Source organism: Burkholderia sp. KBS0801 (assembly GCF_005937855.2).
In the GTDB taxonomy this organism is placed as follows: Bacteria; Pseudomonadota; Gammaproteobacteria; order Burkholderiales; family Burkholderiaceae; genus Burkholderia; species Burkholderia ambifaria.
This window is the reverse complement of sequence record NZ_CP042178.1, coordinates 1,493,267-1,550,579: the sequence shown is the minus strand read 5'-3', so window position 1 is coordinate 1,550,579 and position 57,313 is coordinate 1,493,267. Positions and strand designations below refer to the sequence as shown.

At 67.8% G+C, this 57,313-nt stretch carries 49 protein-coding genes (2 of these 49 cut by a window edge); 22 read left to right on the top strand and 27 right to left on the bottom strand.

From position 1 onward, the window contains the following. The 4 genes from FFI87_RS23830 to FFI87_RS23815 form a co-directional block, all read right to left on the bottom strand. On the bottom strand, positions 1 to 1,220 hold the 5' portion of the coding sequence (locus tag FFI87_RS23830; RefSeq protein ID WP_138850186.1) for an efflux transporter outer membrane subunit. 286 nt of this gene lie to the left of the window's left edge; 1,220 of the gene's 1,506 nt are visible here — the first part of the coding sequence; its start codon is at positions 1,218 to 1,220; the stop codon falls past the left edge of the window. Positions 1,221 to 1,225: 5 nt separating this feature from the next. Next, positions 1,226 to 2,458 (bottom strand): efflux RND transporter periplasmic adaptor subunit, encoded by a 1,233-nt coding sequence (locus FFI87_RS23825; RefSeq protein WP_138848800.1) that lies wholly within the window; start codon positions 2,456 to 2,458, stop codon positions 1,226 to 1,228. 39 nt (positions 2,459 to 2,497) lie between these two features. After that, the gene (locus FFI87_RS23820) at positions 2,498 to 5,665 is read right to left on the bottom strand and encodes an efflux RND transporter permease subunit (RefSeq protein ID WP_138848801.1); all 3,168 of its coding nucleotides are present in this window, start codon (positions 5,663 to 5,665) and stop codon (positions 2,498 to 2,500) included. A 227-nt stretch (positions 5,666 to 5,892) separates the two neighbouring features. After that, positions 5,893 to 6,681, bottom strand: coding sequence for a Crp/Fnr family transcriptional regulator (locus tag FFI87_RS23815; RefSeq protein ID WP_138848802.1), 789 nt, complete (start codon positions 6,679 to 6,681; stop codon positions 5,893 to 5,895). A 216-nt stretch (positions 6,682 to 6,897) separates the two neighbouring features. Between FFI87_RS23815 and FFI87_RS23810 the strand changes: the two genes are divergently transcribed. Beyond that, positions 6,898 to 8,550 carry an acyl-CoA synthetase gene (locus FFI87_RS23810; protein WP_138848803.1) on the top strand — a complete coding sequence of 551 codons (1,653 nt, stop codon included), beginning with the start codon at positions 6,898 to 6,900 and terminating at the stop codon, positions 8,548 to 8,550. A 43-nt stretch (positions 8,551 to 8,593) separates the two neighbouring features. Here FFI87_RS23810 and FFI87_RS23805 read toward each other — a convergent pair whose 3' ends face one another. From FFI87_RS23805 to FFI87_RS23795, 3 genes are all read right to left on the bottom strand, one after another. After that, positions 8,594 to 10,576, bottom strand: a complete 1,983-nt coding sequence (locus FFI87_RS23805) for a methyl-accepting chemotaxis protein (protein ID WP_138848804.1) — start codon at positions 10,574 to 10,576, stop codon at positions 8,594 to 8,596. Between the two features lie 140 nt (positions 10,577 to 10,716). Further along, positions 10,717 to 11,148: a YqaA family protein gene (locus FFI87_RS23800; RefSeq protein ID WP_012365991.1), complete on the bottom strand. Its 432-nt coding sequence runs from the start codon at positions 11,146 to 11,148 to the stop codon at positions 10,717 to 10,719. Positions 11,149 to 11,204: 56 nt separating this feature from the next. Further along, positions 11,205 to 11,852: a LysE family translocator gene (locus FFI87_RS23795; protein WP_138848805.1), complete on the bottom strand. Its 648-nt coding sequence runs from the start codon at positions 11,850 to 11,852 to the stop codon at positions 11,205 to 11,207. Between the two features lie 282 nt (positions 11,853 to 12,134). Between FFI87_RS23795 and FFI87_RS23790 the strand changes: the two genes are divergently transcribed. Next, positions 12,135 to 12,617 (top strand): Lrp/AsnC family transcriptional regulator, encoded by a 483-nt coding sequence (locus FFI87_RS23790; RefSeq protein ID WP_006755380.1) that lies wholly within the window; start codon positions 12,135 to 12,137, stop codon positions 12,615 to 12,617. Between the two features lie 360 nt (positions 12,618 to 12,977). Here the strand turns inward: FFI87_RS23790 and FFI87_RS23785 are convergent, their stop codons facing one another. After that, on the bottom strand, positions 12,978 to 13,121 hold the full coding sequence (locus tag FFI87_RS23785; RefSeq protein WP_244097086.1) for a hypothetical protein: 144 nt from the start codon (positions 13,119 to 13,121) through the stop codon (positions 12,978 to 12,980). 229 nt (positions 13,122 to 13,350) lie between these two features. Then, complete coding sequence (locus tag FFI87_RS23780; RefSeq protein WP_138848806.1) at positions 13,351 to 15,003, bottom strand: IclR family transcriptional regulator; 1,653 nt, start codon at positions 15,001 to 15,003, stop codon at positions 13,351 to 13,353. Positions 15,004 to 15,180: 177 nt separating this feature from the next. Between FFI87_RS23780 and FFI87_RS23775 the strand changes: the two genes are divergently transcribed. Further along, positions 15,181 to 16,140, top strand: a complete 960-nt coding sequence (locus FFI87_RS23775; RefSeq protein WP_105832838.1) for an MBL fold metallo-hydrolase — start codon at positions 15,181 to 15,183, stop codon at positions 16,138 to 16,140. A gap of 182 nt (positions 16,141 to 16,322) precedes the next feature. After that, positions 16,323 to 17,702, top strand: coding sequence for an MFS transporter (locus FFI87_RS23770; RefSeq protein WP_012365995.1), 1,380 nt, complete (start codon positions 16,323 to 16,325; stop codon positions 17,700 to 17,702). A 102-nt stretch (positions 17,703 to 17,804) separates the two neighbouring features. Here FFI87_RS23770 and FFI87_RS23765 read toward each other — a convergent pair whose 3' ends face one another. After that, positions 17,805 to 18,605, bottom strand: a complete 801-nt coding sequence (locus FFI87_RS23765; protein WP_138848807.1) for an SDR family NAD(P)-dependent oxidoreductase — start codon at positions 18,603 to 18,605, stop codon at positions 17,805 to 17,807. Positions 18,606 to 18,746: 141 nt separating this feature from the next. Between FFI87_RS23765 and FFI87_RS23760 the strand changes: the two genes are divergently transcribed. Continuing rightward, complete coding sequence (locus FFI87_RS23760; protein ID WP_138848808.1) at positions 18,747 to 19,706, top strand: GlxA family transcriptional regulator; 960 nt, start codon at positions 18,747 to 18,749, stop codon at positions 19,704 to 19,706. A 10-nt stretch (positions 19,707 to 19,716) separates the two neighbouring features. On the opposite strand, the gene FFI87_RS23755 is transcribed toward FFI87_RS23760, so the two are convergent. Continuing rightward, positions 19,717 to 20,208: a 2,4'-dihydroxyacetophenone dioxygenase family protein gene (locus FFI87_RS23755; RefSeq protein ID WP_012365998.1), complete on the bottom strand. Its 492-nt coding sequence runs from the start codon at positions 20,206 to 20,208 to the stop codon at positions 19,717 to 19,719. Between FFI87_RS23755 and FFI87_RS23750 the strand changes: the two genes are divergently transcribed. Continuing rightward, complete coding sequence (locus tag FFI87_RS23750) at positions 20,207 to 20,407, top strand: hypothetical protein (protein WP_138848809.1); 201 nt, start codon at positions 20,207 to 20,209, stop codon at positions 20,405 to 20,407. The two genes, FFI87_RS23755 and FFI87_RS23750, sit on opposite strands and share 2 nt — an antisense overlap. A 6-nt stretch (positions 20,408 to 20,413) precedes the next feature. Here FFI87_RS23750 and FFI87_RS23745 read toward each other — a convergent pair whose 3' ends face one another. After that, complete coding sequence (locus tag FFI87_RS23745; RefSeq protein WP_012365999.1) at positions 20,414 to 21,388, bottom strand: LysR family transcriptional regulator; 975 nt, start codon at positions 21,386 to 21,388, stop codon at positions 20,414 to 20,416. 105 nt (positions 21,389 to 21,493) lie between these two features. On the opposite strand from FFI87_RS23745, the gene FFI87_RS23740 reads away from it, so the two are divergent. Next, positions 21,494 to 22,852, top strand: coding sequence for an aspartate aminotransferase family protein (locus tag FFI87_RS23740; RefSeq protein ID WP_012366000.1), 1,359 nt, complete (start codon positions 21,494 to 21,496; stop codon positions 22,850 to 22,852). Positions 22,853 to 22,900: 48 nt separating this feature from the next. Beyond that, a complete protein-coding gene (locus FFI87_RS23735; protein WP_138848811.1) occupies positions 22,901 to 24,418 on the top strand; it encodes a CoA-acylating methylmalonate-semialdehyde dehydrogenase in 1,518 nt (505 codons plus the stop codon). A 162-nt stretch (positions 24,419 to 24,580) separates the two neighbouring features. On the opposite strand, the gene FFI87_RS23730 is transcribed toward FFI87_RS23735, so the two are convergent. The 3 genes from FFI87_RS23730 to FFI87_RS23720 all read right to left on the bottom strand — a co-directional run bounded on the left by FFI87_RS23730 (position 24,581) and on the right by FFI87_RS23720 (position 27,253). Beyond that, positions 24,581 to 24,955, bottom strand: a complete 375-nt coding sequence (locus tag FFI87_RS23730) for a hypothetical protein (protein WP_138848812.1) — start codon at positions 24,953 to 24,955, stop codon at positions 24,581 to 24,583. A gap of 306 nt (positions 24,956 to 25,261) precedes the next feature. Beyond that, positions 25,262 to 26,194 (bottom strand): AEC family transporter, encoded by a 933-nt coding sequence (locus FFI87_RS23725; RefSeq protein ID WP_012366003.1) that lies wholly within the window; start codon positions 26,192 to 26,194, stop codon positions 25,262 to 25,264. Between the two features lie 174 nt (positions 26,195 to 26,368). Then, complete coding sequence (locus FFI87_RS23720; RefSeq protein ID WP_138848813.1) at positions 26,369 to 27,253, bottom strand: LysR substrate-binding domain-containing protein; 885 nt, start codon at positions 27,251 to 27,253, stop codon at positions 26,369 to 26,371. A 290-nt stretch (positions 27,254 to 27,543) separates the two neighbouring features. Here FFI87_RS23720 and FFI87_RS23715 point away from each other — a divergent pair, with 290 nt between their 5' ends. Beyond that, entirely contained in the window at positions 27,544 to 27,921 is a 378-nt protein-coding gene (locus FFI87_RS23715; protein WP_006754380.1) for a nuclear transport factor 2 family protein, read from the top strand. Positions 27,922 to 27,939: 18 nt separating this feature from the next. Here the strand turns inward: FFI87_RS23715 and FFI87_RS23710 are convergent, their stop codons facing one another. Next, complete coding sequence (locus FFI87_RS23710) at positions 27,940 to 28,740, bottom strand: helix-turn-helix transcriptional regulator (RefSeq protein ID WP_138848814.1); 801 nt, start codon at positions 28,738 to 28,740, stop codon at positions 27,940 to 27,942. A 183-nt stretch (positions 28,741 to 28,923) separates the two neighbouring features. Here FFI87_RS23710 and FFI87_RS23705 point away from each other — a divergent pair, with 183 nt between their 5' ends. After that, a complete protein-coding gene (locus tag FFI87_RS23705) occupies positions 28,924 to 30,330 on the top strand; it encodes an APC family permease (protein ID WP_138848815.1) in 1,407 nt (468 codons plus the stop codon). Between the two features lie 64 nt (positions 30,331 to 30,394). Then, on the top strand, positions 30,395 to 31,504 hold the full coding sequence (locus tag FFI87_RS23700; RefSeq protein WP_138848816.1) for a P1 family peptidase: 1,110 nt from the start codon (positions 30,395 to 30,397) through the stop codon (positions 31,502 to 31,504). Between the two features lie 168 nt (positions 31,505 to 31,672). Here FFI87_RS23700 and FFI87_RS23695 read toward each other — a convergent pair whose 3' ends face one another. Both FFI87_RS23695 and FFI87_RS23690 read right to left on the bottom strand, forming a co-directional pair. Continuing rightward, positions 31,673 to 31,885, bottom strand: coding sequence for a hypothetical protein (locus FFI87_RS23695; protein ID WP_012366008.1), 213 nt, complete (start codon positions 31,883 to 31,885; stop codon positions 31,673 to 31,675). A gap of 157 nt (positions 31,886 to 32,042) precedes the next feature. Further along, positions 32,043 to 34,223 carry an FUSC family protein gene (locus FFI87_RS23690; RefSeq protein WP_138848817.1) on the bottom strand — a complete coding sequence of 727 codons (2,181 nt, stop codon included), beginning with the start codon at positions 34,221 to 34,223 and terminating at the stop codon, positions 32,043 to 32,045. A gap of 472 nt (positions 34,224 to 34,695) precedes the next feature. Here FFI87_RS23690 and FFI87_RS23680 point away from each other — a divergent pair, with 472 nt between their 5' ends. Then, positions 34,696 to 35,643 carry a LysR family transcriptional regulator gene (locus FFI87_RS23680; RefSeq protein WP_138848818.1) on the top strand — a complete coding sequence of 316 codons (948 nt, stop codon included), beginning with the start codon at positions 34,696 to 34,698 and terminating at the stop codon, positions 35,641 to 35,643. A 142-nt stretch (positions 35,644 to 35,785) separates the two neighbouring features. Here FFI87_RS23680 and FFI87_RS23675 read toward each other — a convergent pair whose 3' ends face one another. Together FFI87_RS23675 and FFI87_RS23670 are read right to left on the bottom strand one after the other, a co-directional pair. Further along, positions 35,786 to 36,088, bottom strand: coding sequence for a DUF4148 domain-containing protein (locus tag FFI87_RS23675; RefSeq protein WP_138848819.1), 303 nt, complete (start codon positions 36,086 to 36,088; stop codon positions 35,786 to 35,788). Positions 36,089 to 36,315: 227 nt separating this feature from the next. Continuing rightward, positions 36,316 to 37,458 carry a porin gene (locus FFI87_RS23670; protein WP_011658754.1) on the bottom strand — a complete coding sequence of 381 codons (1,143 nt, stop codon included), beginning with the start codon at positions 37,456 to 37,458 and terminating at the stop codon, positions 36,316 to 36,318. Between the two features lie 119 nt (positions 37,459 to 37,577). Here FFI87_RS23670 and FFI87_RS23665 point away from each other — a divergent pair, with 119 nt between their 5' ends. From FFI87_RS23665 to FFI87_RS23645, 5 genes are all read left to right on the top strand, one after another. Next, positions 37,578 to 38,630, top strand: a complete 1,053-nt coding sequence (locus tag FFI87_RS23665; protein WP_138848820.1) for an RNA-guided endonuclease InsQ/TnpB family protein — start codon at positions 37,578 to 37,580, stop codon at positions 38,628 to 38,630. 324 nt (positions 38,631 to 38,954) lie between these two features. Beyond that, positions 38,955 to 39,419, top strand: coding sequence for a VOC family protein (locus FFI87_RS23660; RefSeq protein ID WP_138848821.1), 465 nt, complete (start codon positions 38,955 to 38,957; stop codon positions 39,417 to 39,419). 72 nt (positions 39,420 to 39,491) lie between these two features. Beyond that, positions 39,492 to 40,733 (top strand): cytosine deaminase, encoded by a 1,242-nt coding sequence (codA, locus tag FFI87_RS23655; protein WP_138848822.1) that lies wholly within the window; start codon positions 39,492 to 39,494, stop codon positions 40,731 to 40,733. A gap of 165 nt (positions 40,734 to 40,898) precedes the next feature. After that, positions 40,899 to 42,239 (top strand): chloride channel protein, encoded by a 1,341-nt coding sequence (locus FFI87_RS23650; protein ID WP_138848823.1) that lies wholly within the window; start codon positions 40,899 to 40,901, stop codon positions 42,237 to 42,239. Positions 42,240 to 42,480: 241 nt separating this feature from the next. Next, on the top strand, positions 42,481 to 43,803 hold the full coding sequence (locus FFI87_RS23645) for a TIGR00366 family protein (protein ID WP_138848824.1): 1,323 nt from the start codon (positions 42,481 to 42,483) through the stop codon (positions 43,801 to 43,803). A 66-nt stretch (positions 43,804 to 43,869) separates the two neighbouring features. Here FFI87_RS23645 and FFI87_RS23640 read toward each other — a convergent pair whose 3' ends face one another. The 4 genes from FFI87_RS23640 to FFI87_RS23625 form a co-directional block, all read right to left on the bottom strand. Continuing rightward, complete coding sequence (locus tag FFI87_RS23640) at positions 43,870 to 45,198, bottom strand: MFS transporter (protein ID WP_138848825.1); 1,329 nt, start codon at positions 45,196 to 45,198, stop codon at positions 43,870 to 43,872. Between the two features lie 233 nt (positions 45,199 to 45,431). After that, positions 45,432 to 46,364, bottom strand: coding sequence for a 3-keto-5-aminohexanoate cleavage protein (locus tag FFI87_RS23635; protein ID WP_138848826.1), 933 nt, complete (start codon positions 46,362 to 46,364; stop codon positions 45,432 to 45,434). A 35-nt stretch (positions 46,365 to 46,399) separates the two neighbouring features. Then, a complete protein-coding gene (locus FFI87_RS23630) occupies positions 46,400 to 47,197 on the bottom strand; it encodes an SDR family oxidoreductase (RefSeq protein WP_012366020.1) in 798 nt (265 codons plus the stop codon). A 73-nt stretch (positions 47,198 to 47,270) separates the two neighbouring features. Then, positions 47,271 to 47,981 (bottom strand): GntR family transcriptional regulator, encoded by a 711-nt coding sequence (locus FFI87_RS23625; protein WP_138848827.1) that lies wholly within the window; start codon positions 47,979 to 47,981, stop codon positions 47,271 to 47,273. Between the two features lie 325 nt (positions 47,982 to 48,306). Between FFI87_RS23625 and FFI87_RS23620 the strand changes: the two genes are divergently transcribed. Both FFI87_RS23620 and FFI87_RS23615 read left to right on the top strand, forming a co-directional pair. Further along, positions 48,307 to 48,621 carry a helix-turn-helix transcriptional regulator gene (locus FFI87_RS23620; protein ID WP_324251717.1) on the top strand — a complete coding sequence of 105 codons (315 nt, stop codon included), beginning with the start codon at positions 48,307 to 48,309 and terminating at the stop codon, positions 48,619 to 48,621. Beyond that, positions 48,614 to 49,873, top strand: a complete 1,260-nt coding sequence (locus FFI87_RS23615) for a type II toxin-antitoxin system HipA family toxin (RefSeq protein ID WP_138848829.1) — start codon at positions 48,614 to 48,616, stop codon at positions 49,871 to 49,873. Before FFI87_RS23620 ends, FFI87_RS23615 begins: the two co-directional genes overlap by 8 nt. 15 nt (positions 49,874 to 49,888) lie before the next feature. Here the strand turns inward: FFI87_RS23615 and FFI87_RS23610 are convergent, their stop codons facing one another. Both FFI87_RS23610 and FFI87_RS23605 read right to left on the bottom strand, forming a co-directional pair. Then, positions 49,889 to 51,307: a cytochrome-c peroxidase gene (locus FFI87_RS23610; RefSeq protein WP_138848830.1), complete on the bottom strand. Its 1,419-nt coding sequence runs from the start codon at positions 51,305 to 51,307 to the stop codon at positions 49,889 to 49,891. A 118-nt stretch (positions 51,308 to 51,425) separates the two neighbouring features. Further along, positions 51,426 to 53,084 (bottom strand): phospholipase C, encoded by a 1,659-nt coding sequence (locus FFI87_RS23605; protein ID WP_138848831.1) that lies wholly within the window; start codon positions 53,082 to 53,084, stop codon positions 51,426 to 51,428. Positions 53,085 to 53,457: 373 nt separating this feature from the next. Between FFI87_RS23605 and FFI87_RS23600 the strand changes: the two genes are divergently transcribed. Continuing rightward, the gene (locus tag FFI87_RS23600; protein ID WP_138848832.1) at positions 53,458 to 54,315 is read left to right on the top strand and encodes an EamA family transporter; all 858 of its coding nucleotides are present in this window, start codon (positions 53,458 to 53,460) and stop codon (positions 54,313 to 54,315) included. Between the two features lie 45 nt (positions 54,316 to 54,360). Here the strand turns inward: FFI87_RS23600 and FFI87_RS23595 are convergent, their stop codons facing one another. Further along, a complete protein-coding gene (locus FFI87_RS23595; protein ID WP_006759289.1) occupies positions 54,361 to 54,834 on the bottom strand; it encodes an Lrp/AsnC family transcriptional regulator in 474 nt (157 codons plus the stop codon). Between the two features lie 319 nt (positions 54,835 to 55,153). On the opposite strand from FFI87_RS23595, the gene FFI87_RS23585 reads away from it, so the two are divergent. Both FFI87_RS23585 and FFI87_RS23580 read left to right on the top strand, forming a co-directional pair. Then, entirely contained in the window at positions 55,154 to 56,539 is a 1,386-nt protein-coding gene (locus FFI87_RS23585) for an amino acid permease (protein ID WP_012366026.1), read from the top strand. 43 nt (positions 56,540 to 56,582) lie between these two features. Next, on the top strand, positions 56,583 to 57,313 hold the 5' portion of the coding sequence (locus FFI87_RS23580) for an amino acid aminotransferase (RefSeq protein WP_138848834.1). Its footprint extends 472 nt past the window's final position; only the first 731 of its 1,203 coding nucleotides appear in the window; it begins with the start codon at positions 56,583 to 56,585; its stop codon lies beyond the right edge, outside the window.

Here is a 57,313-nt window from a genome sequence, read left to right as displayed (position 1 = left end):
GCCTGCGCCAGCACCGACAGGCCCGTCACCGCATTCTGCACCTCCTGGAACGCGGTGAGCACGGTCTGCCGGTAGCTGGCCTGCGCGGCCACGTAGCCGGCCTGCGCGAAATCGACACCGGCCTTCAGCTTGCCGCCTTGGAACAGCGGCTGGCTGACCGACGCGCCGAGCGACCACAGCAGCGCCGGCACGGTAAACAGGCCGGAGAAGCGCGTCGCGTCCCAGCCGATGTCCGGCGACAGCGCGATGCGCGGGAAGTACGCGGCGCGCGCGACGCCGATCTGCGCGTTCGCGGCGGCCATCGCGCGCTCGGCCGACGCGACGTCGGGCCGCCGCTGCAGCAGGTCGCTCGGCATCCCGGTCGGCAGCGCGGGCGCGTTGATCGGCACCACGCGCGGTGGCAGCGAGAACGCCGGGGCCGGCGTGCCGACCAGCGTCGCGATCGCCGTCTCGACCTGCGCGCGCTGCTGGATCAGCAACTGCGCCTGCGTGCGCGTCGCATCGAGCTGCGAGCGTTGCTGGAACAGGTCGAGGCCGGACACGGCGCCGAGCTCGTGGCGCGCGCTCACGTAGTCGAGCGCCTTCTGCTGCAGGTCGATCGAGCGCTTGACGACGTCGATCTCGGTGTCGAGCTCGCGCAGCGCGAAGTAGCTCGACGCGAGATCGGCGCTCAGCACGAGGCGAGCGTTCGCGAAATCGTCGCGTGCCTGCTCGGAGCCAGCCTGCGCGGATTCGACGCTGCGCCGCACGCGGCCGAACAGGTCGAGTTCGTAGCTGACGCTCGCGCCGACCTGGATCTCGTTCTGCACGGTCGACATGCTTTTCGTCGCGTAATTGGTTTGCGGCCGATCGGCGGAGATCTTGAAACGCTGGCCGCTCGCGTTCAGCCCGACGGCCGGATACTGCGCGGACGCGACCGACGCGAGCGTGGCCTTCGCCTGGTCGTAGCGCGCGGCGACGGCCTTCAGGCTCTGGTTGTTGCGCAGCGCGTCGGCTTCCAGCGCGTCGAGCTGCGCGTCGCCGAACGCGGTCCACCACGCCGGGTCGAGCGGCGCGCGGGCCGGCGCGGCCGGGTGCCAGTACGCGTCGGCCGGGTCGAGCCGCCACGCGGCCGGCGTGTCGACGGCAGGGCGCCGGTAGTCGGGGCCGACCGTGCAACCGGCGAGCGCCGCAAGCGCGACAGCGGTCACGGCGGCCGTCGGGTGCAGGCGGGCGCGCATCGCGCTCACGACTTCGCTCCCGCGGCCGCGGAGGCCGGCTTCGCGGCGGGCGGCGCCTGCACGACGACCGGGTCGCCGTTCGCGAGCGCGTCGCTCGGGTTCGCGACGAGGCGGTCGCTCGGCGTGAGCGGGCCGTCGACTTCGAGCGTCTGCCCGATCGTGCGCACGACCGTCACCGCCTTCAGGCGCACCTGGCCGTTCGCGTCGACGGTCGCGACCGTCGGCCCCTCGGCACGGAACAGCAGCGTATTGGCCGGTATCTGCAGGCGGCCGACCGGCGTCATCGGCAGCGTCGCCTGCACGTACGCGCCCGGCAGCAGCCGGCCGTCCGGGTTCGGCAGCGTGATCTCGATCTGCAGCGAACGCGTCGCGACATCGATCGCCTGGGACGTGCGCGTGACCGTGCCGTCGAAGGTCTTGCCGGGCAGTTCGGCCTGCGCGACGCCCACGTGCTGGCCGACCTTCACCTGCTGCGCGTAGGCCTGCGGCACCTGCACGTACAGGCGCAGCCGGTCGGCCTGCACGACCGTGAACAGCGAGCGGCCCGCGTTGCCGGAATTGACGAGGTCGCCGACGTCGACGTTGCGTTGCGTGACCACACCGTCGATCGGCGCGACGATGCGCTGGAAACCTTTCAGTTCGGTGAGCCGGCGCATGTTCGCATCGGCCGCCGCGAGGTTCGCGGTGCCCTGGTTGAACGCGCCCTGGCGATCGTCGAGTTCCTGCTGCGACACCGCATCGCGCTGGCGCAACTGCTGCGCGCGATCGAACGACGTCTTCGCGAGCGCGAGCGCGGCCTGCGCCTGCTGGCGCTGCGCGGTGGCCTGCGCGAGTTCCTGGTTCAGCTCGGGCGTGTCGAGCTCGGCAAGCACCTGGCCCTGCTTCACGTGCGCGCCGATGTCGGCCTGCCAGCGCAGCACGTAGCCGCTCGCACGCGCATAGATCGGCGCCTCGACGAAGCCGCGCAGCGTGCCGGGCAGCGTCAGCTTGCCGCCGCTGGCCGCATCGACCGGATGCACGATGCTCACGTACTGGCGCGTGTTCTGCTCGGCCACCGCGTCGAGCCGGCCGCGGTTCAACACGTTGACCACGATCGTGCGTGCGGCGCCCGCGGCCAGCAGCACGCCGATCACGATCAGCACGACCCGCGCGCGCCGCGACACCGACGTGCGCGTCGGCAGGTGCATGCCGTGTTCGTCCACCTGGATGCCGACGGAACTGTGATGTTTCTCTTCCATGAATTCAACCAATCGAACCGGGTATAGGGTGGGCGAAAGTCAGTGTCCGGCCTGGCGCGCGCGCCGGCGGGCCAGCCGCGCATGCACGCCGCCGAACACGAGCGGCACGAACAGCAGCGTCGAAACGGTGGCGAACAGCAGCCCGCCGATCACCGCGCGGCCGAGCGGCGCGTTCTGCTCGGCGCCTTCGCCGAGTCCGAGCGCCATCGGCACCATCCCGATGATCATCGCGAGCGCCGTCATCAGCACCGGGCGGATCCGCGTCGCGCCGGCCTCCAGCGCGGCCGTGAGCGGCGGCGCGCCGGCCGCGAGACGCTGGCGCGCGAACGACACGACCAGGATGCTGTTCGCGGTCGCGACGCCCACCGTCATGATCGCGCCTGTCAGCGCGGGCACGCTCAGGTGCGTGCCGGTGATGAACAGCATCCACGCGATGCCGGCAAGCGCGGCCGGCATCGCGCTGATGATGATCAGCGGGTCGAGCCACGACTGGAAATTCACGACGATCAGCAGGTAGACGAGCACGATCGCCATTGCGACGCCGGCGCCGAGGCCGAGATACGACGTGCGCATCGTCTCGACCTGGCCGCGCACCGACAGCTCGGTGCCGCGCGGCAGCGTCGCGCGCGCGTCGGACACGATGCGGTCGATCTCGCTCGCGACCGAGCCGAGATCGCGGCCCTCGACGCTTACGTACAGGTCGATCGCCGGGCGGATGTTGTAGTGCGTGACCACGGCCGGACTCGCGACGGGATGGACGCGCACGAGGTTGCCCAGCAATTGCGGCGGCATGCCGGTGCGGCCGGTCGCGGAAACCGCCGTGCCGAGCAGGTCGTCGATCGACGAGATGTTGTACTGCGGGGTCTGGATCTGCAGCGGGTATTGCACGCCCGTGCGCGGATTGAGCCAGAACGACGGCGTCGTCTGGGAACTGCCGGACAGCGAGATCAGCATGTTCTGCGCGACGTTCTGCGCGGAGAGGCTGAGCTGCTGCATGCGCGTACGGTCCATGTCGGCCACCAGGGTCGGTTCGTCGTTGCGCTGCAGCACGTGCACATCGACGGCGCCGGGGATTCGCCTGATCTTCTTCATCAGGCTGCTCGCGATAGTCATGTTACTCGCGAGATCGTTGCCGAGCACCTGCACGTCGATCGCGGCCGGCTGACCGAAGTTCAGGATCTGCGTGATGATGTCCGACGGCTGGAAGAAGAATTCGACGCCGGGGAAGCGCCGCGGCAGCAGCGTGCGCAGCGTCTGCACGTAGTGCGCGGTCGCGCGATGGCCGGGCTTCAGCGCGATCAGCAGTTCGCCGTCGAGCGAGCCGATCGTGCCGCTGTTGCTGTACGACAGGTTGATGCCGCTCACCGGCAGCCCGAGATTGTCGACGATCGCACCCAGCTCGTCGGGCGGCACGGCTTCGCGGATCACGCGCTCGACCTGGTCGGTGAGGCGTGCGGTTTCCTCGATCCGGTAGCCGGTCGGCGCGCGCAGGTGCAGCCGGATGTTGCCGGAATCGGCGTTCGGGAAGAAGTCGCGGCCGAGCACGAACACGAGGCCGGTCGACAGCACGCAGAAACCGAGGAAGCACATCGCGTAGAAGCGACGGCGCACCAGCAGCATGCTGAGCAGCACGATGTACCACGCGCGCAGCCGCTCGAACGCACCGTTGAACGCACGATGGATGCGCGCGAAGCGCGACGTCGAACGGTCGGGGCCGGTGCCGGCCTGCTGCGGGCGGAACAGCAGCATCGCGAGCGTCGGCACGAGCGTCCGCGACAGCACGTAGGACGCGAGCATCGCGAACACCACCGCCTCGGCGAGCGGCACGAACAGGAAGCGCGCGACGCCCGTCAGGAAGAACATCGGCACGAACACGATGCAGATGCACAGCGTCGACACGAACGCGGGCACCGCGATCTCGCCCGCGCCTTCGAGAATCGCGTCGTGCACGCCCGTGCCGAGATGCAGATGCCGCTCGATGTTCTCGATCGTGACGGTCGCGTCGTCGACCAGGATCCCCACCGCGAGCGCGAGCCCCCCGAGCGTCATGATGTTGATGGTCTCGCCGAGCGCCGACAGCGCGATCAGCGACGTGAAGATCGACAGCGGGATCGAGATCGCGATGATCAGCGTGCTGCGCCAGTTGCCGAGGAACAGCAGGATCATCATCGCGGTCAGCACGGCGGCGATCAGCGCCTCGTGGATCACGCCCTGCACCGCGGCGTTGACGAACACCGACTGGTCGAACAGCGGCGTGATCGTGAGCCCTTCGGGCAGCGTCGGGATCACCTTCGGCAGGAGTGCCTTCAAATCCGACACGACCTTCAGCGTCGACGCATCGCCGGTCTTCAGGATCGACATCAGCACGCCGCGCTGGCCGTTCTGGCGCACGACGTTGGTCTGCGGCGCGAAGCCGTCGCGCACCGATGCGACTTCGCGCAGGTAGGTCGTCGCGCCGTTGACGGTCTGGATCGGCAGATCGTTGATGTCGGCGATCGTGTCCGCCGACGCGTTCGTGTCGATCCGGTATTCGCTCTGGCCCATCTTCGCGGTGCCGGTCGGCAGCACGAGGTTCTGCGTGTTGACCGCGTTGACGATGTCGGCCGGCGTGAGGCCCTTCGAGAGCAGCGCCTGGGGATCGAGGTCGATCGCGACCACGCGCGTGCGGCCGCCATAGGGAAACGGAATCTGCGCGCCGCGCACCGTGATCAGTTGCGGGCGCAGGAAGTTGAGCGCGATGTCGGCGAGCGACTGCTCGCTGAGCGTCTTGCTCGACAGCCCGAGCTGGATCACCGGGATGCTCGATGCGGAATACGTGATCACGAGCGGCGGCGTCGCGCCCTGCGGCATCTGGCGGACGATGGCCTGCGCGGACGAGACCGTCTGCGCGATCGCGGTCTGCACGTTCGCACCCGGTTGCAGGAACACCTTCACGACCGCGATGCCGGGCAGCGACGTCGACTCGATGTGCTCGATGTTGTTGACGGTCGTCGTCAGGATCCGCTCGTGCACGGCCGTGATGCGATTGGTCATCTCCGACGCCGAGAAGCCGTTGTAATTCCAGATCACGCTGATGACGGGGATGTTGACCGCCGGCAGCACGTCGACCGGCGTGCGCATCAGCGCAAGCGGGGTGGCCAGCACGATCATGACGGCCATCACGATGAACGTGTAGGGGCGCCTGAGCGCGAGATTGACGATCCACATGGAGGCGGCGGGACAGGCGGTGATCAGGCGTCGGTGGAGGGAACCCGAATGATAGGCGTCGGGGCTGAACGGGTTACTGACGCGAAACTGGCGAAGGTGTCAGGTTGCGGCGCGGCGCTGACGGGCCGATTCATCGGAGGAAATGCACGCGGACGCCGGTGCATGGAAACGGCGGCCGAACCGGATGCGCATGCCGCGGCGGCGACGATTCGGTTCATCGGGCTCGCTCAGATCTGTTCCATCCCGACCCGCGCGAGTGCGGCCAGATCGACGACCTCGATCTGGTTGTACGCGAGCCGCAGCACGCCGCGCTTCTCGAGTTGCTGCAGCGCCTGGTTGATCCGCTGCCGCGACACGCCGACGAGCATCCCCAGTTCCTCCTGCGAGATCGCGAGCGACGGGCCGGTGTCCGGGTACAGGTCGCGGTTGAACAGCTGCGCGAGCGCCTGGGCGACGCGCGCGTCGACGTCGAGCAGGCGGCTGTTCTGGATCGACGCGATGAATTCGCCCATCCGGTTGTTGAGCTGGTGGATCACGAAACGCGTGAACGGCAGGCTCGTGTCGAGCAGCGCATGGAACGTGTCGACCGGCACGAACAGCACGGTCGAGCGCTGGACCGCGACGACTTCGTACTTGCGCAGCTCGCGCTTGATTACGCTGCCTTCGCCGAACCAGCCGCCCGACGGCACGCCGGAAAACGTGCAGCCGCGGCCCGACGCGTTGAAGATCGCGAGCTTCAGCAACCCGCGATGCACGCCGATCCAGTATTCGGACGGCGCGAGCCGCTGCGCGATCACGTCGCCGGCCTCGCGCCGCTCGGCGCGCGACTGCGCGAGCACGAGCGCCTGGTGTTCCGGCGCCAGCGCGCGGAACCATGCGCACTGGCCGAACAGCGCGGACAGCGCGGGAAGCACGGGCAATGGGCCGGGTTCGAGCGGCGTGTCGGCCGGCGGATTGGCCGACGGGGTGGCCGAGATAGCGGTCGCGTCGGGCGGCGCAACGAGAGGGTCGTGCATGGATGCGGGTTTGCGAGGATAGGGATAACGCGCAGCGCTCGACGCGCACTCTGTCGTTTCGATGACAGACGGCTCACAATAGCGCGCGTTAGGCTGTCGGCAATTGAACCACATCAAAACGAATCGGAGTGCATGCACTTCGGCTGGATACGAGATCGAAGCGTGCGCCGCGGCATCGATGCACGCGCCGATCGACGGAAAACGGGAGACAGGATCATGACGCAGATGTTCGAGGCCGGACTCGGCCGCCGCGACGCCAACTACGTGCCGCTCACACCGATCGATTTTCTGGTCCGCGCGGCCGAAGTCTACGGCGAGCGCCTCGCGATCGTGCACGGCGACGTGCGGCGCACGTGGGGCGAGACCCATACGCGGGCCAAGCAGCTCGCAAGCGCGCTCGCGCAGGCCGGCGTCGCGCGCGGCGACACGGTCGCGGCGCTGCTGCCGAACATCCCGGCGATGGTCGAGGCACACTTCGGCGTGCCGATGGCCGGCGCCGTGCTCAACACGATCAACACGCGGCTCGACATTTCGTCGGTGCTGTTCATGCTGCGTCATGGCGAAGCGAAGGTGCTGATCGTCGACACCGAATACGCGGATCTCGCGCACCGGGCGGCGCGCGAAGTGCCGGGCCTGAAGATCGTCAGCGTCGCCGACGCGATGCCGGCCGACCCCGTGCGCTTCGCGGGCGCGACCGACTACGAAGCGTTCGTGGCGGGCGGCGATCCCGACTACGCGTGGACGCCGCCCGCCGACGAATGGGATGCGATCGCGCTGAACTACACGTCCGGCACGACGGGCGACCCGAAGGGTGTCGTCTATCACCATCGCGGCGCGTATCTCGCGGCGATCAGCAACATTCTCGAATGGGACATGCCGAAGCACGCGGTGTATCTGTGGACGCTGCCGATGTTCCACTGCAACGGCTGGTGCTTTCCGTGGGCCGTCGCGGCGCGCGCGGGCGTGAACGTCTGCCTGCGCAAGTTCGACGCGAAGACGGTGTTCGACCTGATCCGCAGCGAACGCATCACGCATTACTGCGGTGCGCCGATCGTGCAGAGCGCGATCGCGAACGCGCCGGCCGAGTTCCGCGCGGGCATCGATCACACGGTGCACGCGATGGTCGCCGGCGCGGCGCCCGCGCCGGCCGTGATCGCGAAGATGAAGGAGATCGGCTTCGACCTGCTGCACGTGTACGGGCTGACCGAGGTCTACGGCCCGGCGACCGTGTGCGCGAAGCAGGCGCACTGGGACGCATTGCCCGACGACGAGCGTGCGCGCCTGAATGCGCGGCAGGGCGTGCGCTATCACCTGGAAGCGGGCGCGACGGTGCTCGACCCGGACACGATGGCGCCGGTGCCGGCCGACGGCGAGACGCTCGGCGAGATCATGTTCCGCGGCAACATCTGCATGAAGGGCTACCTGAAGAATCCGAAGGCCACCGACGAGGCGTTTCACGGCGGCTGGTTCCATACGGGCGATCTCGGTGTGCTGACGCCGGACGGCTATATCCGCATCAAGGATCGCCGCAAGGACATCATCATTTCCGGTGGCGAGAACATCTCGAGCATCGAGGTCGAGGATGCGCTGTACCGGCATCCGGCCGTCGCGGTCGCGGCGGTGGTGGCGATGCCCGACCCGAAGTGGGGCGAGGTGCCGTGCGCGTTCGTCGAGCTGCGCGAAGGCGCGAGCGCGACCGAGGAGGAGATCGTCGCGCACTGCAAGCAGCTGCTCGCGGGATTCAAGGTGCCGAAGGCCGTGCGCTTCGGCGAGCTGCCGAAGACGTCGACCGGCAAGATCCAGAAATTCCAGCTGCGCAACGAGGTCGGATCGGACAAGGCGATCGATCTGGCGGGGGACAAGAAGTAGTCGGGGCACCCGCGGCGGCCGATCGTCCATCGCCCGTTGTCCATCAAGCGTCGCGTTCGAGCCGGAACACGCTGACCGCGTCCGACAGTTGCGCGGCCTGGTCGCGCAGCGCGACGGCCGCGCGTTCGGCATCCGAGATCAGCGTCGCGTTCTGCTGGGTCGCCTCGCCGATCTGCGTGACGGCCAGGTTCACCTGCTCGATGCCGGTCGATTGCTCGCGCGACGCGGCGCTGATCTCGCCGATCAGCGTGCGGACCTGGTCGACCCGCGCGACGATGTCGCGCATCGTGCCGCGCGCGGCGTCCGCGATCCGGTAACCCTGTTCGACGGTCGTCGACGATTCGGTGCTCAGCGCATCGATCTCCTTGACCGCGGCCGCGCTGCGCTGCGCGAGCGCGCGCACCTCGGCCGCGACCACCGCGAAGCCCTTGCCGTGCTCGCCTGCGCGCGCGGCCTCGACGGCCGCGTTCAGCGCAAGGATGTTGGTCTGGAACGCGATGCCTTCGATCGCGCCGGTGATCTCGGCGATCCGGCGCGTCGCGCGGCCGATGTCGTCCATCGTCGCGACCACCCGCTGTACCGCGGCGTCGCCGTTGGTCGCGGCGGCCGATGCGTCCGCGACCAGCGCGTTGGCTTGCGCCGCATGCTCGGCGCTCTGCTGCACGGCGGCGGTGATCTGCTCCATGCTGGCGGCCGTCTGTTCGACGCTGCTCGCCTGCGTCGCGATCCGCGCGGCGATGTCGCCGCTGCCGGCCGCGATGCCGACCGTGCCGCGCGCGATGTCGGCCGAGCTGTTGCGCACCTGCGCGACGATTCGCGCGAGGCCGTCGCCGATCCCGTCGACCGCCTGCACGAGCCGGCCGATCTCGTCGTTGCCCGCGCTGCCGTGCGCGGCCGCGCCGTCGCGGATGCGCACGCTGAGGTCGCCCGCCGCGTAGCGCTCGGAGGCCCGTGCTGCGGCTTCCAGCGGCCGGCTCACGACGCGGCGCACGACGATGACGAACAGCGTCGCGAACGCCGCGACGAGCACGGCGCCGATCACCAGGAAGCGGTTGCGGGTGGCGCGCATGGTGGCGAGCAACTCGTCGTCGAGCGCGATGCCGCCGACGAGCCATTGCCACTGCGGAATCGTCGTGAACGACACGAATTTCGCGGTGGGCCCGCCATCGTGCGCGGCCGGGTCGGTCGACGTGTACGCGAGCCGGCCGTCGCCGGCCGCGAGCATCCGTGCATAGGGGGCGTGCTTGTCGTCGGCGGGTTGGCCGGCCGCATCGGGATGCACGACGAAGGTGCCGCGGGACGGGCCCTGCGACGCATCGAGCACGAAGTAGTAGCCGTTGTCGCCGATTTTCAGCGAGCGGATGCCGTCTTCGACGAGCTTGAGCTCGGTGCCGATGTCGAGACCGACGAACAGCGCGCCGATCACGCGGCCGGTTGCGTCGGTCACCGGCTTGTACTGCGTGATGTACGGCCGGCCGAACAGCTTCGCGAGGCCCGTGTAGCTGCGGCCGGCAACGAGCGGCGCATACGCGGGGCCGGCGCGGTCGAGCTTCGTGCCGACGGCGCGTGCGCCGTCCTGCTTCTTCAGCGATGTCGTGATGCGCACGAAATCGTCGCCGTCGCGCGCGAAGATCGTCGCGATCGCGCCGCTTTTCTTCAGGAACTGGTCGGGAATCGCGTAATCGAGGTCGAGCGGCTGGCCGCCCGCGAAGAGGGTCGGTGCGGGAACGCCGCCGATGTCGACCGTGCGCGCCGGGTCGAGCGAGAAATCGGGCGGCAGGAAGCTCGCGAACAGCGACATCGAGCGGTTGGCCTCGGCGGTCAGCGCCTTGTCGAACAGGTCGACCATTGCGCGGATCGACTGCTCCTTGTCGGCGATCCGCAGGTGCGCTTCTTCAGCAAGCTGCTGGCCGGCGAAATGGGCGAGCGTCCACGCGAACACGGTAAACAGCAGGGCGACGAGCGCGCACGCCAGCGCGGCCAGACGCGCGCCGACGCTCACCCGGCCCAATTGGGTCAATCTCATGAAGCATCCTGAGTGGGGAGTGAGAAAGGGCGGAACGCACGCGTCACCGCTAGTCGTCTGCTTAATACGGCAACTTTCGCGAAATCTTTAGCGCGGTGTCGTCGATGGCGGCCCGGCCGGCGCGCAAAGAGCGGCGAATGTCACTGCGTCACGAGCCATGCGACGGCCAGATAGCGGCCGACCTTCGCGATCGTCACGATCGCGAGGAAGCCCGGCAGCGGCTCGCGCAGCACGCCGGCGATCATCGTCAGCGGATCGCCGATCACCGGCGCCCAGCTCAGCAGCAATGACCAGCGGCCGTAGCGCGCGTACCAGCGTTCGGCGCGCGCGAGCGCGGCCGGCTTGATCGGAAACCAGCGGCGGTCGCGGAAGTGCTCGATGCCGCGGCCGAGGGCCCAGTTGATCACCGAACCCGCGACGTTGCCGATGCTCGCGACGAGCAGCAGCGCCCACACGGGCTCGCGCCCGGCGAGCAGCAGGCCGGCAAGCACGGCTTCGGACTGGAGCGGCAACAGGGTCGCGGCGACCATCGACACGGCGAACAGGCCGCCGTAGGTGAGCAGTTCGGACATCGCGCGATTGTACCGGCCGCGGGTTGTGGGTCGAGCGGCCGGCAGCCGCGCGCCGCTCAGTTCCAGCCGACCATGATCGCGCCCATTCCGACCAGCAGCCCGCCCGTCACGCGGTTCATCGCGCGCATTCGTGCCGGCCGCCGCAGCGCCCGGCTCAGCCGGTGCGAGAACAGCGCCATCGACGCCACCCCGCCGGCGAACAGCAGCGCGAAGGTCGCCGCGAGCAGCAGGAATTGCGCGTTCAGGCTCCAGTCGGCGTTCGGGACGATGAACTGCGGAAAGAACGACGGGAAGAACAGCAACGTCTTCGGGTTCAGGCCGGAGGTGGCGACGCCGCGCCAGAACAGTGCGCGTCCGGTGTCGGGTACGGCGATGCCGGTTTGCGCCGAAGCGGCTGGTGCCGCGGGTGCGGTTGCAGGCGCACGGCTGAGCCATTGCTTGCAGCCGAGCCACACGAGGTACGCGGCGCCGGCCCAGCGCAGCACGGTCAGCGCGTGCTCGTCGAGATGGACCAGCGAATTCAGGCACAGCGCGGTGAGCGCGAGTTGCAGCAGCACGGCGAGCGTGCCGCCCCACACGCACGGCAGCGCACGGCGCCAGCCGGCGCGCAGCGCCTGGTTCATCGTGAGCAGGTTGACGGGGCCGGGGGCGTAGATGAGGACGGCGGATGCAGCGAGGAACGACAGATAAAGCCTGAACGACATGACGGGAAGGACGGAAACGGGAATCGGGCGCCGGCCCGGCCGCCGGATAGGCGCGCGGGCGGCGGGCAATCGCATGCCTGCATGTCCGGCGCCGCAACTCGTGATTGCGGCCAGGCGTCCCGCTGCGAAGGGGTTGTCGCGGGGAGCGTGCCGGACAACAGGCATGGAGAAAATGTATCAAGCCGGCCGGTTAAAAGGCTTCCTGTTTTCCAGCAAAACCGAGCCTAAACCGGAATCCTGTTCAGCTAGAATGCGCATTTAAAGTAGAAGATTCTTCTCGCCATGGCTACCCGCGAACGCACGCCGAAAACCCTCGACAACCAGGACCGCAAGATCCTCGGTGCACTGCAAAAAAATGCGCGTCTGTCGAACGCGGAACTGGCCGAACAGATCGGCATGTCGACCACCGCGTGCTGGAACCGCACGCGGCAGCTCGAACTCGACGGCTACATCGACGGTTACGTCGCGCTGGTCAACCAGCGCATGCTCGGCTATGCGGACATCGTGATCCTCGAAGTCACGCTCGATCGCCACGAAGACGACGCGCTCGCGCGTTTCGGCGCCGAACTCGCGGCGCTGCCCGAAGTGCTCGAGGCCTACCTGGTGTCGGGCGAATACGACTACTGGATCAAGGTCGCGGTGGACGGAACGGCCGGCTACGAGCGCTTCCTGCGTGAGAAGCTGTACCGGATTTCGAGCATTCGCCACAGCCGCTCGATGTTCGCGCTGAGGTGCATGAAGGACGTGCCGTCGATTCAGGTGTGATGACGGCAGAGACGGGGCCGCGCGTCATCGTCACGATGCGGTCGCGGTTGCGGTGAAGAAGGGCGGTAATCGGGCTGTCGTGGCCAATGCGCGCGTCCCCGAGCCGGATGCAGGCGGGAAACTCGAGCGGGGCGGGAAAACGGATGAATCTTCCGTGCCGACACACTCGGTACTGGCCCTGCCACCGGCATCCGCATCACAGTGCCCACATCGTGTGAGCGCATCAATCATATCGGGGCCACTCGGCCCTTTTTACGATATCCGTCGGGACACCGATGCCGGGCGCGGCGGCCTTTCGGCGCGTCCCGGCAAGCGGATCAGCCGGACATCATGCCGCCGGCCGGCGGCCATCGGCTGCGTTTAGCGCGGCAGGCGTGCGTGCGCTTGGGCGATGATTTCGCAGTTCTCGAGGTGCAGCGCCCATGCTTCTGCAAGCAGTTCGCCAATACGTGCGAGCCAGCCAGCGGATTGGGTGGAACGATCGGTGATGTTAGACGTTTGCATGACGAAGCCCCGTATAGGTGGCGAGTTAGGGATAACCCTAATCATAGAGGAATGCCCCCGCTTTGTGAAATGCGATTTCGTTATATGAGAATTACTGACAATCTTTGTTGCTGCTTCGCAACATAAGTGAGCCGCGTCTGCGGTCGTCGTTGCCCGGGAGACAGGCGTGACGAGGCCGCGGCGAGCCGGGTCTCGCAATGAGGAAGAGGAAGGGACGTCGGGGCGACGATTACTCGCCGATCCACCCGAATCGCCACGACAGGCGGCGCGTCGCGGCGAGCAGCGTATGTGCGAGCGCGCTGTCCGGCCCGCGCGGGAAGCCGCGTGACGAGCCGATGATCGCGATCACGAGCCGGATGCTGCCGGTGTGATCGAACACGGGCGCGGCGATCGTGCCGATCCCCGGCACCGGCGCGTCGAACGCGAAATCGAGTTCGTCCGTGCGGATCGTCGCGAGCCGCGCGCGGAACGCATCGTCGACCTGCGTCGCGCTGCCGGCGAGGCGCACCGGCTCGTCGGCCAGGACGCCGGCCAGCACGTCGTCGGACATGCCGGCCGCGAAAATCCGCCCGATCGCGGTATTCACGAGCGACATCACCGTGCCGACCTGCAGGCTCACGTGCTGCGGCCGCGCCGATTCCTCGAGGCGGATCACGGTCGGCCCGAGCGGCCCGAGGGTCGCCGCGGCGACGCTCATGTCGGTCGCGGCCGCCAGCGCGACGATCTCCGCTTCCGCATCGCGCGTCGGCGACACGCGCTGCATCGCGATCAGGCCGAGCGCCTGGCCGAGCGGGCCGCCGCCGAAGCAGCCGGCATCGTCGCGGCTCAGCAGGCCGATCTTCTGCAGGCTCACCAGATGCGGAAACGCCTTCGCGGCCGGCATGCCGGCCGCCGCCGCGAGATCGCGCAGCGGCAGCGCGCGGCCCGCCGACACGAGCGCGAGCAGCAGGTCGCCCGTGCTGTCGAGCGCGTTGATGCCGCGCTGGGCTTTCGTGTCGTCGGCGAGCGCGGGCGGCAGGCGCTGGACAGACGCAGCCGCAGCCGGCGCGCTTGGCTGCGCGTCGCGCCCCGCATCGAGTGACGCGGTGGCCTGCCGCGCCGCATCGCGCAACGCGGTCGCGATCGGGCCGTCCCAGCCGACATCGATCGATCCGGTCGAACCGATCACCGTCAACGCGAGTTGCAGGCGGCCGTCCGCGTCCAGAACCGGCACGCACATCGCGCTGACGCCGGGGCTTGGCCGGTCCACGCCGCGCTCGATCCCGCGCGCGCGGATCGCATCGAGCTCGGCCTGCCACGCGCCGGCATCGGACGTGGGCTGCTCGCCTTCCGCGCCCGCGAGCGTGTCTCCCGCGCCGGCCTGGCTGGCTGCCATCGCGTCCAGCAGGGCGGGGTCGCCGAACGCGCGGAACACGCGGCCGGTCGCCGTCGTATCGAGCGACATCACCGAGCCGACGTGCAGGTTCACATGCAACGGATAGCCGCCGTGCTCGATGCGCACGATCGTCGGCCCGAGCACGCCCGGCACCGACAGCGCGACGCTCAGTCCGACCGCTTCCGCGAGTCGCGCCGCGTGCGGCAGCGCCGCGCGATAGGCCGGCTGGCGTTCGATCGACATCAGTCCGAGCCGCAGCGACAGCGGCCCCGGCTCGTAGTTGCCGGTGAGCGCGTCGCGTTTCACGAGCGCGAGCCGCGTCAGGCTGACGAGGTAGGTATGCGCCTGCGCGGTCGACAACCCGGCCGCGGCCGCCAGCTCCGACAGCCCGAGCGGCTTGCGCCGGCGCGCGAGCGCGTCGAGCAGCCGGCCGCCGACCTCGACGCTCTGGATCCCGCGCTGCGCCTTGGGTGGCGCGTCGTCTGCGCTGACTTCGTGGTTCTGCACGCGATGAATCTTCCGTTGACGAAACCCCGCATGGTATCCGACGCCATTTGACGCGCCAGCCCGCAGGTTTACCCGTATTGGACAATAGCAAGCGACTTTGTCATTGACAAATAATCGATGCGGGTCGAAGATCCACTCACTCCCCTCAACACATGGCTCGAAGCCACGGAACGCAACATGGCCAAAGCATTCGCATCGCAAGCCGATCTGGAAGTGAAGAAGATCACCTGGACGCAGCTGTCCGAGAACGCATACGCCTATACCGCCGAAGGCGACCCGAACTCGGGCGTAATCATCGGCGACGACAGCGTGCTGATCGTCGATACGACCGCGACGCCCGCGATGGCGCAAGACCTGATCGCGAAGATCCGCAGCGTGACCGACAAGCCGATCAAGCACGTCGTGCTGTCGCATTACCACGCGGTGCGCGTGCTCGGCGCGTCCGCGTATTTCGCCGAAGGCGCGCAGCACGTGATCGCGAGCCGCGGCACCTATGAAATGATCGTCGAGCGCGGCGAGGCCGACATGAAGTCGGAGATCGAGCGCTTCCCGCGCCTGTTCGCGGGCGTCGAGACGGTGCCGGGCCTGACCTGGCCGACGCTCGTGTTCGAGCGCGAGATCACGCTGTTCCTCGGCAAGCTCGAAGTGAAGATCATGCACGTCGGCTCGGGCCATACGAAGGGCGACACGATCGTCTGGCTGCCGTCGCAGAAGGTGCTGTTCTCCGGCGATCTGGTCGAATACGACGCGGCCTGCTACTGCGGCGACGCGCAGCTCGAACAATGGCCGACCACGCTCGAGGCGCTGCGCGCGCTCGGCGCGGAAAAGCTCGTGCCGGGCCGCGGTCCCGCGCTGCTGAATCCGGCCGACGTGAACAAGGGTCTCGACTATACGAAGGACTTCGTGACGACGCTGCTCGCGCAGGGCCGCAAGGCCGTCGAGCGCAAGCTCGACCTGAAGGCGTCGATGGCGCTCACGCGCGAGGCGATGGATCCGAAGTTCGGCAACGTGTTCATCTACGAGCACTGTCTGCCGTTCGACGTGTCGCGCGCATTCGACGAGGCGAGCGGCATCACGCATCCGCGCATCTGGACCGCGCAGCGCGACAAGGAAATGTGGGACGCGCTGCAGGACTGAGCGGGTCACGGCGGCGGGGCGTCCGGGCGGACGTCCCGCCGTTTTCCTGACGGCCCGTGAACGGCGGCGGCATTGCGCCGCGGTTTGCGGAGCCGACTTCCGATTTCACAAGAAAGCAGGGCGCATGCACGCCCTCGGAGACTGCTGCGCGCTCGAATCGCGCGGCCCGTTTGGAGAGAGACATGCCCCAATCGCTTCCCGCCAAGGCGACGATCGCGCACGCGAGTGCCGCGGCGTCGGCTTCCGCATACGAATCCGCGCCCGCATCCGATGCCGGCGACGCGCTGCTGTTCCGCAAGATCGCGTGGCGGATCGTGCCGTTCCTGTTCCTCTGCTATGTCGTGTCGTTCCTCGACCGCATCAACATCGGCTTCGCGCAGCTGCAGATGAAGCACGACCTCGGCTTCAGCGATGCGATGTACGGCCTCGGCGCCGCGGTGTTCTACGTCGGCTACGTGTTCTGCGAGGTGCCGAGCAACCTGCTGCTCGCGCGCTTCGGCGCGCGCCGCACCTTCACGCGGATCATGCTGCTGTGGGGCATCGCGTCGACCGGGATGATGTTCGTGTCGCAGCCGTCGCATTTCTACGTGCTGCGCTTCCTGCTCGGCGTGTTCGAGGCCGGCTTCTTTCCCGGCATCGTGCTGTACCTGACCTACTGGTTCCCGGCGAACCGGCGCGCGGCGGCGATCTCGGTGTTCTTCGCGGGCGTCGCGGTCGCGGGCGTGCTCGGCGGCCTGGTGTCGGGCTGGATCATGCGCGACATGAGCGGCGTGCTCGGGCTGCACGGCTGGCAGTGGATGTTCGCGATCGAAGGCGCGCCGGCCATCGTGCTCGCGGGCTTCGCGTTCACGTACCTGGTCGACCGTCCGCAGGACGCCGCGTGGCTCACGTCTGACGAAAAGGCGCGCATCGCCGCGCTGTGCGGCGACAGCCGTGCGCACGGCGCCGGTCATGGCGCGCACGGCACACGCAGCCTGCTCGCCGCGCTCGCGAACCCGCGCGTCTACCTGTTCGCGTTCATCTATTTTTCGCTCACGTGCGCATCGCTGACGCTCAATTTCTGGATGCCGCTGATGATCCGCGACTTCGGCGTGACCGACGTCGTGGCCGTGAGCCTCTACACGGTCGTGCCGAACGCGGTCGGCGCGGTCGGCCTGATCCTGATCGCGCGTCGCTCGGACCGCACGGGCGAGCGCCGCAAGCACTTCGCGTGCTGCACGATCGGCGGCGGCCTCGCCCTCGCGGCGCTGACGCTGCACCTGCACAGCTTCGCGGCGATGCTCGCGTGCCTGTCGATCGCGGCGACGCTGATCTTCGCCGCGCTGCCGATCTTCTGGGCCGTGCCGACCCGCTACCTGTCGGGCAACGCGGCCGCGGCCGGGATCGCGCTGATCAGCAGCATCGGGATCACGAGCGGCATCGTCAGCCCGTGGGTGATCGGGCTGATCCGCACGCGCACCGGCAGCATGGATCTCGCCGTGTATCTGCTGGCCGCGCTGCTCGCGCTGAGCGGCGCCGCGCTGATGCTCGGCGTGAAGGGCGAACCCGCGCAGCGCGCCTGAATCACCCGCCGGTCGCTGCCGGCGGGCGTCGTTGTCGTTGCACGGAAATGCATGACAAGCGGCGCGAAACGGACATGGCGGGCGCGACGCCGATATTGCCGACTAGCGCGCAGCCGCATAGCGCGGCGCCGGCGAATCCGTCGACAGATGCGGCGCCATCGTGCGGCGCGCGGCCTCGTACGCATCCCATTCGTCAGCCGCATGCAACGACGGAATCGTCACGAGTTCGCCGCGCTCGAAGCCGACCAGCGCCGCGTCGACGAGGTCGGACGCCGACATCACGATCTCCTTCGGCAGGTGTTCGAGCGGCAGGCCGCCGGTCTGCCAGAAGTCGGTGGCCGTCGCGCCGGGCAGCACGGCCTGCACCTGCACGCCGTGGTCCGCGAGTTCGTGATGCAGCGACTGGCTGAACGCGAGCACGAACGCCTTGCTGCCCCCATAGACACCATTGAGCGTTTCCGGCGACAGCGCGACGATCGACGAAATGTTGATCACGGCGCCGCGGCCGCGTGCGACGAAGCCGGGCACGGCCGCATAGGTCAGGCGGGTGAGCGCGGTCACGTTCAGGTCGATCAGCCGCGTCATCGCGTCGACGTCGCTGTCGAGCAGCGGCGCGTGCGTGCCGACGCCCGCGTTGTTCACGAGCAGCGTGATGCTCGCGTCGTGCTTCAGCTTCGCCTCCACTGTGGCGAGCGCGGCGCGGTCGTTGAGGTCCGCGCCGACGATTTCCACGCTGCGCTGCGTGTCGTTCGTGATGCGCTCGGCGAGGGCGGTCAGCCGGTCGCGGTTGCGCGCAACCAGGATCAGGTCGTAGCCGCGGCGCGCGAGCCGGTCGGCGTAGATTGCGCCAATGCCCGACGATGCGCCGGTAATGACGGCGGTACCGCGATGTGCTTCAGTCATGATGTCGCTCCGTTGCGAAGAAAGGTGAGTGCGTGAAGGCATTCTGCTTTCGAATCACGGCGACGCAAATGACGTAGATGGGTATGATTTCGGACATCGGGGCGGTCATGGTGGCCGTCATCCCGGGCACCGGAGACACGCATGCACCGAATCGGCTTTTTGATCAGCGACGGCTTCCAGATCATGGCGCTCGCCGCGCAGTCGGTGTTCGAGTACGCGAACATGGGCGCCGGCGAACCGTTCTACGTGCTGGACAACTATTCCGTCGACGGCGGCGACGTGCGCTCGTCGCTCGGCTTGCCGGTCGCGACGCGCGCGCTCAGCGGGCGGCTCGACGTCGATACGTGGATCGTCGCGGGCGTCAACGATCCGGTCGCATCGCCGGCGCCGGCCGGCGTCGTCGCGTTCCTCCGCCGCCCGAACGCGCGCGCGCGGCGAATCGCCGGCATCTGTACGGGCGCGTTCGTGCTCGCCGAGGCCGGGCTGCTCGCGCAGCGTCGCGCGACGACGCATTGGGCGTACGGCCGCGACATGCAGAAGCACTTTCCGGAGGTTCGCGTCGAGGAAGACCGGATCTACATCGTCGACGGGCCGATCTGGACGTCGGCCGGGATGACGGCGGGCCTCGACCTGGCGCTCGCGATGGTGGAAAAGGATCTCGGCCCGGACGCCGCGCGCTCGGTCGCGCATAAGCTCGTGATGCATCAGCGCCGCGCGGGCGGTCAGTCACAGCATTCGGAAATGCTCGATCTCGCGCCGAAATCCGACCGGATCCAGAACGCGCTGAACTATGCGCGCCAGCATCTCGGCCGCGCGCTGACCGTCGAGGAACTGGCCGACGCGGCGCACCTGAGTCCGCGTCAGTTCAGCCGCGTGTTCACGCTCGAAACCGGGCAGTCGCCGGCGAAGGCGATCGAGCGGCTGCGGCTCGAGGCCGCGCGGCTGATGATCGAGCAGAGCCGGCATTCGCTCGACGTAATCGCGAAGGAGAACGGTTTCCGCGACCGGCGCCACCTGCGCGATGCGTTCGTGCGCGGCTTCGGCGTGCCGCCGCAGGCGGTGCGACGCGACGCGCGGGCGGACGAGCGCGAAACGGCCTGAGCGGCGCCGCTCAGCGCGTGACGAATGCGGTGGCGTCGTGCGGCGCCGTGCGGGCATGCTTGCGCTGGCGCAGCAGCGCGACGCGGCAATTCTCGCGCGCGGTCTCGCGGCCGTCGTCGTCGAGCAGCACCAGGTCGCCGCGCATCACGTTGAGCGTGATCACGTCGTCGCCCGGTGCGCCGAGCGTTTCGGGCGTATGCACGGACCCGGCCGGTTCGAGCACCGTCGAGCCGGCCTGCGCGATCCAGTCGTACTCGCGGTAGCGCCACGCGCCCTGCAATGTATGGACGAACACCTCGCCGTCATGACGATGGCGCGGCAGCGTGCCGCCGGCCGGCATCTTCAGCAGCGCGGTCAGCGTGTCTTCCGCGGCATTGATATGCAGATACTTGATCGCGAGCCCCGGCAGGTCGGCGCTCATCGGCAGCCACGGCAGCGCGTCGCCGGGCAGGCACGAAATCGGCGGCAGGTCGGTGGGAAGCGGGGCGGACGGCTGCGTCATGGCGGAAGGCGGAGCGGAAACGGGAAGTGCGCATTATCGCAGAGGCGGATCGGGGCGCAGGGCTGACGCGGATTGCCGGCGCTGGGCGCTCGGCGTCGGCGCGGCGGCCGGGTTCGCGGCCACGCTGGTCGCCGTGGTGTTCCTGATCCAGATGACGCGACAGTCGCTGCCTGACGGCGGCGCCGGCGGCGGAGCCTGAGCCCGGTTACGCGTCACTGCCGTCGCCACCATCACCGCCCAGCCTCACCGCCGCATGCGCGGCTTCGAGGCACGACTGGAACAGCAGCGCCGCGCGTGACGGCCGCGGCGAGCGTCGCAGCAGGCTCACGAACCGGCACCGGTAGTTGAAGCGGTGCGGCGCGATCGCCTGCATCAATCCCTTGTTTTCGAAGCTCTCCGCGTAATGGTCGGGCAGGAAGCCGAGGTAGCGGCCCGACAGGATCAGCGTCGCGATCGATTCCTGGTCCGACGCCGTCGCGCTGCGCGTGAGCTTCGCGCGATGGCTCAGTTCCATGTTCGGCGAATGGAAGCCGAGCCCCGCGAACGCGTGGTTGCGGATCGTCGTCCACGTGAGCTTGCCGTGCGGCGCGTCGAAAAGCGGATGCTGGCGGCCGCAGTACAGCAGCATCCGTTCGTCGAACAGCTCCGAATACACGAGGCTCCCCGAACTGCGGTGCGCGGGGATGATCCCGACCTGATAGCTGCCGTCGATGATCCCGCGCTCGACCTCGTTGATCGACGCGACATGGAGGTTCAGCGCGACGTCGGGCGCCTCGTCCGCGAACTGGCGGATCGCGTCGCCGAGCCGCGCGTTCGGGTTGGTGGCCGTCTTGTCGAATACGGCGATGTGCAGTTCGCCGCCCATCTTGTCGTGAATGCCGTCGATCCGGCTGCGAAATGCCTCCATCGACGCGAGCAGCCGCAGGGTTTCCTCGTACACCGTCTGCCCCTCGGCCGTCAGCGTGAAGCCCGCGCGGCCGCGCCGGCACAGCACGAGGCCGAGGCGCGTTTCGAGATCCTTCACGTGCCGGCTGATCGTCGAGATGCCGATATTCAGTTCCAGTTCGGCCGCCGCCATCCCGCCGCACTGCACGACGCCCTTGAAAACCCGCAGCAGCCGCAGATCCATGTCGCTGAGCTGCCCGAGCAGCGCGCGGCTCTTCGGTTTCTTTGCTTGCATAGATGAGCAAGTGAACATTGATATTGCGATATTCAAAAGACTAATTGGCCTCCCGACAATGCGCAACATCATCACAAGCACGAGGGGCGCGTCGCGCCGACCGACATGACCAATACGATCACCACCCGCCAGCAGGAAGAGACCGCCCTCCGTACCGACGCCGCCTGGCTCGACGCCCACTGGATGCCGTTCACGGCGAACCGCCAGTTCAAGTCGGACCCACGCATGATCGTGGCGGGCAAGGACGCGTATTACACCGATGGCGAAGGCCGCAAGATCTTCGACGGCCTGTCGGGCCTGTGGTGCACGGGCCTGGGCCATGGCCGCGCGGAAATCACGGAAGCCGTGAGCCGCCAGGTCGCGCAGCTCGACTACGCGCCTGCGTTCCAGTTCGGCCATCCGAAGTCGTTCGAGCTCGCGAACAAGATCAAGGACCTGACGCCCGCCGGCCTCGACTACGTGTTCTTCACCGGCTCGGGCTCGGAAGCGGCCGACACGTCGCTGAAGATGGCCCGCGCGTACTGGCGAGCGAAGGGCAAGGGCACGAAGACGCGCCTGATCGGCCGCGAGAAGGGCTATCACGGCGTGAACTACGGCGGCATCTCGGTCGGCGGGATCGGGCCGAACCGCAAGCTGTTCGGCCAGGGGATCGACGCCGATTTCCTGCCGCACACGCAACTCGCCGAAAACAGGTTCTCGCGCGGGATGCCGGAGAACGGCGCCGAGCTCGCCGACCGCCTGCTCGACCTGATCGCGCTGCACGACGCGTCGAACATCGCGGCCGTGATCGTCGAGCCGTTTTCGGGTTCGGCGGGCGTCGTGGTGCCGCCGAAGGGCTATCTGAAGCGCCTGCGCGACATCTGTACCGCGCACGACATCCTGCTGATCTTCGACGAAGTCATCACCGGCTTCGGCCGTGCCGGCGCGATGACGGGCGCCGACGCGTTCGGCGTGACGCCGGACATCATGAACTTCGCGAAACAGGTGACGAACGGCGTGCAGCCGCTCGGCGGGGTGATCGCGACGAAGGAAATCTACGACACGTTCATGGCCGTGGGCGGCCCGGAATATATGCTCGAGTTCCCGCACGGCTACACGTACTCGGCGCACCCGGTCGCCTGCGCGGCCGGCGTCGCGGCGCTCGACCTGCTGGTGAAGGAAGACGCGGTGGCCCGCGTGCGCGATCTCGCGCCGCATTTCGAGGCGGCCGTGCACGGGCTGAAGGGCCAGCGCCATATCACGGACATCCGCAACTACGGGCTGGCGGCCGGCCTGACGATCGCGGCGCTGCCGGGCGAGCCGGCACGGCGCCCGTACGAGATCGCGATGCGCTGCTGGGCGAAGGGTTTCTACGTGCGCTACGGCGGCGACACGATCCAGCTCGCGCCGCCGTTCATCTCGGAGAAGCGCGAGATCGACAACCTCGTCAACGCGCTGTCCGACGCACTGAACGAAGTGGACTGAGCCGCGTTCTGCCCTGAGCGACAACCGAATTCACGAAAGAGCCAGAACATGAAACACGACAGCAATGTGACCTCCACCGTCGGCCACCTGATCGACGGCAAGCGCGTCGACGGCGGCAGCCGCGTGCAGCCGGTGTTCGACCCGGCGACCGGCGAATCGCACAAGAGCGTCGCGCTCGCCGACAAGCTGACCGTCGAAGCCGCGATCGCGTCCGCGCAGGCCGCGTTCCCCGCGTGGCGCAATACGCCGCCGCTGAAGCGCGCCCGCGTGATGAGCCGCTTCAAGACGCTGCTCGAGGAGCACGCGGACGAACTGTGCGCGCTGATCACCGCCGAGCACGGCAAGGTGCTCGCCGACGCGATGGGCGAACTGCAGCGCGGGATCGAGAACGTCGAATACGCGACCTACGTGCCCGAGCTGCTGAAGGGCGAGCACAGCAAGAACGTCGGCCCCGCGATCGATTCGTGGAGCGAGTTCCAGGCGCTCGGCGTCGCCGCCGGCATCACGCCGTTCAACTTCCCGGTGATGGTGCCGCTGTGGATGTGGCCGATGGCCGTCGCGTGCGGCAACACGTTCGTGCTGAAGCCGTCCGAGCGCACGCCGTCGTCGACGCTGCGCATGGCCGAGCTCGCGCTCGAGGCCGGCCTGCCGCCGGGCGTGCTGAACGTCGTGAACGGCGACAAGGAAGCGGTCGACACGATCCTGACCGACGCGCGCGTGAAGGCGGTGAGCTTCGTCGGCTCGACGCCGATCGCCGAATACATCTATTCGACCGGCTGCGCGCACGGCAAGCGCGTGCAGGCGCTCGGCGGCGCGAAAAACTTCGCGGTGGTGATGCCCGACGCCGACATCGGCAACGCGGTGAATGCGCTGATGGGCGCTGCTTATGGTTCGTGCGGCGAGCGCTGCATGGCGATCCCGCTGGTCGTCGCGATCGGCGATGAAACGGGCGACAAGGTGGTCCAAGGGCTGAAGGCCGAGATCGAGAAGATGAAGGTCGGCCCGGGCAACGGTGCCGGCATCGACATGGGGCCGCTCGTCACGAAGCAGCATTTCGACAAGGTAACGGGCTTCGTCGCAGCAGGCGTGGAAGCGGGCGCGACGCTCGTCGTCGACGGCCGGGGCGTGAAGGTCGACGGCCACGACGGCGGCTACTACCTCGGCCCGTGCCTGTTCGATAACGTGAAGCCCGGCATGCCGATCTACCAGCACGAGATCTTCGGGCCGGTGCTCGGCGTGATCCGCCTGAAGTCGCTCGACGAGGCGATGGCACTGATCGACGCGCACGAATACGGCAACGGCACGTGCCTGTTCACGCGCGACGGGGAAGCCGCGCGCTACTTCGGCGACAACATCCAGATCGGCATGGTCGGCATCAACGTGCCGCTGCCGGTGCCGGTCGCGTACCACTCGTTCGGCGGCTGGAAGCGTTCGCTGTTCGGCGACCTGCACGCGTACGGCCCGGACGCGGTGCGGTTCTACACGAAGCGCAAGACGATCACGCAGCGCTGGCCGTCGGCCGGCGTGCGCGAGGGGACGGTGTTCAGCTTCCCGTCGAACCGCTGACAACCGCTGACGCGCGTTCCGGCTGCGCGCGGCGACTGCCGCTCGGCGGGTGTCGCCATGCAGCCGGCGCAAGCATGCCCGAGCCTGCCCCGATCCGCGATCGGAGCAGGCTTTTTTACGCGTGCCGCGGCCGTGCCGACACGCAACGCGTGGAACGAACGCTTACGGGGCGACCACGTGCCACACGTTCTTGAAATTGTCGCCGTTGCGATCGCCCTGTTTCATGTCCTTCGAGAAGAAGTACAGCGGCTTGCCCTTGTACGCCCATTGCGGGCTGCCGTCGTCACGCTTGACGATCGTGTAGGGGCCGACCGGTACGTCGGTCGCGCTGGCCTTGTACGGCGGCCAGAGGGTCTCGCATGGGCCCGAGCAGGCACTGGTGCCGGCGTTGGGCTTGTCCTTGTCGAATGCGTAGACGGTCATTCCGTTGGCTGCGACGAGCGCGCCGTTTTCGACTTTGGTGATCGAGCCTTGAGCCGAAGCTGAAATGGACGCCATGGCGAGCACGGCGGAACTGACGAGCAGCACGGCTTTCATGGGTACCTCCTTATAGTCCGGTGGGCGGCGCGAATCGCGTGCACGGCCGGGCGTGCGCACGATCGCGGGGAATGGTGCCGGAACACGGCGCCGTGTCAGCCGGTGCGAGCGACGCGGAGTCGAATGGCGGCTGAACGGACGCCATTCATTCACCATAGGCGGTTTTTGGCGGGGCTGCGAGAAGAACCGGGGGCGCATCGGCAGCGCGAAGGCCCCGCGCAACGAGGCGGCGGCTGCGCTCGGCGGCCAGGATTCGGCCCGTTCGACGGCGATTGCGCTTGCGCCGCGCGCGCCGGTGCCGGGCGGTCAGCGAAACACCGGCGCCGACGCAAGCGCCGTCAGCACGGCCGGCATCGCGAGCGCGGCGACGATCGTCTGGAACGCGGTGATGCCTGCCATCAGCGGCGCGTCGCCGCCAAGCTGGCGCGCCATGATGTACGACGAGGACGACGTCGGCAGCGCCTGGAACAGCAGCGCGATGGTCAGCGCGGCATCGCCGAGCCCGAACAGGCGGCCGGCCGCGAGCGTGACGAGGGGCATCGCGAGGAACTTGAATGCCGATGCGATGCACATCGGCTGCATCCACGCGCGTGCCGCATCGAATTTCAGTGCCGCACCCACGCACAGCAGGCCGAGCGGCATCGACGCGGCGCCGAGCGCGCGCACGGCCGGTTCGACGGCGGCCGGAAACCCGACGCCGGCGGCCTGCATCGCGATCCCGAGCGCGCAGCCGACGACGAGCGGATTCGACAGGATCTGGCGCAGGAGCGCGCCTGCGCCGAGCCGCGTTTCGCCGTAGCGCGCGAACACCAGCACGCACATCAGGTTCACGGTGGGGACGATCGCCGCGACGCACACGGCCGCGAGCGCGATCCCATGCGCGCCGAACAGTCCGGCGGCGAGCGCCGTGCCGACATAGTTGTTGAAACGCACCGCGCCCTGAAACACCGACGTGAACCCGGCGCCGTCCACCTGCACGAACCGGCGGACCAGCAGAAGCAGCGCCGCGACGAGCACGGTCGAACCGACCAGCGCCGCCGCGAGCGGCAACACGGGCAACGATTGCAGCCGCGCATTCGCGAGGCCATCCGCGAACAGCGCGGGCAGCAGCACGTAGTAGCAAAGCCGCTCGGCATGCGGCCAGAACGCATCGCCGATGAAGCCCGTGCGCCGCAGGCCGTGGCCGAACGCAACCAGCAGCGCGACCGGCGCGAGCGCGAGCAGGATCGGGCCGATCATGGGCGCGCCTTCAGGTGGATGGGGCGGGCCGCACGGGACGGCCGGCAGGCGCAGCAGCGGAGCGAAGCGGGGATCCATCCGGTGGCCAACATGGCGGCGCGCAATCCAGAGAGTGACGATGCTGCCAAGTTAAACACGCGGAGGAAGCAGGAATAATGGTTAATTATCGGGTGTTCAATGAGAAATTCTCATTGATGACGCGGTGATTTCGGCGCCCAGCGCACGCGCGAAACGCTCGGCCGGGCGCGACCGGTGTTCGAGCAGCACGACTGCCCGGCCCATCTGCGGCTGGCCGAACGGCAAGCGCGTGACGGGCGGCAGGCGCGCGAGCGTCGAGTCGGGCAGCGCGACGATCGCCGCGCCGAGCCCGCGCGCGACCATGCGCGCGATCGTCTCCGCGCTGTCGAGCACCATCTCCTCACGCACGCGCACGCCGATCCGACGCAGCTCGGCGGCGATCATCCGGCCGGCCCACGCCTGCGCGTCGAAGCGGATGAACGGCAGGGCCTCGAGCAGCGTGCGCGCGTCGGGCTCCGCATAGTGCGGCGGCGCGAGCAGCCAGAAGCGGTCTTCGTACAGCGTGGTCCACGTGAGTTCCGCCGGATGCGGGCGCACCGGGCGGGTCGTGATCGCGGCGTCGAGTTCGCCGGCCGCGACTCGGTTCGCCAGTTCGGCCGACATGCCGGCCGATACGTGCACGCGCAACGACGGATGCGCGTCGCGCAGCGCGAGCAGCGCATCGGGCAGCGGACCGGACAAGGCGGTCTGGATCGCGCCCACCCGCAGGCGGCCGACGAGCTTCTTCTCGTCGCTGAGCGCATCGGGAATCCGGTCGACCATCGCGAGCACCTGCTCGGCCTGCGCGACGAGAATGTTGCCGGCTTCGGTGAGTACCGGCTGGCGGCGCGAACGGTCGAACAGCCGGACGTTGTATTCGCTTTCGAGCGCCTTGACCTGCAGGCTCACGGCTGACTGCGTGAGCCCGATCGCCTCGCCGGCGCGTGCGAAGGTCCGGTATCGGGCGATCGCGACCAGCGTTCTGAATGCGCGTAGTGACATGGACTCGGTGAGGTGGGCGGCCGGGGCCGGCACGCGGATTGCTCGATGATGCCGGCGGCGGCGCATGGACGGCACGCCGATCGCGGCACCGATGGCCGCGCAAGCGCGCGGACGCAGCCCGCACGCCGGCGGACATCATGCCCGTGCGTGCGCAAACGGGCAACCGCGGCATCGGCAGGCCGACGCGGAAAGCGTGGTGCGGTGCGGCGCGTGTCGCCCGTACGTGTTTCATCGATGCATCGGGGCGACGCGGGCCGTCGCGTTCGTCCCGGTCCTTCGCGGAGGGAGCGATGCCTGACGACCCCGGTGATGTGGCACGCGCGAGCTATCGCGCGTATGTCGACAAGGACCGCGACGCGATCGAAGCGCTGATCGCGCCGGACTTCCATTTCACGAGCCCGCTCGACAACCGGCTCGACCGCGACGCGTATCTGGCGCGCTGCTGGCCGAACAGCGCGATGCTCGCCGGTTTCGACTTCGTCGATGTTGCCGTGCACGGTGAATACGTGTTCGTCGTGTACGAAGCCGAAACGAGCGCCGGGCGGCGCTTCCGCAACGCGGAGCGATTGCGCGTGCGCGGCGGGCGGATCGTCGAGGCCGAGGTGTATTTCGGCTGGTATGTGCCGCACCAGGCGCCCGATGGCGGGTTCATCGAATCGGGTCGTTGACGGCGCGCATCGACATGCTTACCCCGACGCATGCTCTCCCAGCGCGTGAATGAACCGCGAGAACAGCTCCGGCTGGGACGAGATCCCGAGCTTCGCGTAGAGATGCCGCCGATGCACCTTCACCGTCTCCGGTGAAATCGCGAGCCGCTCCGCGATCGCCTTCGACGAATTGCCGCGCAGCACCATTCGCGCGATCGACATCTCGCGCTCTGTCAGCACGCCCGCGCCGAAGCGCGCGAGCGCCTGCTCGACGCGCGCGCCGAGATCGTCGTCGGGGGTCGCGCGCGCGGCATCGCCCACCAGCCGCCAGTGCTGCCGGATCGCCGCGAGCACCCACGGCATCGCGGCCGTCAGCTTGCCGAGCGGCTCGACGTCGAAGCGCGCGGCCGCGCCGAGCGACAACGACAGCAGCAGGTCGCGGTTCGGCCGCAGCAGGATCTGGATTTCGTCGTCGCCGACCGCATCGCGGAAGTAGCTCAGGAAATACTCGCTCTGCCGGAACAGGTCGGGCGCAACTTCCTCGAGCCGGTAGCAGCCGTCGGCGAGCCCGTCGTGCGCGGCCTGCAGGAACGGATCGAGCAGATATAACCCGTTGAGGTAAAGCGGCACCGGCGACGCGCTGTCGGTGCCGCCCGTGTCGTATTCGTCGAGCACGAGCGGCACGCCGTCGCGGCCGATCGCGGTCGCGAGCGCGTTGTCGAACGGCACCATTTCGTTGAGCAGCAGCACCAGGAACCGCCAGAAGCGCGGCTGGCCGAGATGATCGATCGCGCGGCCGAGCGCCTGGTGCATCGCGATTTCGGAGAAGAGTCGATCCATACCACCACCGGAGGGCGTAACACCAAGGGGGAATAGCGGTCCTGAATTTGGCTTCCTAGACTGCCACGCAATCAATCGGGCCCGAGTATGGGCGTTCAAAAAAACGGCGCAAAGGATCTGTCCGCACATGACACGCACATGCGTCGTGCATGGGCGGACACACCGCAAGCACAGGAGAACGAAATGGCGATGATGTCGGAATCGACGGGCACGCTGCAAGCGACGCCTGCCACGGAAGACGCGCCGCGCGCGTTGTCGCAGACGCTCAGCGTGCGCGATGCGGTGATGATCACCGTGTCGGGCGTGACGCCAGCAAGCTCGATCTTTGTGATCGCGCCGTTCGCGATCCAGCAGGCCGGCAGCGGCGCGGTGCTGTCGTTCCTGCTCGGCGGCGTGCTCGCGCTCGCGTTCGCGCTCTGCTACGCGGAGCTCAGCGCCGCGCACCGCAGCGCGGGCGGCGAGTACGTGATGGCCAAGCGCGTGTTCGGCCCGCTGCCCGGCTACCTGACGTTCATCACGGTGCTGTCCGTCAGCGTGTTCATCCCGGCCGTGCTCGCGAGCGGCGCGGCGCCGTACTTGAACAACGCGCTCGGCACGCACTTCGGCAACCAGTCGGTCGCGCTGACGATCGTGCTGCTCAGCTACGTGCTCGGCATGCTGAACATCAAGACGAATGCGTGGATCACGGGCGCGTTTCTCGTCGTCGAGATCGGTGTGCTGATGCTGATCGCGGGGCTCGGCTTCGGCGCGCCGCATCGCGGCGCCGAGGTGCTGGTCGCGCCGGTCGTCGCGAGCGGCAATGCGCTGGTGCCCGCCACGTTCGCGGCGATCGTGCCCGCGATCGGCACGGCGATCTTCTGCTACAACGGCTTCGGCTCCGCCGCGTATCTCGCGGAAGACCTGCGCGGCGGCAACCGCAACGTCGCGAAGGCGGTGATCTATTCGCTGCTGGTGATCCTCGTCGTCGAACTGATCCCGCTCACCGCGATCGTGCTCGGCGCGCCGTCGCTGACGGAGCTGACGAAGAGCGCCGACCCGATCGGCTATGTCGTGCGTTCGCTGAGCAACCCGGTGGTCTCGCGCGTGGTCAGCGGCGGGATCTTCCTGTCGGTGTTCAATGCGATCATCGCGATCGTGATCACGATGGGGCGCCTGCTGTACAGCAGCGGCCGTCATGCGCTCTGGTCGCGCACCTGCAACCGCGCGTTCTCGACGATCCATCCGCGCTTCGAATCGCCGTGGCTCGCGACGCTCGCGCTGGCGGTGCCGTCGTCGGGGCTGGTGTTCGTGTCGAGCCTCGACGAGCTGACCGCGTTCACGGTCGACCTGCTGCTGCTGATCTATCTGGTCGTCGGGCTGGCCGCGCTCGCGAGCCGGTTCGTGCGCCGCGACGTCGAACATCACTACCGGATGCCGCTGTGGCCCGTGACGCCGCTCGTCGCGGTCGCGGGCGCCGCGTACACGCTCTACACGACGCTGGCGACGGCGACCAAGCCGACCGACCTGATCATCATCGGCGCGCTGCTGGCGGCCGCGCTGGTGATGTATGCGGTCTGGGCGCGCCACAGCGACGCGTTCCGCGCGCTCTGAACGCCGCATCGAAACCTTGCCATACCGAAACACCGAACCAATGAAACACGGGAGGAAATGCATCATGCGCACGAGGGATCTCGGCATCCGAATCGGACTCGGCACGCCGGGCCGTTTCAACGCGATCACGGACGTACCGGGCGTGCGGGTCGGACATTTCACGCTGAACGTCGAGAACGGCGACGCATCGATCCGCACCGGCGTGACCGTCATCGAGCCGCGCGCGGGCGCCGTGCACGATTCGCCGTGCTTCGCGGGTGTCCACGTGCTGAACGGCAACGGCGATGCGACCGGGCTCGAATGGATCCGCGAAGCCGGCCTGCTGACGACGCCGATCGCCTATACGAACACGCACAGCGTCGGCGCGGTGCGCGATGCGCTGGTCGCGAACGAACGCGAAGCGGCGGCCGGCCGCGTGTACTGGTGCATGCCGGTCGTGATGGAAACCTACGACGGACTGCTCAACGACATCTGGGGGCAGCAGGTGAATGCCGCGCACGTCCAGCGTGCGCTGGCCGCGGCGCAGTCCGGGCCGGTCGCCGAAGGCGGCGTCGGCGGCGGCACGGGGATGATCTGCCACGAGTTCAAGGGCGGCATCGGCACCGCGTCGCGGGTGGTCGCGGCCGACGCGGTTGGCTGGACCGTCGGCGCGCTCGTGCAGGCGAACTACGGCGTGCGCGAGATGCTGCGCGTGGCCGGTTATCCGGTCGGCGAGGTGCTCGGGCACGTGCATTCGCCGTTCCGCGCGCCCGATGCGCGAGGCGAAGCCGGGATGGGCTCGATCGTCGTCACGATTGCGACCGACGCGCCGCTGCTGCCGCACCAGTGCACGCGCCTCGCGCAGCGCGCGAGCGTCGGGTTGGCTCGCGTTGGCGGCGGCACCGAGGATTCGAGCGGCGACATCTTCCTCGCGTTTGCGACGGGCAACGACGGGCTGCCGGCCGCGAACTACGGCAGCAAGGGCGCGCCCACGACAGCCGTGACGATGGTGAACAACGACCATATCTCGGCATTGTTCGCCGCCGCGGCGGAAGCGGTGGAGGAAGCGATCGTGAATGCGCTGGTCGCGGGGAGCGACGTCGAATCGCGCGGCGCGCGGGTCGAAGGGCTGGGGCACGCGCGCTTGCTCGATGCGTTGCGCGAAGTGGGGTGGCGGCCGGGACGCGGCGCCTGAAACGGCATGCGCCGCTTCAATCGAAGCGGCGTGGCGGGCAGGGTCGTTGCGGCGATCGTTGCGGCGAGCGGCCGGCGCGTCGTGCGCGCGCGCATGCGATGCGCGTGAGGCATGCGACGCGTGCGATGCATGCGCGGCGGGCCCGGCCGTGACGACGCGGCGTCATGCTCAGCTGCCGAAGTAGACGTTGCAGAAGCTGACGGGGCCGACGCAGGCGTTCGGGTCTTCCTGCTTCGATTGCGCACGATCGACGCGACCTGCGGCCTGGACGGCTTCGGCGCGGTTCGCCGGTTGCTGCGCATGCTCGGCCGGCGCGGGCTGCGCGTGCGCGACAGCGGCGGTGAGCGACAGGGCAACGAGGGCGAGGTGCAGCGGCTTCATTTGAGTTTCTCCTGGGTCAGTGCCAGTCTCGCTGGCAGTGAGGAAACTATAGGCGCGCACCGCTTGAAGATTAATCGCCGCGGGTGCAGAGCTTATTTCCAATCGGAACAAGGATGACGTTGCGCGCGCATCGATCGCGATCGATCACGGTCGTCGATCAATGACGGTGGCGGTTGAACGGCGCGTCCTTGTCGAGCAGCGCGCTGCGGATGAAGTGCAGGCAGCCGACGATGCGCTGCATGCGGTGGCGCTCGGCGGGCACCGCGTACCATGCATGCAGCGTGTGCTGCGCGGCGCGGATCGCCAGGTTCACGGATTTGAGCGTGCGCGCGTGGTGGACCGGCGTCGGATCGTCGAAGAAGCGCGGCAGCTCGCGCAGCACCGCGTCGACCGACACGGTCCAGCGCGTCGTCTGCGGCGGTTTCGATTCGCAGAACCCGTGCAGCTCGTCGCGCAGGTCGATCACCGCATGGCCGACTTCGAGCGTCGACAGCATCCAGCGCAGCGCGTCGCGATGCTGTCGCGTGCGCCTGACGAGCAGTGTGCGCAGCTGCGCCATCAGGTCGTGCGTGCTCGACTGGAAGCGGGCCGCGAGGCCCTCGCGCGTGCCTTCGCAGGCGAGCGTGACCTGGCGGCGCAGATCGTGCGCGATGCGCGACGTGAGCCACGGCATGTGGGTCGGAAACACCACCGCGAACACGATCGAGCACGCCAGCATCGCGACGACGACGGCGAAACCGTTGTTGACGAGCACCTCGGGGGTGTACGCGATCGCGTTGTCGGGCCCCGCGAGCAGGCAGAAGAACACCGCGAAGCCGATCCCGTAACCGGACAGCCCCGGACGCATCGCGAGAAACGCGCCGAGGCCGAGCACCGGCGCGAGTGCCGCGCACAGCAGCGGAAAGCCGTCGATGTTCGGATACACGTAGCACAGGAACACATAGCCGACCGCCGTCGCGAACGCCGCGCCGACGGCCATCTGCGCGACGAACTTCGACGCGCGCGGCGAAGTCGAGCTCAGCGCGCACGCGATCGCCGTGGCGATCACGGCGAGCGAGCCGCTCGGCCATTCGGATGCGATCCAGAACGCGCTCATTGCGCCGACGGCGACGAGCGTGCGCAGGAACGCGAAGCCGACGAAGAATGAATTGGTCTTCACCGCGTAGCGCGTGACCGAGCGTTCGAACGCATGATCGTCGCGGTCGAGCGACGCGTACGTGTCGGCATAGCCGACATACTCGCCGATGAAGCGATACATCAGCTCGATCGCGGTATCGAAGTCGAGCAGGCCGCCGGCCGCGTGATCCTCGAGCGCGCGGCGCGACGCGCGGGCAGCCTTCGGCAACGCGCCGTGAAAGCGGCGCAGTTCGAGCAGCGCGCCGGTCGTCGACGCGATCCCGCGCTGCCGCTCGTCGCGCAACGCGGTGATCCGCCGCGCGAGCCCGTCGACATGCGGCGCGAGCGCGTCGAGCACGGCGTCCGAGCGGTTCGCGCGCAAGCGCTTGACGAGCTGGTGCAGCGCATGCAGGCGCGTGCACGCGTTCATGAACTCGCTGTTCAGCCGCGCGAGCCGACGGCTGCGCGCGCGAATGTTCGGATCCTCGAACGACGCGAACGCGCGATTGGCCTCGAAGCCGACGATCTCGTCGACGAAATCGGCGAAGCGCCGCTCGAAATCGCCGCGCGCGAGCTCGCCCGACAGCGCGCCGGCCGCGAAGGCCGGGAACTTCACGTGGCGGGCGCTCAGCGAGCGCATCAGCGCCTTCGCGGAGCTGAGCGGCAGGATCAGCGCGCTGACGGCGCCGGAGCATGCGATGCCAAGCGCGACTTCCGCGGCGCGCGTGAGCGCCGACTGGAACAGCGTCTGCGGTGTCATTACCGCCGGCAGGCCGATCAGCGCGGCGGTATAACCGGCGAGCACGAACCCGTACCATCGGAAGTGGCGGTTGCGCACCGCGAGCGCGATGCAGGCGCCGATCCACAGCGTGATGCCGGCCATGTACAGCTCCGGCTGCTGCGCGAACAATCCGCCGAGCGCGAGCGCGGCGACGAGGCCGGCCGCCGTGCCGAGCACGCGATAGAAGCTCTTCGCGAACACCATCCCCGACAGCGGCTGCATCAGCACGAACACGGTCGTCATCGCGGTGCGCGGCTGCGACATCTCGAGCCGCATCGCGATGCCCATCGCGAGCAGCGCGGCGAACACGGTCTTGGCGAGGTGCAGCCAGATCAGCCCGTCGCTTACGGCCCAATCGCGCGCGGCGCCGCCGAGCGGATCGAGCCAGGCGCTCCATCGTGCGGGTTCGATGGAAGGTCGCTCGGCAGGTTGTGGCTTCATGTAGGGCCTGTTCACGCTGATAACGGGCTTGCGCTGGCCACCAGAAGGGCCGAGCGCAAGGATTGCGACGAAGCGAATACTCGACGTATTCGCGAGGAGCATGACGCGGCGATCGGCCCTTCTGGTGGCCAGCCCCACGAATGATTTTTCCAAACAGGGGAACGTGCGTTGCCGGCCGCATTGCGGCGTCGCGCGTCGCTTGTTTGGCGGAACCAAACGGCGCTCCTTGCTCCTTGCACTGCAGCCGGCAACGCACGTTCGCAAGCCCGTTATCAGCGTGAACAGGCCCTATAGGGGCGCGTGCGTGTCGGGCGCGTCCGGACGGGTCCGTTCGACTGATGAGGCGCCGATTGTAGGAGGGCGGCGCGCGGGCATTAACGCAGCTACGGGGAAACGATAGTTGCAGGCCGCGTAACAATCTGTCGCCTCCACTGGAGGAAAATGGCGGCTCCGCTACAGGTGGTTCATACGAATGGATACGCTACAAAACATGCGGGTGTTTACGCGCGTCGTCGAGACGGGCAGTTTCACCGCGGCCGCGCAATCGCTGAATTCGACGACGGGCGCGATGTCGCGCGCGGTGTCGGAGCTCGAGGCGCGCCTGCGCACCCGTCTGATGAATCGCTCGACGCGCCGTCTCGCGCTGACGTCGGCCGGCGAAAGCTATCTGCGGCGCTGCCGGCAGATCCTCGCCGACGTCGATCGCGCCGAGGAAGAGGCAAGCTGCGCGCACGAGCGGCCGGCCGGCGTGCTGCGCATGCACAGCTTCGCGAGCGTCGGCCATCACTACGTGATGCCCGCGCTGACGCGCTATCACACGCAGTATCCGGACGTGTCGATCGAGCTGTCGCTGTCGCAGCGCATGCCCGACCTGTTCGACGGCACGAGCGACATGGCGGTCGTGACCGCGTCGTCGCTGCCCGATTCGGAACTCGTGTCGCATCTGCTCGGCTCGACCTTCAGCATCCTGTGCGCGTCGCCCGAGTACGTGAAGCGCCACGGCGCGCCCGCACGCCCGCAGGATCTCGGCGCGCACGCGTGCCTGACGCTCTGCACGCCGGCCTTCCCGACTCACGAATGGGTGCTCGAAGGCGCCGGGGGCGTCGAGCAGATCCATGTCGCCGGCCCGGTGCAGACCAATACGGCCGAGTCGCTCGCGCTCGCGATCCGCGACGGCATCGGGATCGGCATGCTGCCGCTGTATTCGGCGATCGACGCGCTGCGCGACGGCACGCTCGTGCGCGTGCTGCCCGAGCACATCCTGCAGAAGATGAACGTGTATGCGCTGTACCCGTCGCGCCGCTTCGTCGACGCGAAGGTGCGCACCTGGGTCGAGATGCTGCGGGCGCAGGTGCCGGGGATGATCGCGCGCGACGTCGAGATGCTGAACGCGATCGACCGCGAACCGCAGGCCGCGTGACGGCGAATCAAGAAAGAAACAGGATGGCAGCGTGCCGGACGGCGCGCTGTCTGTCCGGCCGCGTCATCACGGGCCGGTTTCGCGCGATAGCCGCCGCGCCCGCACGCTAAGAGTCATGCGGGCGCGGCGTTGCCGCATGCATTCACAGCGCGGGCTTCGCCGCCACGCCCGATTCGGTTGCGCCCGCACCGGCCGGGCCATAGGCGGTTTGCGCGGCCTTGTGCTCGGCGAGCCGTTTTGCCGCGAGGCGCTCCTGCGCGGCCATGATGTCGTCGGGATAGTTGCCGGCGTCGCCGAGCGCCGGGTTGTAGCCGACCGATTCGAGGTCATAGAGCTCCTGCAGCACCTGCGCGCGCGTGACGGGCGACTTGGCGGACTGCGCGAACGACAGGGCCGGGGCGGCAAGCAGGACGGCAGCGGCGGCGGTAACGACGAGCGATTTCACGATGTTCTCCTGTAGACGAGGTGTGAGGCCGGTTCGGCGATCGATGCGCGATCCGAACCATCGACGCCAGTCTATGCAGCGCACGCGGCCGCAAAAACCCCGATTCCAGGCAGGCTGCTTTCCAGATGGCACAACATTGGCGCACGTCGCCCGTATCGACCCGCCCCGTGCGCGGCGACACGGGCATGGCCGGCGGGCGACGCGTCGTCGCGTGATGCGGAAGGCGGTCAGAACCGCGTGCGCATGCCGATCGTGCCGACGATCTGGTTCGCGGTGCTCGATGCGCCGCCCGACGTGTTGATGAACGCCTGGTAGCCGCGGCCCGATGCGTGCTGGTACATCGCTTCCGCGTACAGGTCGGTGCGGCGCGACAGCTTGTACACCGCCTGCAGGTCGACCTGGTGCCACTTCGGATCGGTGCCGTGCTTGCTGTCCGGGTTCGACACGCTGGCGTCCGTGTACACGTAGGCCGCGCCGAGGCTGACGGCCGGCGTCACCGCGTAGCGCACGTTCACGTCGTAATTGTTGAACGCGACCTGGCCGGTGGAGCCGAACGAGCCCGAGTTGTCGTACTGCGAACGCGTATAGACGAAGCCGACCGTCGCCGGACCGAACCCGTAGCTGACACCGCCACCGTACGTGCGCATGCGGTCCGCGCCTACCGACCAGCCGCCCTGGCTCACGCTCTTCGCTTCGGCCACGTCGGTCGCGCCGGGGCTCGCGCTCGTCGAACCCTTCGTGCCGTTCATCTGCAGGTACGCGCCGGCCAGCTTCAGCGGGCCGTTCGTGTAGCTCGCCGCGACGCTGTACGCGCGGTTGCCGGCGAAGTTCGTCGAGTTCGAGAAGCCGTACAGCGCGCCGACCTTGAAGCCCGCGATCGTGTCGCTCGTGTACTTGACCGCGTTGTTGATGCGCACCGAATGGTTCAGGTTGTCGTTGTCGAACGGATGCGCGAAGCCCGTATCGCCGAAGTCGCCGGCCGTCGCGGACAGCGGCGCGACGAAGTCGACCATCGTGTCGTACTGGCGGCCGAGCGTCAGCGTGCCGAAGCCGCTGCGGCTCAGGCCGACGTATGCATGGCGGCCGAACAGCTTGCCGTCCTGGCCGAGCGCGCCGTTGTTCGCGTTGAAGCCGTTCTCCAGCACGAACAGCGCCTTCAGGCCGCCGCCGAGATCTTCGGTGCCGCGCAGGCCGAAGCGGCTGCCGTTGATGGTGCCGGTGGTCATTCGCCACTGGGATCCGCCGTTCACGTTGTTGGTGTACGCGATGCCTGCGTCGATCAGGCCGTACAGCGTGACCGAGCTCTGCGCGTGCGCGAGCGGGGCGAAGAGCGCGGTGGCGGAGGCGGCGGCAATCAGGGTTTTGTTCATCAGAATTTGCTCCGAGAAACCCCGCCATTTCCCCCAAGGGGACTTCCTTCGGGGCGGATGGCGGGAAGGAAAGGCGTGCTGTTGACAGGCAGCTTCTTCCACGGGTTAGGATCACCGGCATGATTCTTGTCTACCGCTACCGGGTGAAGTCGCTCAACGGACTGCTCAACAAGCAGAGCCGTGCGGTGAACTACGTCTGGAACTTCTGCAATGACACGCAGAAGCACGCGCTCAAGTGGAGCAAGAAATGGCCGACGGGTTTTGAACTGAACGTGTTGACCACCGGCAGTAGCAAGGAACTCGGCATCCACTCCGGCACGATCAACGCGACGTGCGAGCAATATGCGAAGTCGCGCAGCCAGCACCTTCGGCCCTACCTGCGCTATCGCGGCAGGAAATCGCTGGGCTGGGTGCCGCTGAAGGGGCGTGACCTGAAGCGCGAGGGTGACGCGTTCCGTTTCGCCGGCAACACCCTCCGCGTGTTCAACAGCCGGGCGCTTCCCGAAGGCAAGATCAAGGACGGGACCAACTTTGCGCAGGATGCACGCGGCAACTGGTTTCTCAACATCGTGATCGAGATACCCGATGTGCAGGCCCGCCCGGTCCGTTCCGGTGTCGGCATCGATCTCGGCTTGAAAGACTTCGCCACACTTTCGACGGGCGAGAAGCTGCCTAACGATCGGTTCGGTCGATGCGCGGCCGAGAAGCTTGCGAAAGCGCAACGGGCGCGAAAGCACAAGCGACATATCGCGAAGCTGCACGCCAAGGTGGCGAATGCCCGCGCCGATTTCCAGCACAAGCTCGCGCTCGATCTGGTGCGGCGTTTCGATTACCTCGCGGTCGGCAACGTGTCTGCCGTCAAACTTGCCAGAACCAGGATGGCGAAGAGCGTCTACGACGCATCCTGGTCGTCCTTCCGAAACAAGCTCCGCTACAAAGCGATCGCGCACGGGGCCACGTTCGAGGAAGTCGACGAAAGCGGTTCTACCCAGTCCTGTTCGGCGTGCGGATCGAAAGACAGCACGACGCGGCCGAAAGGTATCGCGGGACTGCGAATGAGAGAGTGGGCCTGTAGTGACTGTGGTGTCGAGCATGATCGAGATACCAACGCTGCGTTGAACATTCTCCGATGCGGACGTGCATCGCCAGGTGTGGGAATCACCTGCCTTTAGGCGGGTGAGGACGTCAAGTAACTGCTCCTGCGTGTGGGACGGTGATCGAAGTTCGGCGCAAGTGTAGGGGCGCGTCCGTTCGATTCCGGCGGCCGGCGCGCGAGCGCACCGTTGCGAGCCGCGCAAGAGTGCGTCATACGGTGTTCACAAACCGATGCCGCCGCCGGATGCCGGGCGTTTTCGCGGAAGGCGCGCTGCGTGATGTGCGATTGCCGCGCCTGCCGTGTCGCGCATTGACAACACGCGCGTCGCCGGCGCGGGAGTTGCTCGCCGCACCGTGCGCGAGGAGAATGAGCCATCCCATGCCGGGACAAGGAGACATCGATGAGTACGCATCACCGTCCGTCCTTCAGTGCCGCGCTCTGCTACCGCGACCCGAAAGCCGCGCTCGCATGGCTGGAACGTGCATTCGGTTTCGAACGCTCGCTCGTCGTCACCACGCCGGAAGGCGACATCGCCCATGCGGAAATGAAATTCGGTGACGGTCTCGTGATGATCGGCGGCGCGTGGGCCGATTTCATCGCGTCGCCGGAAGACACCGGCGACCGCAATACCCAGCACGTCCACGTGCACCTGCCCGACGACGCGGACATCGACGCGCACTGCGAACGCGCACGCGCGGCCGGCGCGGAGATCCTGCAGGCGCCGGCCGATCAGTTCTACGGCGATCGCATGTATCGCGCGCGCGACCCCGGCCGGCACGTGTGGACGTTCGGCAAGCACGTGCGCGACGTGACGAACGACGAGATGAGCGCGGCCACCGGCCTGAAGATCGACGATTTCCGCTGAATGCCGGACCGCTGAACGAGCCGGTTTTCCCCACCACGCGGCGCGCTGACGCCGCATGACGCCTGGACCAACATGAATCTCTTCAATGCACGCCTGCGCGGTCGCGACGGGCTCTTCACGATCGGTATCGACGGCGACAGGATCGCGCGGATCGACGCGCAAACCGCGCCGGTCGCGCCCGCCGGCGCCGACGATATCGATGCCGGCGGCCGTGTCGCGATCCCGCCGCTCGTCGAGCCGCATATCCATCTCGATGCGGTGCTCACGGCCGGCGAGCCGGCCTGGAACATGAGCGGCACGCTGTTCGAGGGGATCGAGCGCTGGTCCGAGCGCAAGGCGACGATCACGCACGAGGACACCAAGACGCGCGCACATGCGGCCATCGGCATGCTGCGCGATCACGGGATTCAGCACGTGCGCACCCACGTCGACGTCACCGATCCGACGCTCGCCGCGCTGAAGGCGATGCTCGAAGTGAAGGACGAGGCGCGCGGGCTGATCAACCTGCAGATCGTCGCGTTTCCGCAGGAAGGCATCGAGTCGTTCGACGGCGGCCGCGCGCTGATGGAGCAGGCGATCGATCTCGGCGCGGACGTCGTCGGCGGGATTCCGCATTTCGAGAACACGCGCGAGCAGGGCGTCAGCTCGATCCGCTTCCTGATGGAACTGGCCGAGCGCACCGGCTGCCTCGTCGACGTGCACTGCGACGAGACCGACGATCCGCATTCGCGCTTTCTGGAAGTGCTCGCGGAAGAAGCGCGCGTGCGCGGGATGGGCGCGCGCGTGACGGCGAGCCACACCACCGCGATGGGCTCGTACGACAACGCGTACTGCTCGAAGCTGTTCCGGCTGCTCAAGCGTGCCGGGCTGAACTTCGTGTCGTGTCCGACCGAGAGCATCCACCTGCAGGGGCGTTTCGACACGTTTCCGAAGCGGCGCGGCGTCACGCGCGTCGCCGAGCTCGATCGCGCGGGCCTGAACGTATGCTTCGGGCAGGATTCGATCAAGGATCCGTGGTATCCGCTCGGCAACGGCAATATCCTGCGCGTGCTCGACGCCGGCCTCCATATTTGCCACATGATGGGCTATGAGGACCTGCAGCGCTGCCTCGACTTCGTGACCGATCACAGCGCGACGACGATGCATCTCGGCGACGGTTACGGGATCGCGGTCGGGCGGCCGGCGAACCTGGTCGTGCTCGACGCGGACAGCGACTACGAAGCGGTGCGCAGGCAGGCGAAGGCCACGCTGTCGGTTCGCCACGGGAAGGTGATCATGCGGCGGGAACCGGAGCGCGTCACATATCCCGAGTGACGGGGGCGGCGCGCCGCCGCGTGGCGCATTCGCTCGTTCATTCGTGATATGCATGAGTTAATCAGAAAAATACGTTTGTCTCATGAGCGGGCCAAGCCTACGATTCGGACCTGACGGCGGCGTGCATGGTGCGCGCCGCCTTGTCGATCCTCGTTCGCCGACCTCATGCGCCTCGACCTTCCATCCGCTCCCGCGTCTTCTTCGCCGTCCGCCAGCCCGTTCGCGCGGATGGCGGTCGTCACCGTCCTGACCGGCATCGGCGCGGGCCTCGGCGGGATGCTGCTCGCGCTGCTGTTGCACGCGATCCAGCATGTCGCCTACGGCTACAGCCTGTCGCACGTGGTCGGCACCCAGAGCTTCCTCACGGGCGTGACGCTGGCCGACCCGTTGCGCCGGCTCGCGGTGCTCGTGGTCTGCGGGCTCGTCGCGGGCGGCGGCTGGTGGGCGCTCTACCGGTACGGCCGGCCGCTCGTCAGCATCCGCCGGGCAGTGCGTGCGGCCGATCCGCGGATGCCGTTCGTCAGCACGACGGTTCACGCGCTGCTGCAGATCGTCACCGTCGCGCTCGGTTCGCCGCTCGGCCGCGAAGTCGCACCGCGCGAGATCGGCTCGCTGCTCGCCGGGCAGCTCGCGCACCGTGCGGGGCTCACGTCCGCCGACTGCCGGCTGATGGTCGCGTGCGGCGCGGGCGCCGGCCTCGCGGCCGTCTACAACGTGCCGCTCGGCGGCGCCGTGTTCGTGCTCGAAGTACTGCTCGGCACGTTCGAATTGCGCGCGCTGGTGGTGGCCGTCGTCACGTCGGCGATCGCAGCGGCCGTCGCGTGGATCGGCCTCGGCAACGAGCATCAGTACACGGTGCCTGCGTTCGTGCTGAGCACGCCGCTGGTCGCGTGGTCGATCGTCTGCGGGCCGCTGTTCGGTTTCGCCGCATACGGTTTCGTGCGGCTCACGACCCGGGCGCGGACGGATGCGCCGAAGGGCCGGCTGCTGCCCGTGCTCGCGCTGGTCAACTTCGCGATGATCGGTGTGCTCGCGATGCGGTTTCCGCAACTGCTCGGCAATGGCAAGGGGCCGGCTTCGCTGGGTTTCGACGGCTCGCTGACGATCGGGGTCGCGGCGACGCTGCTCGCGCTGAAGGTGCTGATCGAGGCGGGCAGCCTGCGTGCGGGCGCGGAGGGCGGGCTGCTGACGCCGGGCCTCGCGAACGGTGCGCTGCTGGGCGTCGTGCTCGGCGGGCTGTGGGGCCTCGTGTGGCCGGGCGCGTCGATCGGCGGATGCGCGCTGATCGGCGCGACCGCGTTTCTTGCCGCGTCGATGCAGATGCCGATCACGGCCGTCGTGCTGCTGCTCGAATTCACGCGCGTGAATCACGACAGTCTCGTGCCGATGCTGCTGGCCGTGGCCGGGTCGCTCGTCGCGTATCGCTTCGCGCAGCAACTGGCCGAGCGCCGCGCGAATGCGATCGCGACGGTCGGCACGCAGGAGACGGCGGCGGCGATTCGCTGATCCGCTGATCCGCGCCGTTATCGGTCAACCGAAGTCATTCGCACGGGCGGCCCCCCGGCTGCCTGCGGTCGTTTTCCTTCCCGTTTCCTCGCCTGTTCTCGTGCGTATCGTTGCCTGATCACGCTAGTGCGCACCCCAAAGCGCGTCCTGCGGTTCTGTGCAAAAATCCGCGCGTTTCCGCGCCACCGAACAACGAACCATACGCGCGCGGATGTCCCTATCAGGAAACGAGGAGCTCAAGTTGGTCCAACGCATTTCCCGCTTTTTCACGCAGGTGGTCCACCGCGTGCTGCCTGACCCGTTGATTTTCGCGATCCTGCTGACGATCGTCACGTTTGCGCTCGCCTTCGGCCTCACGCCGACCACGCCGGTGCAACTCACGACGATGTGGGGTTCGGGTTTCTGGAACCTCCTCGCGTTTTCGATGCAGATGGTGATGATCCTCGTCACCGGCCACGCGCTCGCGAGTTCGCCGCCCGTGCGCCGCGTGCTCGTTGCGCTCGCAAGCACCGCGCGCACGCCGGGGCAGGGCGTGATGCTCGTCGCGTTCGTCGGCGCGCTCGCCTGCGCGATCAACTGGGGCTTCGGCCTCGTGCTCGGCGCGATGCTCGCGCGCGAAGTCGCGCGCCGCGTGGCCGGCAGCGACTACCGGCTGCTCGTCGCGTCCGCGTACATGGGTTTCCTGAGCTGGCACGGCGGGCTGTCGGGTTCGGTCCCGCTCGTCGCCGCGACGAAGGGCAATCCGATGGAAAAGACCATCGGGCTGATTCCGGTGTCGGACACGATCTTCACCGGCTACAACGCGTTCATCACAATCGGGCTGATCGTGATGCTGCCGTTTCTCGTGCGGATGATGATGCCGAAGCCCGGCGACGTCGTCAGCGTCGATCCGGCGCTGCTCGCGGAACCGCCGAGCGTCGAGCGCCAGCTCGGGCCCGACGCGACGTTCGCGGAACGGATGGAAGAGAGCCGCGCGCTGTCGGTCTTCGTTGCGGCGCTTTGCGCGGCGTTCCTCGTGCTGCGTTTCATCCAGAAGGGCTTCGCGCTCGACATCGACACCGTGAACCTCGCGTTCCTCGCGGCCGGCATCCTGCTGCACCGTACGCCGATGGCCTATGCGCGCGCGGTGGCCGGCGCGGCGCGCGGTGCATCGGGAATCATGATCCAGTTTCCCTTTTACGCGGGCATCCAGGCGCTGATGGATCACTCGGGGCTCGCGGGCGTGATCACGAAGTGGTTCGTCGATATCGCGAACGTGCACACGTTTCCGCTGCTTGCATTCCTCAGTTCGGCCGTGATCAATTTCGCGGTGCCGTCGGGCGGCGGCCACTGGGTCGTGCAGGGCCCGTTCGTGATGCCGGCCGCGCAGGCGCTCGGCGCCGATCTCGGCAAGGCCGCGATGGCGATCGCCTACGGCGAGGCGTGGACCAACATGGCGCAGCCGTTCTGGGCGCTGCCCGCCCTCGCGATCGCGGGGCTCGGCGTGCGCGACATCATGGGGTACTGCGTGACGACGCTGCTGTTCTCGGGCGTGGTGTTCGTCGCAGGGATGTATCTGTTCTGATCGAGCGCGGCGCGAGGCAGGCGGGGGCGGCCCGCCACATCGCGCCGGCTCGAATCGAGCGCACGCTCAGCCTTGCGATCGCGCAGCGGGCCGCTCGTGCCCGTGGCGCAGCGCGAGACTCGCGAACGCGGCGACGACGAGCGCCGCGGTGAGCAGCGTCAGTCCGTTTTTCGCATTCCCGGTCGCTTGTTCGATCGCGCCGACGACAGTCGGGCCGACGAAGCCGCCGAGCAGGCCGCACGTGTTCACCAGACCGAGACCGCCGGCCAGCGCGCTGCCGGCGAGTCGCGACGCAGGAAACGTGAACACGATCGACTGCACGACGAAGAACATCGACGCGGCGACGCATACGCAGGCGAGGCCGGCCACCGCCGACGCCTGTGCGGCGCCCACCAATCCGGCCGCCATCACGATGAGGCCGACGCACAGGATCCGGCGCGAATGATGCGACTCGCGCGCGAAGCGCGGCAGGGTTGCGGCGCCGAGTGCGGCGGCGAGCCAGGGCAATGCGGTCAGCAACCCGACCGCGAACGGCGAAAAGTGCCCCGATGCGCCGATGATGCCCGGCAGGAAGAAGATCACCGTGTAGATCGTCAGTTGATGGCAGAAGTACACGAAGATCGCGAGCCAGATCTGCGGATCGCGCAGCGCGGCGCCGAACCGGTGGCCGCCGTGGGCGGCGACCCCGGCATCCTGTTCGGCTGCCAGCGCACGTTCGAGTGCGCGGCCGGTTTCGGGGGCGAGCCACGGCGCGCGGCTCGGGCGGTCCGGCAGGCGTGTCCACACGACGAAGGCGAGCAGGATCGCCGGAATCCCTTCGACGACGAACAGCCATTGCCAGCCGTGGAAGCCGAGCGTGCCGTCGAGTTCGATCAGCGCGCCGGCCAGCGGCCCGCCGACGATGTTCGCGATGCACACGCCGAGCAGGAAATAGCCGGTCGCCCGCGCACGCTCCTCGCGACCGAACCAGTACGTGAGGTACAGCATCACCCCCGGAAACAGTCCGGCTTCGGCGGCGCCGAGCAGCAGGCGCATTACGTAGAACGACGTCGGGCCGCCGACGAACGCCATCGCGACCGACAACGCGCCCCACGTGATCATGATCCGCGTGATCCAGAAGCGCGCGCCGACGCGATGCATGATCAGGTTGCTCGGGATCTCGAACAGCGCGTAGGTCAGGAAGAACAGGCCGGCACCGAGCCCGTAGGCCGCGGATGAAATGCCGAGATCGACGCCCATCGAGTGCTTCGCGAAGGCGATGTTGGTGCGGTCGAGGAAGCTAATGACGTAGGCGGCGATCAGCAGCGGCATGAGCTTGCGGAACAGCAGCCGGTTTAGCGACGCGCTTGCGTCGCCGGCCGCGGAAGGCAGGATCTGGACGTGTTGAGTGGACATGCGGACGACTCCGGTAAAGGCGAACGGGCGCACACGGCAAGCACGGCGCGCTGCGTTCGGCAGAGGCCGCTGCGTCGCGCGCAGCGGAGGGGCAGACGACGGAGCCGCGCCGGCGGCGCTCGGGCGGGAGCGGGGCGATCAAGGGCGTCCTGGCGCCGGCCGGCTCGGGCCGGCGCCTTGTCTCTGCGCTTGCGGGTCCTGGTGTTGGGCGGGTATCGGGCGCGGCCCGGCGGTCAGAACCGGACCGCGTCGCCACCCTTGAGATCGAGCATCGCGCGCGCCTCGGCCGGCGTCGCGATCTCCAGCGACAGCCCCTCGAGCACCTGCCGCATCTTCAGTACCTGTGCGGCGCTCGATTCGGCGAGCTGGCCGGGCGCGATCCACAGCGAGTCCTCGAGTCCGACCCGCACGCTCGCGCCCTGGGCGGCGCCGATCGTCGCGAGCGGAATCTGGTTGCGGCCCGCGCCGAGAATCGACCACACGTAGTCCTGGCCGAACAGGCGGTCTGCCGTGCGGCGCATGTGCATCAGGTCTTCAGGATGCGCGCCGATGCCGCCGAGCAGGCCGAACACGCTCTGCACGAAGAACGGCGGCTTCGCGAGCCCGCGGTCGACGAAGTGCGCCAGGTTGTACAGGTGCGAGATGTCGTAGCACTCGAACTCGAACCGCGTACCGTTCGCGCCGCAGCGCGTGAGGATCGTCTCGATGTCGGCGAACGTGTTCTTGAATACCAGATCGCGGCTCTTCTCGAGGTGTTCGCGTTCCCACGGATGCTTCAGTTCGCGAAAGCGCTCGAGCATCGGATAGAGTCCGAAGTTCATCGAACCCATGTTCAGCGATGCGATTTCGGGCTGGAAATGCAGCGCGGGCTGCAGCCGTTCGTCGACGGTCATGTGCGGGCTGCCGCCCGACGTGAGATTGATCACCGCGTCGGTCTGCGCCTTGATGCGCGGCAGAAATTCGGCGAACACGGTCGGGTCCTGCGTCGGCTTGCCGTCCGACGGGTTGCGGGCGTGCAGATGCAGGATCGCGGCGCCGGCCTGCGCGGCCGCGACGGCGGCCGTCTCGATCTGATGCGGCGTGACGGGCAGGTACGGCGACATCGACGGCGTGTGGATCGCGCCGGTCGGCGCGCAGGTGATGATGACTTTGCGAGCGTTTGCCACGAGAGGATTCCTTACGATGAGCGACGCAGGAGGCGTCAGAGCACTTCGACGTTGCCGCAGACGGAAATCGCCTGCCCGGTGATGCCGTGCCCGCCGGGCGAGCACAGAAACAGCGCGGTCGCGGCGATTTCGGCCGGATCCGTCATGCGTCGCAGCGAGATCTTCTCGAGATAGCGCTTCTCCATCTCGTCGTAGCCGATGCCGAGCTGCTGCGCGCGTGCTTCGATCACGCGGCGCATCCGCGGCCCGCGTACGATGCCGGGCTGGATTGCGTTCACGCGGATGCCGAGCGGCCCGAGCTCGATCGCGAGGCTTTTCACGAGACCGACGACGGCCCACTTGGTCGCCGCATAGGGCGTGCGGAACGCGTAGCCGAGCCGCCCCGCGACCGACGACAGCGCGATGATCGCGCCACCGTGCTTCGCGTCACGCAGGAGCGGCACCGCGCGCCGCGCGAACTGGAATTGCGCGTTCAGGTTGATCGCGATCGTTTGCTCCCACTGCACGGGATCGATTTCGTCGATGCCGCCCGTGGGGCCGGCAATGCCTGCGTTGTTGACGAGCACGTCGAGGCCGCCGAGCGTCGTCGCTATGTCCGCGAACACGCGCTCGACCGCGGCCGGATCGGATACGTCGGCCAGCGTCGCACTGATCGCGGCGCGCGACGGCCGGTCCGCCAGCGCCGCGATCGCGGCTTGCGACGCATCGCACACGTGGACGCGCGCACCGCATTCGGCGAACGCGTCGGCGATCTCGAGACCAATGCCCGACGCGCCGCCCGTCACGAGCACGCGCAGGCCGTCATAGGGTTTCAGCAGGTCGGAAGCTGTCATGCCGGGTTGTCTCCATCGTTGAAGTTATCGGGTGCGGCGCGCGTCGTGGGCTGCTTGCCGCGGAAGGTGGCCGCTACGGCTTCGCGTTCGCGCGCCGCGGCGTCTGCTCGGCGCGCAGCGTTTCGGCGAGATCGTGCGCGGCGCCGCCGATGTCGAGCGCGATGCCGGCACGTACGCCGGTGCCGTCGCGCCGTTCGAGCGCGTCGACGATCGCGCGGTGCGCATCCATCGAGCGCCGCATGTGCGGGATATCGAGCGCGACCATGTTGAGGAACGGCCCGACGCGCATCCACAGGTTCTCGACGATCGCGAGCGTGCTTTCGCTCGCGCCGTGCGCATAGATCGCGCTGTGGAACGCGAAATTGCTCTGCAGGTAGGCGCGCGAACGGCCGGCCTCGACCTGCGCCTGCATCGTTTCACAGGTCTTGCGCACGGCGGCGATCTGCGCGTCGGTCATCCGCGCGCACGCGCGTTCGGCGACGCATCCTTCGAGCGCGATCCGCACGTCGCGCAGTTCGTCGAGCATGTCGAGCGTCATCGGTGGCACGACGAGCGCGCGGTTCGGACCGTCGACCAGCGCGCGTTCGGCGCGCAGCCGCGTGAGCGCGGCGCGCACGGGCATCGTCGACGAGCCGACCGCCTCGGCGACGCTGCGCAGGCTCAGCGCCTGACCGGGCGCGAAACGGCCGCTCATCAGCGCTTCGCGCAGTTGCTGGTAGACCTTGTCGGCCATCGTTTCCGATTCGATGACTTTCAGTGCGGGCGGGACGATACGGGGTGCCAAGGCCGGGATTCTCCTGGGTTTGATCTGCGATCTGTGATCACACTTGAGATGTGCAAAGTGTTGTCGATGGGGCGGGTGGCGTCAAGGTGTTCGAAGTAGGGGAAAACGCGGGGCGCGAACGGCGTGTCGCCTGTGCCATCAAGAACGCGGCGCGATATGACGGGGCATCCGTCCATCAGGAGTTAATTCCGCTTCATTGGTGCTAGTGACGGTATATGCGCCTGTAACACCCAATATCAGGGAATTACAGTTCTTGGGCATGCTAACGCGTTAACTCTATAATATTGTGAGTTATGTGCCATATGGCGCCACAAGACACACTATGTTGGAATTAAGCTTTCGCAAGCCCGCTGAAATCGTCACACTCCTTTGCGAGCGGCTTCGCACGGAGCGATTGGCGTTGCAACTCACCCAGGCCGACGTGGCCGCGCGTGCCGGCGTCGGCGCCAATACCGTGTCCAACCTGGAAGCCGGACGCAATGTGAGCCTCGAAACGGTCATTCGTGTCGCCATGGTTCTTGGACGAAGCAAGGAACTCGAAGCGCTGTTCCTGCCGAAGCTCGATAGCCTGGACGATGTTCACCGGTATGAAAAGAGCGCCAAACGTCAGCGCGTCAAGAGGACGACGAGAAATGATTGAGCGGGTCGATGTCTACTACGACGGCTGGGGGGAGCACTGGCTGTGGGGATCGCTGGTCTCGACGACGGCCATCACGGGGCGCCCGTTGGTCGTATTCGAATATAGCGATGACGCACGCAAGAGAGGACTCGAGCTGTCGGCTTATGCACTCCCCGTGCATGGGAGCAGGCTGCGCAAGGATTTTCCGTCCCATCAGCTAGGGCTACCCGGGCCTGTCTACGACGCGCTGCCCGACGGGTGGGGCATGTTGCTGATGGATCGGTTGTTCAAACGCCGCGGCCTCAACGCGGCACGCATCGGGCCGCTGGAGCGTCTGGCTTACATTGGCAGCCATGCGATGGGAGCCATGTCGTTCGAACCCGTCGCGCCCGAGATCCAGGAGCCGCAGCCGAATATTCCTCTGGATCGGCTCGCGGCCGAGGTACAGGAAGTGCTCGATGGTGAAGGCGGAGCGTTCCTTCATCAGTTGCTGCAGGTCGGCGGTTCTCCGCAAGGCGCAAGGCCGAAGGCGCTGGTCTATCGCGATCCGCGCTCCGGCGTCTTTACCACGGCCGCCGCGGCCGGTTTTGAAGCGTGGCTGGTCAAGTTTCCGGCGCGGCAAGAGCATCCGGAGGTGTGCGCCATCGAGATGGTCTACGCCGAGTGCTTGCGCATGTGCGGCATCGAAACCCCCGACACATTGCATTTCGATTTGCCTGGCGGGATGGCGGCATTTGCGTCCAGGCGTTTCGATCGACGGGACGGTCTGCGCGTACCCATGCAAAGCGTTGCCGCGTTTACCGGTGCCGATTACAAAACGCCGGGTGCGCTGGATTACGTGAATTTCCTGCGTGCGACCCACATGTGCACCAACGACGTCCGGGAAAAGGCGCGGGCGTTCGAGCGGGCGGTCTTCAACGTCGCATTCAACAACCGGGACGATCATCCCAAGAACTTCGCGTACATCATGGCGCGATCCGGCGAGTGGAAGCTCGCGCCGGCTTATGACGTGACATTCTGCGAGGGACCGGGCGGTTATCACCAGATGGACGTCATGGGCGAGGCCCTGCAGATCGACCGAGCGGCCTTGCTCGGGCTGGCAAAGGAGGCGGAGATTTCCCCCGCGGGGGCCGGCGACATGATCGACCGAATGTGCTCGGTGGCCAGCCGATGGTCGGCCATTGCGACGCGCGACTATCAGCGGGCCATCACCGACGAGACCCTGATGCACATTCAGCGTCGGATCGACGAGAACGTTGCGCTGCTCCGCTAGTGCAACGGCGACTGCTCAGCGAGCCGGCTCGTCGGTCAGCGTGCCGAGAAACGCGACGATATCCTTGATGTCCTGCTCGGTCATCGCGGGCTTGTCGCCCGGCTTGCGGTCGAACGGCGCATCGGTCACGTCGACGTTCGCGCGGTACTGCGGCGGAATATCGTCGTACTCGTCGACCTTGCCGTCCGCGCCGCGCGAATAGAACTTCTGCGGCGAAATGCTGCGCTCGTTGTAGAACGCCATGACCTGGTCGAGCGTATGGAACACGCCGTTGTGGAAGAACACCTGGCGCGTCGCCGCGTTGCGCAGCGTCGGCGTGAGGAACATCCCGCAATACTGCGTCTGGTCCTTCAGGTCCTCGCGGAACGGCCCGCACACGCCGAGATCGTGGAACGCCGGGTTGCGGTTCTGCGCGAGCGCCCGGTTGCGCGGCGCGCCGAGCGCCTCGTACTGGTAGTCGGTAAACATCGGCGGCAGGCCGTCCTTGCCGGGCCTGGACAGATGGCAGCCCGCGCAATTCGCCTTGTCCGGATCGTTGAAGAGCCTCAGCCCGCGCAACTCGGCCCGCGTCAGGCGCGCGCGGCCCTCGAGCCAGCGATCGTACTTGCTGTTGTACGGATGGAACGACGGATCCTCGACCTGATACCGCGCGATCGCGAACATCGCCTCCGACACCAGAAGCTGCGGGCTGGAGAACACGCGCGCGCCGAACAACTGCTCGAACTGCGCGCGATGCGACGACTGCGCGAGCTTGCGCGCGACGTCGTCGACGCTCGCATTCGCCATCTCGACCGGATTCAGCAGCGGTCCGAACGCCTGCTGCTGCAGCGTATCGGCGCGGCCATCCCAGAACATCCCGCCCTGCGGCACGAGCTGCGGCGCGGCCGACGTGCCGGCCACCTTCTGCGCCTTGACGACGCCGGCTGCGGCTGCCGCCTGCTGGGCGACGCTCGGCGCGGCGTCGTTTTCGCCCGCATCGGGGCCGATGCTGAAATTCGGCTGGCGATACAGGTACATCAGCGACGGCGGCGGACGATAACCCTGCTGCGTCATCGCGAGGCCGCCCGGCTGCACGTCGAGCCCGTTCGGCGGCCCGTATGCATGGTCGGGGCTGTGGCACGACGCGCACGACTGCTTGCCGGAGGCCGACAGCGACGGATCGGCGAACAGTGCACGACCGAGCTGCGCGACCGCGGACAGCGGCTGCGCGGCCGGGCGCTGAAGCACGACCGGATGCGGATTCGTGCCCGTCCAGTCGGCGACGACGTCGCCGATCGCCGCCGGCGTGCGGGCCGGAAACGCGATCGCGAACGCGCCGTAGCCGAGCACGGCCGCGCCGAGCACGAACGCCGCGCGGCGCAGCATGCGGGCAGGGGAACGCGGCGCGGCGGCGCCGGATGCGTCGGGAGACGGGAACGCGGGACGAGCTGTCATGCTGGCGGTCGAAAGTCGGGCGCGGCGTAAAGGCGGCGCGTTGAATGGAAACGGCCGGCGCACGATGCGCCGGCCTGTTGCTGCTTGCTGCTAGCTGCTACCGGTCAGGCAATGCCGGTCAGATCGACGGCGCCGCGCTCAGCACGGTGCCTTGCGTCGGATCGAGATACAGCGGCGCCGTATTCGGCTTCGACGCGAAGTCGAACAGCCCGCGCAGGTCGCCCGCCGTCGCATCGAACGAACCGCCGCCGATGCGCTGGCCGCCGAGCCAGTTGTCCTCGATGAAGCGCACGACGGACGCCTGGTCGATCATCGTGTGGTCGACATAGTTCTGCTTCGCGTACGGCGAGATCACGACCAGCGGGATGCGCACACCCGGACCGCAGCGGCCGTTCACGCCGGTGGTGCCGCCCGAGCCGCATGCGCCGTTGCCGTTCACCTGGTCGACCGCATCGGACGACGCGTGGGTCGGCGCCGTGTACGCGTGGTCGTACCAGCCGTCGGAGTCGTCATAGGTGACGATCACGGCCGTGTTCTTCCAGTCGGGCTGCTGCTGCAGGAAGTTGACGACCTTCGTCACGAACGCCTGCTCGTCGAGCGGATCCGAGTAGCCCGCGTGCGCATCCTGCGCGGCCGGCGCCTTGAGGAAGCTGACCGACGGGAAGTTGCCGGCCTTCACGGCCGCGAAGAAGTCGTCGCTGTCGTACTGGTGGTTCGCCGGCTCGGCCGTCTTGCCGTCGGCCTGGACGCTCGAACCGATCGCCGCGACGCTGCTCGGCCTCGTGTGCTGCGGGTTCGCGGTCGACGCGTAGTACTGGAACCAGTTGTGGTGCGGGATGTAGTCGGCCGTCGCCGCGTTCACGGCGGTGGCGACCGTGCTGCGGTTACAGCCGGTCGTGCCGTTGCCGTTGGTCGTCGACAGGTTGAAGCCGCCCATGAAGCCGCCCCACGTGATCTTCGCGGCGTTCAGCAGGTCGCCGATGTTCTTGCCGCTCATCATCGCCTGGTCGGTCGTGCTCGAGCACACGTCGAAGCCGGGGTCGACGTCGTTGATCATCGTGAAGCCGCCCTGGCCGTCGTTGATGTAGTACGAGGTGGCGGCGAGCGTCGACGGCTGCTTCGACGTCTTGACGATCTGCATCCCGTTGGTCTGCCCCGACACGACGTTCAGCGCGCCCGGCGTCGACGGGCCGTAGACCGTCGTATACGCGTTGTCGCTCATCGCGAAGCGCTGCGCGTAGTTCCACAGCGCGGTGACGGTGTTGCCGTCGAAGTAGCCCATCACCTGACCCTTCGTGCCGAATGCGCCGGCGCCGCCGGACGAGCCCTTGCCGGTGTATTTCGGGAACAGGTCGGCGAGGCCGTTGTCCTCGGCCTGCTGCTCGGCCGTGTACGCGTGGTTCTGGTCGGCCGTCGCGGCCTGCGTGCGGTCGAGGCGGAAGGGGTTCGCGGCGTCGGTGCCGTTGGCCGTGTTCGTGAAGTTCGGGTTCGCGGTGAGCAGCGTGCCCGTCAGCCCGTTGATCGTCGGCGTGCCGGGCTTGGCGGTGAAGGCCGGTTCGCCGGACGGGTTCGACGCGTTCGGGTAGGTGCCGAAGTAGTGGTCGAACGACACGTTTTCGCCGTAGATCACGACGACGTGCTTGATCGGCGTGGCGGTCTGCAGCGCATCCTGCGACGACACCGCGGGCGTCGACGTCGGATCGTCGCTGCCGCCGCAGGCGAACAGCGCAAGCGCTGCGGCTGCACAGGCGGTGACGAGCAAGGCTTGACGGAACATCGGGAAACTCCAGGTGAGGTGGTCGATGGTGGAGAGCGGCCCCGTCGTCGTCTCGGTTCGGCGCGGGGCTCGTGATGGAGCACCGGCATTGAAACAGCCCGGTATGAAGATATGGGGGCGAAGCGGTTTCGCCAGGGTTGCGCCGCGGTATCGATTCCATTACGGCGCGACGCGGCGCGAAAGACAGTGGAAAGGCACGGGCCGATGCAACCGGCGCGACACATTCGGCGGCGGGCGCGGTCGTCGCCGTCTATGCCGCGCCGGGCGGGCCGCGAGGTCGTGCAGCGGCTTTTTTGACAATTCGGTGACACATTCATACGATGATCGGCCCCGGCAACGATTTCGCGTTGCCGGCCGTCAGCGAGTATTCAACGTGCCGATCCCCGTTCTGCTTGCCGTCCTGTGTGCCGCGTTCCTGCATGCGTCGTGGAATGCGCTCGTGCGCAGCAGCGGCGACCGGCTGCGCTCGGCCACGGTGCTGCAGATCGCGATCGGGCTGTTCGCGCTGCTGTTCCTGCCGGGCGCCGCGCCGATCACGCCCGCGAGCTGGGCCTGCGTCGTCGCGTCGGCGGTGCTTCACGTCGTCTATACGTTGCTGCTGGTGCGCGCGTACGAGCACGGCGACTTGAGCGTCGCGTATCCGGTCGCGCGCGGCACCGCGCCGCTGCTCGTCACGCTGGGCGCGGCAGTGTTCGCGGACGAGCGCCTGAACGTGGGCGCGCAATGCGGACTCGTGCTGATCTGCGCCGGCATTCTGGCGATCGGGCTCGAGCGCGGGCGGGGCGCGCCACACCGGATGGCGCCCGTGTTGCTTACCGCGTTCGCGACCGGCGTATCGATCGCCGCGTACAGCGTGGTCGACGGGATCGGCGTGCGGGAAAGCGGCAGCACGGTCGGCTATACGGGGTGGATGTTCGTGCTGACCGGGCTGCTCATGGCCGCGTATTACCGGCTGCGGGCGGGGCCGCTGCGGCTTACGCAGGATATCGGCGAGACGGCGAAGGCCGCGGGCGGCGGCGTGTTCGCGGCGCTCGCGTACGGGATCGTGATCTGGGCGATGGATCGCGCGCCGATGGGGCCGGTGTCGGCGCTGCGCGAAACGAGCGTGGTGTTCGCGGCGCTGATCGCGCGTGTGTATCTCGGCGAGCGGCTGACGCCGCGTCGCGCTGGCGGGTGTCTGGTGATTGCTTGCGGGGCGCTGTTGATCAGCGCGTTCGAGGCGGTACGGTGAGCACGACGGGCGGACCCGCTGCCCGCGGCAGCGCGCGGCCGCCGATCAACTTTCCAACGGCATCGCACTCGTGCACTTGATTTCATCGAGACACACGCTCGAATGCACGCCGCTCACGCCAGGAATGCGCATCAGCGTTTCGAGCAGGAACGTGGACAGCCCCTTCAGGTCATGCGCGACCACCTTCAGCACGTAATCGATATCGCCCGTCACCGAGAAACATTCCTGGATCTGCGCGAGATCCGACACGAGTTTCTGGAACTTCGACAGGTCGCGGATATGCCCGCGCTCCATCGTCACGTGCACGAACGCGGTGACGCCGAAGCCGAGCGTATCGGGGCACAGACGGGTCTCGTAGCGGCGGATCGCGCCGATTTCCTCGAGCCGGCGGTGGCGCCGCAGCGTCTGCGCGGGCGACAGGCCGACGGCCTTGGCCAGGTCGAGGTTCGACGCGCGGCCGTTCTCCTGCAATACCGACAGCAAGTGGCGATCGATGCGATCGAGAACCGGTTCAGGCATTTTTGTTTCCTCGTCTGTCTCCGGGGTGCAATTTTATCTCATAATGTAGGGTTTGCATGAGCGGGTTACGCAACCCGATTTCGCCGTCGCGACGCTAAACTGACGCCGGATTTTCGTGCGCGGCCGCGGCGACGCGGGCGAGGACGACGGTCGGCGGCCGGGCTGGCGGGCCTGCCGACGGGAATCGGGCGTCACCACGCGAAGATCGCAGTCCCCAACCCGGCGGCTCCACGAACGGCCGCCGGCACAGCAAAACAACGCCCGGCACACCGAGGCGTGCCGCACCGCTTCCGGCGGAGGCGGGCAACATGGAGAAGACATGGTTTCTGGAAACGAGAAGGACGGCCTGAAGCGGGGGCTGAAGAACCGGCACATCCAGCTGATCGCGCTCGGCGGCGCGCTCGGCACGGGGCTGTTCCTCGGCATCGCGCAGACGATCAAGATGGCCGGGCCGTCCGTGCTGCTCGGCTACGCAGTGGCCGGCGTCGTTGCGTTCTTCATCATGCGCCAGCTCGGCGAGATGGTCGTCGACGAGCCGGTGGCCGGCTCTTTCAGCTACTTCGCGGACAAATACGTCGGTCACTTCACCGGCTTCCTGTCCGGCTGGAACTACTGGGTGCTGTACATCCTCGTGAGCATGGCCGAGCTGTCGGCCGTCGGGATCTACGTGCAGTACTGGTGGCCCGGCGTGCCGACCTGGGTGTCCGCGCTGGTGTTCTTCGTCGCGATCAACCTGCTGAACCTGGCGAGCGTGAAGTCGTACGGCGAGACGGAATTCTGGTTCTCGATCATCAAGGTCGCCGCGATCGTCGGGATGATCGGCTTCGGCGGCTGGCTGCTCGCGAGCGGCCACGCGGGGCCGGAGGCGGGCATCGCGAACCTCTGGCAGCACGGCGGCTTCTTCCCGAACGGCGTGTCGGGGCTCGTGATGTCGATGGCGGCGATCATGTTCTCGTTCGGCGGGCTGGAGCTGATCGGCATCACCGCGGCCGAGGCCGACGATCCGAAGCACAGCATTCCGCGCGCGACCAACCAGGTGATCTACCGGATCCTGATTTTCTACATCGGCGCGCTGGCGGTGCTGCTGTCGCTGTATCCGTGGGAAAAGGTCGTCACCGGCGGCAGCCCGTTCGTGCTGATCTTCCATGCGCTGAGCAGCAACCTGGTCGCGAACGTGCTGAACGTGGTCGTGCTGACGGCCGCGCTGTCGGTCTACAACAGCGGCGTGTACAGCAACAGCCGGATGCTGTTCGGCCTCGCGAAGCAGGGCAATGCGCCGAAGGTGCTGTGCTCGGTGAACAAGCGCGGCATTCCGCTCGCCGCGCTCGGCGCGTCGGCGCTCGCGACCGGCGCGTGCGTGCTGGTCAACTACTTCATGCCGGGCAAGGCGTTCGAGGTGCTGATGGGCCTCGTCGTGTCGGCGCTGATCATCAACTGGGCGATGATCACGCTGATCCACCTGAAGTTCCGCCAGGCCAAGCGCATCGCCGGAGAGCAGACTTCGTTCCGCAGTCTGGGCTATCCTTTCACGAATTACCTGTGCCTGGTGTTCATGGCCGGCATTCTCGTCGTGATGTACCTGACGCCGGATCTCCGTCTGTCGGTGTACCTGATCCCCGTATGGCTCGCGGTGCTCGCGATCGGGTATCGCTTCCGTCAGAAGAATGCGGGCTACGCGATGCGCGACGGCGCGTCCGCGCGCTGACACGGGCACCACGACCATCCTTCCAGACGAGACCGACATAGCCATGTTCGAACACATCGACGCGTACCCGGGCGATCCGATCCTGACGCTCAACGAGAACTTCCAGAAAGATCCGCGCGATCAGAAGGTCAACCTGAGCATCGGCATCTATTTCGATGCCGAAGGCCGGATTCCCGTGATGGGTGCCGTGCGCGAAGCCGAAACCGCGCTGCAGCGCGACCTCGGCCCGAAACCCTACCTGCCGATGGTCGGCCTCGCCGCGTACCGCGACGCCGTGCAGGCGCTCGTGTTCGGCGCCGATCACCCGGCGCGTGCGGCCGGCCGCATCGCGACCGTGCAGACGCTCGGCGGCTCCGGCGCGCTGAAGGTGGGCGCCGATTTCCTGAAGCGCTACTTCCCGGACGCTCAGGTGTGGCTCAGCGATCCGAGCTGGGAAAACCACCGCTTCATCTTCGAGCGCGCCGGCTTCACGGTGAACACGTACCCGTACTACGACGAAGCGACGGGCGGCCTGAAGTTCGACGCGATGCTCGCGGCGATCGACGCGCTGCCGGCGCGCAGCATCGTGCTGCTGCACGCGTGCTGCCATAACCCGACCGGCGTCGATCTCGACGAAGGCCAGTGGGAGAAGCTGATCGACGTGATCGAAGCGCGCGGGCTGCTGCCGTTCGTCGACATGGCGTATCAGGGCTTCGGCGCGGGCCTCGACGCGGATGCGTTCGCTGTGCGCGAACTGGCCCGCCGCGGCGTGCCGGCGCTCGTCGCGAACTCGTT

Coding starts and splice junctions, on each gene's coding strand:
- FFI87_RS23825 (WP_138848800.1), bottom strand. CDS start 2,458: ATGGAAGAGAAACATCACAGTTCCGTCGGCATCCAGGTGGACGAACAC.
- FFI87_RS23820 (WP_138848801.1), bottom strand. CDS start 5,665: ATGTGGATCGTCAATCTCGCGCTCAGGCGCCCCTACACGTTCATCGTG.
- FFI87_RS23815 (WP_138848802.1), bottom strand. CDS start 6,681: ATGCACGACCCTCTCGTTGCGCCGCCCGACGCGACCGCTATCTCGGCC.
- FFI87_RS23810 (WP_138848803.1), top strand. CDS start 6,898: ATGACGCAGATGTTCGAGGCCGGACTCGGCCGCCGCGACGCCAACTAC.
- FFI87_RS23805 (WP_138848804.1), bottom strand. CDS start 10,576: ATGAGATTGACCCAATTGGGCCGGGTGAGCGTCGGCGCGCGTCTGGCC.
- FFI87_RS23800 (WP_012365991.1), bottom strand. CDS start 11,148: ATGTCCGAACTGCTCACCTACGGCGGCCTGTTCGCCGTGTCGATGGTC.
- FFI87_RS23795 (WP_138848805.1), bottom strand. CDS start 11,852: ATGTCGTTCAGGCTTTATCTGTCGTTCCTCGCTGCATCCGCCGTCCTC.
- FFI87_RS23790 (WP_006755380.1), top strand. CDS start 12,135: ATGGCTACCCGCGAACGCACGCCGAAAACCCTCGACAACCAGGACCGC.
- FFI87_RS23785 (WP_244097086.1), bottom strand. CDS start 13,121: ATGCAAACGTCTAACATCACCGATCGTTCCACCCAATCCGCTGGCTGG.
- FFI87_RS23775 (WP_105832838.1), top strand. CDS start 15,181: ATGGCCAAAGCATTCGCATCGCAAGCCGATCTGGAAGTGAAGAAGATC.
- FFI87_RS23770 (WP_012365995.1), top strand. CDS start 16,323: ATGCCCCAATCGCTTCCCGCCAAGGCGACGATCGCGCACGCGAGTGCC.
- FFI87_RS23765 (WP_138848807.1), bottom strand. CDS start 18,605: ATGACTGAAGCACATCGCGGTACCGCCGTCATTACCGGCGCATCGTCG.
- FFI87_RS23760 (WP_138848808.1), top strand. CDS start 18,747: ATGCACCGAATCGGCTTTTTGATCAGCGACGGCTTCCAGATCATGGCG.
- FFI87_RS23750 (WP_138848809.1), top strand. CDS start 20,207: ATGGCGGAAGGCGGAGCGGAAACGGGAAGTGCGCATTATCGCAGAGGC.
- FFI87_RS23755 (WP_012365998.1), bottom strand. CDS start 20,208: ATGACGCAGCCGTCCGCCCCGCTTCCCACCGACCTGCCGCCGATTTCG.
- FFI87_RS23745 (WP_012365999.1), bottom strand. CDS start 21,388: ATGCAAGCAAAGAAACCGAAGAGCCGCGCGCTGCTCGGGCAGCTCAGC.
- FFI87_RS23740 (WP_012366000.1), top strand. CDS start 21,494: ATGACCAATACGATCACCACCCGCCAGCAGGAAGAGACCGCCCTCCGT.
- FFI87_RS23735 (WP_138848811.1), top strand. CDS start 22,901: ATGAAACACGACAGCAATGTGACCTCCACCGTCGGCCACCTGATCGAC.
- FFI87_RS23730 (WP_138848812.1), bottom strand. CDS start 24,955: ATGAAAGCCGTGCTGCTCGTCAGTTCCGCCGTGCTCGCCATGGCGTCC.
- FFI87_RS23725 (WP_012366003.1), bottom strand. CDS start 26,194: ATGATCGGCCCGATCCTGCTCGCGCTCGCGCCGGTCGCGCTGCTGGTT.
- FFI87_RS23720 (WP_138848813.1), bottom strand. CDS start 27,253: ATGTCACTACGCGCATTCAGAACGCTGGTCGCGATCGCCCGATACCGG.
- FFI87_RS23715 (WP_006754380.1), top strand. CDS start 27,544: ATGCCTGACGACCCCGGTGATGTGGCACGCGCGAGCTATCGCGCGTAT.
- FFI87_RS23710 (WP_138848814.1), bottom strand. CDS start 28,740: ATGGATCGACTCTTCTCCGAAATCGCGATGCACCAGGCGCTCGGCCGC.
- FFI87_RS23705 (WP_138848815.1), top strand. CDS start 28,924: ATGGCGATGATGTCGGAATCGACGGGCACGCTGCAAGCGACGCCTGCC.
- FFI87_RS23700 (WP_138848816.1), top strand. CDS start 30,395: ATGCGCACGAGGGATCTCGGCATCCGAATCGGACTCGGCACGCCGGGC.
- FFI87_RS23695 (WP_012366008.1), bottom strand. CDS start 31,885: ATGAAGCCGCTGCACCTCGCCCTCGTTGCCCTGTCGCTCACCGCCGCT.
- FFI87_RS23690 (WP_138848817.1), bottom strand. CDS start 34,223: ATGAAGCCACAACCTGCCGAGCGACCTTCCATCGAACCCGCACGATGG.
- FFI87_RS23680 (WP_138848818.1), top strand. CDS start 34,696: ATGGATACGCTACAAAACATGCGGGTGTTTACGCGCGTCGTCGAGACG.
- FFI87_RS23670 (WP_011658754.1), bottom strand. CDS start 37,458: ATGAACAAAACCCTGATTGCCGCCGCCTCCGCCACCGCGCTCTTCGCC.
- FFI87_RS23665 (WP_138848820.1), top strand. CDS start 37,578: ATGATTCTTGTCTACCGCTACCGGGTGAAGTCGCTCAACGGACTGCTC.
- FFI87_RS23660 (WP_138848821.1), top strand. CDS start 38,955: ATGAGTACGCATCACCGTCCGTCCTTCAGTGCCGCGCTCTGCTACCGC.
- codA (WP_138848822.1), top strand. CDS start 39,492: ATGAATCTCTTCAATGCACGCCTGCGCGGTCGCGACGGGCTCTTCACG.
- FFI87_RS23650 (WP_138848823.1), top strand. CDS start 40,899: ATGCGCCTCGACCTTCCATCCGCTCCCGCGTCTTCTTCGCCGTCCGCC.
- FFI87_RS23640 (WP_138848825.1), bottom strand. CDS start 45,198: ATGTCCACTCAACACGTCCAGATCCTGCCTTCCGCGGCCGGCGACGCA.
- FFI87_RS23630 (WP_012366020.1), bottom strand. CDS start 47,197: ATGACAGCTTCCGACCTGCTGAAACCCTATGACGGCCTGCGCGTGCTC.
- FFI87_RS23615 (WP_138848829.1), top strand. CDS start 48,614: ATGATTGAGCGGGTCGATGTCTACTACGACGGCTGGGGGGAGCACTGG.
- FFI87_RS23610 (WP_138848830.1), bottom strand. CDS start 51,307: ATGACAGCTCGTCCCGCGTTCCCGTCTCCCGACGCATCCGGCGCCGCC.
- FFI87_RS23605 (WP_138848831.1), bottom strand. CDS start 53,084: ATGTTCCGTCAAGCCTTGCTCGTCACCGCCTGTGCAGCCGCAGCGCTT.
- FFI87_RS23595 (WP_006759289.1), bottom strand. CDS start 54,834: ATGCCTGAACCGGTTCTCGATCGCATCGATCGCCACTTGCTGTCGGTA.
- FFI87_RS23585 (WP_012366026.1), top strand. CDS start 55,154: ATGGTTTCTGGAAACGAGAAGGACGGCCTGAAGCGGGGGCTGAAGAAC.